The 56,236-nt window shown below is 70.7% G+C and carries 51 protein-coding genes (2 of these 51 running past the window's edge); 25 read left to right on the forward strand and 26 right to left on the reverse strand.

Translation table 11 applies throughout. The features are described 5' to 3' along the window. Positions 1–49, reverse strand: partial view of a pyruvate dehydrogenase (acetyl-transferring) E1 component subunit alpha gene (gene pdhA / locus OG587_RS04165; protein WP_329087023.1) — the beginning only. 1,043 nt of this gene lie to the left of the window's left edge; the window shows 49 of its 1,092 coding nt (coding positions 1–49); its start codon is at positions 47–49; its stop codon lies off the left edge, out of view. 475 nt (positions 50–524) lie between these two features. Here pdhA and purS point away from each other — a divergent pair, with 475 nt between their 5' ends. The 4 genes from purS to purL all read left to right on the forward strand — a co-directional run bounded on the left by purS (position 525) and on the right by purL (position 4,602). Next, on the forward strand, positions 525–770 hold the full coding sequence (gene purS, locus OG587_RS04170) for a phosphoribosylformylglycinamidine synthase subunit PurS (RefSeq protein WP_329087025.1): 246 nt from the start codon (positions 525–527) through the stop codon (positions 768–770). 175 nt (positions 771–945) lie between these two features. Continuing rightward, a complete protein-coding gene (locus OG587_RS04175; protein ID WP_329087027.1) occupies positions 946–1,380 on the forward strand; it encodes an ATP-binding protein in 435 nt (144 codons plus the stop codon). A gap of 286 nt (positions 1,381–1,666) precedes the next feature. Next, complete coding sequence (gene purQ / locus OG587_RS04180) at positions 1,667–2,350, forward strand: phosphoribosylformylglycinamidine synthase subunit PurQ (RefSeq protein WP_329087030.1); 684 nt, start codon at positions 1,667–1,669, stop codon at positions 2,348–2,350. Continuing rightward, positions 2,347–4,602, forward strand: coding sequence for a phosphoribosylformylglycinamidine synthase subunit PurL (gene purL, locus OG587_RS04185; protein WP_329087031.1), 2,256 nt, complete (start codon positions 2,347–2,349; stop codon positions 4,600–4,602). Before purQ ends, purL begins: the two co-directional genes overlap by 4 nt. A gap of 323 nt (positions 4,603–4,925) precedes the next feature. On the opposite strand, the gene OG587_RS04190 is transcribed toward purL, so the two are convergent. Beyond that, positions 4,926–5,921, reverse strand: a complete 996-nt coding sequence (locus tag OG587_RS04190; RefSeq protein WP_329087033.1) for a hypothetical protein — start codon at positions 5,919–5,921, stop codon at positions 4,926–4,928. A 241-nt stretch (positions 5,922–6,162) separates the two neighbouring features. Here OG587_RS04190 and OG587_RS04195 point away from each other — a divergent pair, with 241 nt between their 5' ends. The 3 genes from OG587_RS04195 (at position 6,163) to OG587_RS04205 (ending at position 10,677) form a co-directional block, all read left to right on the forward strand. Further along, positions 6,163–8,214, forward strand: a complete 2,052-nt coding sequence (locus OG587_RS04195) for an adenylate/guanylate cyclase domain-containing protein (protein ID WP_329087039.1) — start codon at positions 6,163–6,165, stop codon at positions 8,212–8,214. Positions 8,215–8,271: 57 nt separating this feature from the next. Then, positions 8,272–8,940 carry a Crp/Fnr family transcriptional regulator gene (locus tag OG587_RS04200; protein ID WP_329087041.1) on the forward strand — a complete coding sequence of 223 codons (669 nt, stop codon included), beginning with the start codon at positions 8,272–8,274 and terminating at the stop codon, positions 8,938–8,940. Between the two features lie 252 nt (positions 8,941–9,192). Next, positions 9,193–10,677, forward strand: a complete 1,485-nt coding sequence (locus OG587_RS04205; RefSeq protein WP_329087042.1) for an MFS transporter — start codon at positions 9,193–9,195, stop codon at positions 10,675–10,677. Here the strand turns inward: OG587_RS04205 and OG587_RS04210 are convergent. Further along, positions 10,663–11,328, reverse strand: coding sequence for a TetR/AcrR family transcriptional regulator (locus OG587_RS04210; RefSeq protein ID WP_329093723.1), 666 nt, complete (start codon positions 11,326–11,328; stop codon positions 10,663–10,665). The two genes, OG587_RS04205 and OG587_RS04210, sit on opposite strands and share 15 nt — an antisense overlap. Before the next feature lie 82 nt (positions 11,329–11,410). Here OG587_RS04210 and OG587_RS04215 point away from each other — a divergent pair, with 82 nt between their 5' ends. After that, the gene (locus OG587_RS04215; RefSeq protein WP_329087045.1) at positions 11,411–12,847 is read left to right on the forward strand and encodes a DHA2 family efflux MFS transporter permease subunit; all 1,437 of its coding nucleotides are present in this window, start codon (positions 11,411–11,413) and stop codon (positions 12,845–12,847) included. 139 nt (positions 12,848–12,986) lie between these two features. On the opposite strand, the gene OG587_RS04220 is transcribed toward OG587_RS04215, so the two are convergent. Beyond that, positions 12,987–15,080 (reverse strand): PhoX family protein, encoded by a 2,094-nt coding sequence (locus OG587_RS04220; RefSeq protein ID WP_329093725.1) that lies wholly within the window; start codon positions 15,078–15,080, stop codon positions 12,987–12,989. Between the two features lie 432 nt (positions 15,081–15,512). On the opposite strand from OG587_RS04220, the gene OG587_RS04225 reads away from it, so the two are divergent. Next, entirely contained in the window at positions 15,513–15,968 is a 456-nt protein-coding gene (locus OG587_RS04225) for a sterol carrier family protein (protein WP_329093727.1), read from the forward strand. A gap of 33 nt (positions 15,969–16,001) precedes the next feature. Here the strand turns inward: OG587_RS04225 and OG587_RS04230 are convergent, their stop codons facing one another. Further along, positions 16,002–17,537 carry a DUF4190 domain-containing protein gene (locus OG587_RS04230; protein ID WP_329087047.1) on the reverse strand — a complete coding sequence of 512 codons (1,536 nt, stop codon included), beginning with the start codon at positions 17,535–17,537 and terminating at the stop codon, positions 16,002–16,004. Positions 17,538–17,697: 160 nt separating this feature from the next. Between OG587_RS04230 and purF the strand changes: the two genes are divergently transcribed. Beyond that, positions 17,698–19,143 (forward strand): amidophosphoribosyltransferase, encoded by a 1,446-nt coding sequence (gene purF / locus OG587_RS04235; protein ID WP_329087049.1) that lies wholly within the window; start codon positions 17,698–17,700, stop codon positions 19,141–19,143. A 28-nt stretch (positions 19,144–19,171) separates the two neighbouring features. Next, complete coding sequence (purM, locus tag OG587_RS04240; RefSeq protein ID WP_329087051.1) at positions 19,172–20,197, forward strand: phosphoribosylformylglycinamidine cyclo-ligase; 1,026 nt, start codon at positions 19,172–19,174, stop codon at positions 20,195–20,197. A 255-nt stretch (positions 20,198–20,452) separates the two neighbouring features. On the opposite strand, the gene OG587_RS04245 is transcribed toward purM, so the two are convergent. Further along, positions 20,453–20,686: a DUF3073 domain-containing protein gene (locus tag OG587_RS04245; RefSeq protein ID WP_329087053.1), complete on the reverse strand. Its 234-nt coding sequence runs from the start codon at positions 20,684–20,686 to the stop codon at positions 20,453–20,455. Positions 20,687–20,836: 150 nt separating this feature from the next. Next, complete coding sequence (locus OG587_RS04250) at positions 20,837–21,940, reverse strand: Leu/Phe/Val dehydrogenase (RefSeq protein WP_329087054.1); 1,104 nt, start codon at positions 21,938–21,940, stop codon at positions 20,837–20,839. 180 nt (positions 21,941–22,120) lie between these two features. On the opposite strand from OG587_RS04250, the gene OG587_RS04255 reads away from it, so the two are divergent. Then, positions 22,121–22,978, forward strand: coding sequence for a hypothetical protein (locus tag OG587_RS04255; protein WP_329087055.1), 858 nt, complete (start codon positions 22,121–22,123; stop codon positions 22,976–22,978). A 318-nt stretch (positions 22,979–23,296) separates the two neighbouring features. Continuing rightward, positions 23,297–23,500, forward strand: coding sequence for a developmental transcriptional regulator BldC (gene bldC, locus OG587_RS04260; RefSeq protein WP_013133571.1), 204 nt, complete (start codon positions 23,297–23,299; stop codon positions 23,498–23,500). A gap of 168 nt (positions 23,501–23,668) precedes the next feature. Here bldC and OG587_RS04265 read toward each other — a convergent pair whose 3' ends face one another. After that, a complete protein-coding gene (locus OG587_RS04265; protein WP_329087057.1) occupies positions 23,669–24,394 on the reverse strand; it encodes a TetR/AcrR family transcriptional regulator in 726 nt (241 codons plus the stop codon). A gap of 135 nt (positions 24,395–24,529) precedes the next feature. Between OG587_RS04265 and OG587_RS04270 the strand changes: the two genes are divergently transcribed. From OG587_RS04270 to OG587_RS04280, 3 genes are all read left to right on the forward strand, one after another. Next, positions 24,530–25,618 carry a LacI family DNA-binding transcriptional regulator gene (locus OG587_RS04270; protein WP_386262245.1) on the forward strand — a complete coding sequence of 363 codons (1,089 nt, stop codon included), beginning with the start codon at positions 24,530–24,532 and terminating at the stop codon, positions 25,616–25,618. Between the two features lie 123 nt (positions 25,619–25,741). After that, entirely contained in the window at positions 25,742–25,990 is a 249-nt protein-coding gene (locus tag OG587_RS04275; protein ID WP_329087060.1) for a hypothetical protein, read from the forward strand. A 215-nt stretch (positions 25,991–26,205) separates the two neighbouring features. Beyond that, positions 26,206–27,105, forward strand: coding sequence for an N-acetylmuramoyl-L-alanine amidase (locus OG587_RS04280; protein WP_443075447.1), 900 nt, complete (start codon positions 26,206–26,208; stop codon positions 27,103–27,105). Between the two features lie 126 nt (positions 27,106–27,231). On the opposite strand, the gene OG587_RS04285 is transcribed toward OG587_RS04280, so the two are convergent. Next, a complete protein-coding gene (locus OG587_RS04285) occupies positions 27,232–28,776 on the reverse strand; it encodes a N,N-dimethylformamidase beta subunit family domain-containing protein (RefSeq protein ID WP_329087063.1) in 1,545 nt (514 codons plus the stop codon). A 131-nt stretch (positions 28,777–28,907) separates the two neighbouring features. On the opposite strand from OG587_RS04285, the gene OG587_RS04290 reads away from it, so the two are divergent. Beyond that, on the forward strand, positions 28,908–30,551 hold the full coding sequence (locus OG587_RS04290) for a beta-N-acetylhexosaminidase (RefSeq protein WP_329087065.1): 1,644 nt from the start codon (positions 28,908–28,910) through the stop codon (positions 30,549–30,551). A gap of 51 nt (positions 30,552–30,602) precedes the next feature. On the opposite strand, the gene OG587_RS04295 is transcribed toward OG587_RS04290, so the two are convergent. The 5 genes from OG587_RS04295 to OG587_RS04315 all read right to left on the reverse strand — a co-directional run bounded on the left by OG587_RS04295 (position 30,603) and on the right by OG587_RS04315 (position 33,831). Then, positions 30,603–30,806: a heavy-metal-associated domain-containing protein gene (locus OG587_RS04295; protein WP_329087067.1), complete on the reverse strand. Its 204-nt coding sequence runs from the start codon at positions 30,804–30,806 to the stop codon at positions 30,603–30,605. A 339-nt stretch (positions 30,807–31,145) separates the two neighbouring features. Beyond that, positions 31,146–32,255, reverse strand: coding sequence for a quinone-dependent dihydroorotate dehydrogenase (locus OG587_RS04300; RefSeq protein ID WP_329087070.1), 1,110 nt, complete (start codon positions 32,253–32,255; stop codon positions 31,146–31,148). An 11-nt stretch (positions 32,256–32,266) separates the two neighbouring features. Next, on the reverse strand, positions 32,267–32,611 hold the full coding sequence (locus tag OG587_RS04305; protein WP_329087072.1) for an STAS domain-containing protein: 345 nt from the start codon (positions 32,609–32,611) through the stop codon (positions 32,267–32,269). After that, positions 32,608–33,315, reverse strand: a complete 708-nt coding sequence (locus OG587_RS04310) for a GAF and ANTAR domain-containing protein (RefSeq protein WP_329087074.1) — start codon at positions 33,313–33,315, stop codon at positions 32,608–32,610. Before OG587_RS04310 ends, OG587_RS04305 begins: the two co-directional genes overlap by 4 nt. A 45-nt stretch (positions 33,316–33,360) precedes the next feature. Then, positions 33,361–33,831: a GAF domain-containing protein gene (locus OG587_RS04315; protein WP_329087075.1), complete on the reverse strand. Its 471-nt coding sequence runs from the start codon at positions 33,829–33,831 to the stop codon at positions 33,361–33,363. Between the two features lie 186 nt (positions 33,832–34,017). On the opposite strand from OG587_RS04315, the gene OG587_RS04320 reads away from it, so the two are divergent. The 4 genes from OG587_RS04320 (at position 34,018) to OG587_RS04335 (ending at position 36,596) form a co-directional block, all read left to right on the forward strand. Next, positions 34,018–34,401, forward strand: a complete 384-nt coding sequence (locus OG587_RS04320; protein WP_329087076.1) for a hypothetical protein — start codon at positions 34,018–34,020, stop codon at positions 34,399–34,401. A gap of 235 nt (positions 34,402–34,636) precedes the next feature. Continuing rightward, positions 34,637–35,329: a phosphatase PAP2 family protein gene (locus OG587_RS04325; protein ID WP_329087078.1), complete on the forward strand. Its 693-nt coding sequence runs from the start codon at positions 34,637–34,639 to the stop codon at positions 35,327–35,329. 40 nt (positions 35,330–35,369) lie between these two features. Further along, positions 35,370–36,035 carry a phosphatase PAP2 family protein gene (locus tag OG587_RS04330; protein ID WP_329087080.1) on the forward strand — a complete coding sequence of 222 codons (666 nt, stop codon included), beginning with the start codon at positions 35,370–35,372 and terminating at the stop codon, positions 36,033–36,035. Positions 36,036–36,329: 294 nt separating this feature from the next. After that, positions 36,330–36,596, forward strand: coding sequence for a hypothetical protein (locus tag OG587_RS04335; protein ID WP_329087081.1), 267 nt, complete (start codon positions 36,330–36,332; stop codon positions 36,594–36,596). A gap of 418 nt (positions 36,597–37,014) precedes the next feature. Here OG587_RS04335 and OG587_RS04340 read toward each other — a convergent pair whose 3' ends face one another. Further along, positions 37,015–38,916 (reverse strand): glycoside hydrolase family 15 protein, encoded by a 1,902-nt coding sequence (locus tag OG587_RS04340; protein ID WP_329087083.1) that lies wholly within the window; start codon positions 38,914–38,916, stop codon positions 37,015–37,017. A gap of 540 nt (positions 38,917–39,456) precedes the next feature. On the opposite strand from OG587_RS04340, the gene OG587_RS04345 reads away from it, so the two are divergent. After that, positions 39,457–40,224, forward strand: coding sequence for a hypothetical protein (locus OG587_RS04345; protein WP_329087084.1), 768 nt, complete (start codon positions 39,457–39,459; stop codon positions 40,222–40,224). 100 nt (positions 40,225–40,324) lie between these two features. Here the strand turns inward: OG587_RS04345 and OG587_RS04350 are convergent, their stop codons facing one another. Then, positions 40,325–41,308 carry an AraC family transcriptional regulator gene (locus OG587_RS04350; protein WP_329087085.1) on the reverse strand — a complete coding sequence of 328 codons (984 nt, stop codon included), beginning with the start codon at positions 41,306–41,308 and terminating at the stop codon, positions 40,325–40,327. 80 nt (positions 41,309–41,388) lie between these two features. Here OG587_RS04350 and OG587_RS04355 point away from each other — a divergent pair, with 80 nt between their 5' ends. Both OG587_RS04355 and OG587_RS04360 read left to right on the forward strand, forming a co-directional pair. Next, positions 41,389–42,228: an NmrA family NAD(P)-binding protein gene (locus OG587_RS04355; RefSeq protein ID WP_329087087.1), complete on the forward strand. Its 840-nt coding sequence runs from the start codon at positions 41,389–41,391 to the stop codon at positions 42,226–42,228. A gap of 101 nt (positions 42,229–42,329) precedes the next feature. Beyond that, a complete protein-coding gene (locus OG587_RS04360; protein ID WP_329087088.1) occupies positions 42,330–42,842 on the forward strand; it encodes an anthrone oxygenase family protein in 513 nt (170 codons plus the stop codon). Positions 42,843–42,994: 152 nt separating this feature from the next. Here OG587_RS04360 and OG587_RS04365 read toward each other — a convergent pair whose 3' ends face one another. The 10 genes from OG587_RS04365 to OG587_RS04410 form a co-directional block, all read right to left on the reverse strand. Next, entirely contained in the window at positions 42,995–43,462 is a 468-nt protein-coding gene (locus tag OG587_RS04365) for a nuclear transport factor 2 family protein (RefSeq protein WP_329087090.1), read from the reverse strand. 258 nt (positions 43,463–43,720) lie between these two features. After that, positions 43,721–44,578, reverse strand: coding sequence for an NAD(P)-dependent oxidoreductase (locus tag OG587_RS04370; RefSeq protein ID WP_329087091.1), 858 nt, complete (start codon positions 44,576–44,578; stop codon positions 43,721–43,723). Between the two features lie 111 nt (positions 44,579–44,689). Further along, positions 44,690–45,721, reverse strand: a complete 1,032-nt coding sequence (locus OG587_RS04375) for an ABC transporter ATP-binding protein (protein ID WP_329087093.1) — start codon at positions 45,719–45,721, stop codon at positions 44,690–44,692. Then, on the reverse strand, positions 45,718–46,452 hold the full coding sequence (locus tag OG587_RS04380) for an ABC transporter permease (RefSeq protein WP_329093728.1): 735 nt from the start codon (positions 46,450–46,452) through the stop codon (positions 45,718–45,720). Before OG587_RS04380 ends, OG587_RS04375 begins: the two co-directional genes overlap by 4 nt. Positions 46,453–46,528: 76 nt before the next feature. Next, positions 46,529–46,936, reverse strand: a complete 408-nt coding sequence (locus OG587_RS04385; protein WP_329087095.1) for a TOBE domain-containing protein — start codon at positions 46,934–46,936, stop codon at positions 46,529–46,531. 407 nt (positions 46,937–47,343) lie between these two features. After that, positions 47,344–48,645: a ThuA domain-containing protein gene (locus OG587_RS04390; RefSeq protein WP_329087096.1), complete on the reverse strand. Its 1,302-nt coding sequence runs from the start codon at positions 48,643–48,645 to the stop codon at positions 47,344–47,346. A gap of 376 nt (positions 48,646–49,021) precedes the next feature. After that, positions 49,022–51,187 carry an SF1B family DNA helicase RecD2 gene (recD2, locus tag OG587_RS04395; protein WP_329087097.1) on the reverse strand — a complete coding sequence of 722 codons (2,166 nt, stop codon included), beginning with the start codon at positions 51,185–51,187 and terminating at the stop codon, positions 49,022–49,024. Positions 51,188–52,403: 1,216 nt separating this feature from the next. Continuing rightward, positions 52,404–53,549 carry an SGNH/GDSL hydrolase family protein gene (locus OG587_RS04400; protein ID WP_329087098.1) on the reverse strand — a complete coding sequence of 382 codons (1,146 nt, stop codon included), beginning with the start codon at positions 53,547–53,549 and terminating at the stop codon, positions 52,404–52,406. Then, entirely contained in the window at positions 53,546–54,337 is a 792-nt protein-coding gene (locus tag OG587_RS04405) for an SDR family NAD(P)-dependent oxidoreductase (protein WP_329087100.1), read from the reverse strand. The genes OG587_RS04400 and OG587_RS04405 overlap by 4 nt, the downstream gene beginning before the upstream one ends. Next, positions 54,337–55,773 carry a DHA2 family efflux MFS transporter permease subunit gene (locus tag OG587_RS04410; protein WP_329087102.1) on the reverse strand — a complete coding sequence of 479 codons (1,437 nt, stop codon included), beginning with the start codon at positions 55,771–55,773 and terminating at the stop codon, positions 54,337–54,339. Before OG587_RS04410 ends, OG587_RS04405 begins: the two co-directional genes overlap by 1 nt. Before the next feature lie 78 nt (positions 55,774–55,851). On the opposite strand from OG587_RS04410, the gene OG587_RS04415 reads away from it, so the two are divergent. Continuing rightward, positions 55,852–56,236 carry the 5' portion of a TetR/AcrR family transcriptional regulator gene (locus OG587_RS04415; RefSeq protein WP_329087103.1) on the forward strand. Its footprint extends 251 nt past the window's final position, so only the first 385 of its 636 coding nucleotides appear in the window; it begins with the start codon at positions 55,852–55,854; its stop codon lies beyond the right edge, outside the window.

Raw genomic sequence — 56,236 nt, forward strand, 5'->3', positions numbered from 1 at the left:
GTACGAACTCCGGAGGTGCTTCCGCACCACGAGAGGCGTCGGCTGTCACGTGCCGCTCCTGTGTGCTCGGGGCCGTCTGGGTGGGTTCTCCACCGCCGTCCGGCCGATTCGCGACGCGTTCGACCCGTCTGGTGGTGGTTCGTCCGCGCTTGTGGCCATCGTGGCAGAGGCCACATACATGTGCGCAAGACCTGCCTCGGCGTCCATATGCTCCCCGTTCCCCGCGTGTTCCCTTTCACCCACCTGTTTCGTCCGCGTGGCGCGGAGCCGACCCCGGCCCCTTTTCCCGCGTACGGCGCGGATCCCGCCCTCCTCCCCCGGCCCGGGACTCCTCACGCGTACGGCCCGGGACTCCTCACGGGTACGGCGCCCGTCCCTTCGCGCGTGGGGGTCCGGGGCCGTCACGGGTACGGCGCCCGTCCCATCGCGTGGGGGATCGGGATCCGGCCCCCGCGCCGGAGTGCGGCCGGAGCCCGTTACTCTTGAGGCGCCGGACCGTCCCCATCGCAACCAGGAGGAACACCGTGGCGCGCGTCATCGTCGACGTCATGCTGAAGCCCGAGATTCTCGACGCGCAGGGGCAGGCGATCGCCCGCGCACTGCCGCGGCTCGGCTTCTCCGGTGTCTCAGCGGTACGGCAGGGCAAGCGGTTCGAGGTGGAGCTCGAAGGGCCCGCCGACGAGGCGGCACTTGCGGACGTCCGAAAAATGGCCGAGACCCTGCTCGCCAACACGGTGATCGAGGACTACACCGTCACCGTCGAGTCCTAGGCCGCTACTCCACGCAGATCAACCGCCCAGATCCGGCTATATCCGGCTTTGAGGACGGAGCAATCCCACGGCTTGACCACCAGTCAATAACATTACGGTTATTTTGCGGTTAGCCCGGATTCTGCAGGGAAGCCTTCACGAGGTGACGTCTGACCCCGGGAGGAAACCGGTGGACATGGAGTTCTCGCTGGCTCTGCCACGACAGGCCGTCGGCATTCCGATGGTCCGCAGGGCGCTCGGTGACTCCCTGCGCTCGCTCGGCGTCACGGAGGACTGCGTCGCCGACATCCTGCTGGCGGTGACCGAGGCGTGCGCCAACGCCGTGCGGCACGGGGGTCCGGCCAACCGCTACGAGGTCGAGACCGCCATCGGCCACGGTCGCTGCGACGTCCGCATCATCGACCGGGGCCAGGGCCTCGTCCGGGTGCCCGAGCACTACCCGCCGACCGACGTCGAGAACGGCAGGGGCCTGCTGATCATGCAGGCCGTGGTGGACGAGATCTCCTTCGACATCACGCCCGGCCGGGGCACCGTCGTGCACCTGCGCAAGCACCTCGACTGGGACGACGACGCCGTCTGCTTCCGCGACCGGGTGCTCGCCGCCGTGTAGGACCGCCCGCGCAAGGCCGTACACGGGCCGTACAGACCCGGCATTCACGGCGTTCCGCCGTACCTTCCCTTCCGGGCCGGTCCCCGTCCGGAACGCCCCGTCCCGCGTGCCCCGGCGGGGTTCGCCCCCGCCGTGCGGACCCGGCCGTCGTCCGCCGGGCTGTGCGATCGGACACTCGGCGCCTGACCGCTCGCCGGGAGCGGATAGCCTGGGAGCACCGCCGCAGACCGACGTCCGAGTGTGTGAGACGTCGGCGCGGCGCTCGTTTGTGGAGGGGAACGCTGTCATGAGTGCTGCCCGCGTGGGCGTGGTCACTTTTCCCGGGACTCTTGACGATCAGGACGCGGCTCGCGCCGTGCGCCACGCGGGTGGCGAAGCCGTCCCGCTGTGGCACGCGGACCCCGATCTCAAGGGGGTGGACGCGGTCTTCCTGCCGGGCGGATTCTCCTACGGAGACTACCTGCGCTGCGGGGCCATCTCCAGGTTCGCGCCGCTGATGGAGGAGCTGATCCCCGCCGCCAGGGCCGGACTGCCGGTGCTCGGCACCTGCAACGGCTTCCAGATCCTCTGCGAGGCCCACCTGCTGCCCGGGGCGCTGATGCGCAACGCCGGGCTGCACTACATCTGCCGCGACCAGGGCATCCGGGTCGAGAACACCGCCACCCCCTGGACCTCCGACTTCACCGAGGGCCAGGAGATCGTGCTGCCGATCAAGCACGGCGAGGGCCGCTACGTCGCCGACGAGGCGACCCTGAACGCGCTGGAGGCGGGCGGCCAGGTCGTCTTCCGCTACACGGGCGGCAACCCCAACGGCTCCCTGAACGACATCGCGGGCATCCGCAACGAGGCCGGAAACATCGTCGGCCTCATGCCGCACCCCGAGCACGCCGTCGAGGACCTCACCGGCGCCCCGAGCACGGACGGGCGCGCCTTCTTCTCCTCCATCCTGAAGAAGCTGGTGAACGCATGAGTCTCGACACCGTCAAGCGGGCCGAGGACACCCCGGACGAGCGTCAGCCGTACGCCGAGCTGGGCATGAAGATCGACGAGTACGAGCGGGTCCGCCAGATTCTCGGCCGCCGGCCCACCGGCTCCGAGCTGGCCATCTACAGCGTCATGTGGAGCGAGCACTGCTCCTACAAGTCGTCCAAGGTGCACCTGCGCCAGTTCGGCACCAAGGCCCCCGAGTCGGCGGCGTTGCTCGTCGGCATGGGGGAGAACGCCGGGGTCGTGGACATCGGCGACGGCTGGGCCGCCACCTTCAAGATCGAGTCGCACAACCACCCGTCCTACGTCGAGCCCCACCAGGGCGCGGCGACCGGCGTCGGCGGCATCGTCCGCGACATCATGTCGATGGGCGCCCGGCCGATCGCGGTGATGGACGCGCTCCGCTTCGGCGCGGCCGACGCCCACGACACCCGGCGGGTGCTGCCCGGCGTGGTCGAGGGCATCAGCCACTACGGCAACTGCCTGGGCCTGCCCAACATCGGCGGCGAGGTCGTCTTCGACCCCTGCTACATCGGCAACCCGCTGGTCAACGCCCTGTGCGTGGGCCTGCTGCGCAAGGACCAGATCAAGCTCGCGGTGGCTCCGGGACCGGGCAACAAGGTCGTCCTGTTCGGCGCTCTCACCGGCCCCGACGGCATCGGCGGCGCGTCCGTGCTGGCCTCGGCCACCTTCGAGGACGAGTCCCAGGCCAAGCGCCCCAGCGTCCAGGTCGGCGACCCCTTCATGGAGAAGCTGCTGATCGAGTGCTGCCTGGAGCTGTACCAGGCGGACGTGGTCGTCGGCATCCAGGACCTCGGCGCCGCGGGCGTCTCCTGCGCGACCACCGAGCTGGCGGCCAAGGGCACCGGCGGCATGGACGTCAGGCTCGACCTCGTCCCGCTGCGCGATCCGTCGCTGCGGCCCGAGGAGATCCTGATGAGCGAGTCGCAGGAACGCATGATGGCGGTCGTCACTCCCGATGACATCGACGCCTTCATGGCGATCTGCGCGAAGTGGGACATCCCCGCGACCGTGATCGGCGAGGTCACCGACGGAGGCCGCCTCGTGATGACCTGGCACGGCGAGACCATCGTCGACATCCCGCCGGGCACCGCGGCCGACGAGGGCCCGGTCTACGAGCGGCCGTTCCACGAGCCCGCCGGCCAGGTCGCGCTGAACGGCGACGACCCCGGCCGCCTCGACCGCCCCGCCGACCTGCGCGCGGCGCTGCTGGAGCTCCTCGGCTCGCCGAACCTGGCGTCCAAGGAGTGGGTCACCTCCCAGTACGACCGGTACGTCCGCGGCAACACCGTGCTGGCCCAGCCCGCCGACGCGGGCGTGCTGCGCATCAGCGAGGCGATGCCCGGTGCCGAGGAGACGACCAGGGGCATCGCGCTGGCCACCGACGGCAACGGCCGATACGCCCGCCTCGACCCGTACGCGGGGGCCCAGCTCGCCCTCGCCGAGGCGTACCGGAACGTGGCCGTGACCGGCGCGACGCCGCTGGCGGTGACCAACTGCCTCAACTTCGGCTCCCCCGAGGACCCCGAGGTCATGTGGCAGTTCGCCGAGGCCGTGCGCGGCCTCGCCGACGCCTGCAAGACCCTCGGTGTCCCGGTGACCGGCGGCAACGTCTCGTTCTACAACCAGACGGGATCCGTCCCGATCCACCCGACGCCGGTCGTCGGCGTGCTGGGCGTCATCGACGACGTGGCCACCCGCGTGCGGACCGGCTTCACCGGCGACGGCGACAGGATCGTCCTGCTCGGCGACACCGAGGAGGAGTTCGGCGGCTCGGAGTGGGCGCACGTGGCCCACGGCCACCTCGGCGGCCTGCCGCCCGTGGCACGGCTGGAGTCGGAGCGCGACCTGGCCCTCGTCCTGGCCGAGGCGGCCTCGCGGGGGCTGCTGACCGGTTCCCACGACCTGTCGGACGGCGGGCTGGCCATCGCCCTCGCCGAGGCCTGCATGGCCCAGGACGTCGGCTGCGAGGTCTCCCTGACGGGTGACGACGCGTTCGTCGACCTGTTCAGCGAGTCGTCGGCCCGCGCGCTGGTGACCGTCGGGCCGGAGTCGTTCGACGCCTTCGCGGAGCTGTGCGCGGCCCGCGAGGTGCCCTGTTACGGCCTGGGCACCACCGGCGGCGACTCCCTGAAGGTGGCGGGCGTCCTGGACATCCCGATCACCGAGCTGCGGGAGACCCACACGGCCACCCTGCCGGGCATCTTCGGCTGATCGTCTTCCGTACGAGGCACTCATGGGTCAGGCCCCGCACCGTCACGTGACGGTGCGGGGCCTGACCGATCTATATGGATCACGCGGTCGACGCCGGGAGGACGACGCGGTGAGGACGAGGGTCCTCACCGCGCCGCCCGCCCGTCGCGTTCCCGCGAACGGGTCGAATGACCGGACGACCGGACGAATCACGTGGATTCCTCTCCCGTGACCGTCGCCGGTGCCGTCACAAGGTGGACCGCACGGCCGTTCGTGTTCCACGGCATAGAGGGGCCCCAACAGCCGTCCGGGGCCTCTCACGTCCTGTCGCGCTCAGCCGGAGATCAGGAGGCGCCCATGCAGAGCGCGTAGACGGTGCCGCTGGTGTTCTTTCCGCTCACGGTCCAGCCGGAGCCGGTGGGCGCGCTCGTGTAGATCTGAGCGGAACCGCTGCCGCCGCTGCCGCTGAAGCCGCCGCCCGTGACGACCTTGCCCGAACCGCAGCTCACGCTCTGGCTTCCGCCCTGGCCGCCGAAATTGAACGACCCGGTCACGGTGGTGACGGTGGGGACCCCGGAGCCGCCGCCCGAGCCCGGCGTGCCGGGGTCGCCCTTGGGGCCCTTCAACGACGCGATGAACTCCGTCTTGGACTTGCCCCGGTTACCCGGCAGTTCGAGCCAGACCTCGTAGGCGCTCTTACCGTCGTCGCCGTCATCGCCGTCCCTGCCGTTCCGGCCGTCGTCGCCGTCCCTGCCGTTCCGGCCGTCATCGCCGTTCTTGCCGGGCCTGCCGTCCGCACCCTTGAGACCGTCGGCACCCGGCTTGCCGTCGGCGCCCTTGAGACCCTGCGGGCCGATGGCGCCCTTCTCCCCATCGGCACCCTTCGGACCCTGCGCGCCGTCGTCGCCCTTCGGTCCCTGCGGGCCGGTGTTGCCCTTCTCCCCATCGGCACCCTTGGGCCCCTGCGGGCCGACGTCGCCCTTGACCCCCTGCGGACCGGTGGCGCCCCTGAGACCGCGCAGGCCCTGCGGCCCCTGCGGACCCTGCGGGCCGGCATCGCCCTTGAGGCCCTGCGGGCCTCGCGGGCCCTGCGGACCGGCGCTGGCGATCCCCTGCTGCCCCTGGGTCGTCTGGCCCCACTTGATCCGGACCTCGGTCGGCCTGCACCTGGCCGTCGCGTTGACGATCCGGGTGTAGCGCGTCTGCTTGTGGACGCACGCGTGGATCTCCGCGGCCGCCGACGAGGCGACGGCGCTGCCGCTCGCGGTGAACAACGTTCCGACAAGCACGCCAACGGTCACGGCGGCGAGCGTGCGTCCGCCCGGCAACTTGATAGCCACTGGGCTTCCTTTCTGCGACACCAGAGTCTGGTGTGATGGGAGGGATACACGTAGTACACGTTTCAAACGTTCCAGCGGTTGGCACCTGAAACATCACGCTTCGGCGTCGGAACCCGGCGTTCATCTCGCCTGCCGACACCGGTCGCGTACGGGATAATCAGACCGTTCGGGGGAACCCGCCCGTTGGGCGTGGACGAACAAGACAGGGAACCAACAGGGTTCTCCAGACGCGGAGGCCACCGTGCCGACCATCAACCCGACAGACGCGGTCGCGGAAGACCGTGCCCGACGGGAACCGTACCTGCCACCGGCGACCCAGCCGATCCGCACCGTGGTGTGGGCGTTGCATCTGGCGCTGCCGATGCTTGGGCTATGGCTGCTGCTGGCCGAACCCGATCTGAACATCGTCTTACATGACAATCCCAGCCATTTCTGGCTGATCATCACCGTGGCCGGGATCAACCTGGTCCTGGGCCTCATGGTCGGCGAGGCCTCGGCCCGGCGGGCGGACGCCCGGCTGCTGCTGGTCTCGCTGGTCTTCCTGAGCGGGGCGGGATCGTTCCTGGTGCACGGGCTGACCACGCCGGGGATCATCCTGGGCGACCAGCCGAGTTACGGCTTCGACCTCTCCCACCCCGTCGGTCTTCTCGTGGCCTCGGTGTTCGCGTTCACATCGGCTCTGCCCCTGGGTGAGCGGGCAGCCGAGGCCGTGTTGAGGAACCAGATGTGGCTGCGCGGCGGTCTCGCGGCCCTGATCACCCTGTGGGGGGTGGCCTGCCTGGTGCCGGGCCTGACCCCGCTCAGCGGCTCGCCCCCCGAGGGGACGGGCCTGGGCGGCCTGGAGTGGATCGGGGTGGCCCTGTTCACTGCGGCGTCGGCGATGATGTTCCAACTGCACCGCAGGCGCCCGGCGGTCGTGCTGATCAGCCTGGTCACCGCGTACGCGCTGCTTGCCGAGGCGCTGGTCGCGGGGTTGTCCCACCGCAACTGGCACCTGTCGTGGTGGCTGTGGCACGTGCTGCTGACCACGGCGTTCGTCTTCGTCGCCTACAGCGCCTACATGCAGTTCCGGCGGGAGGGCACGAGCGCGGGGCTGTTCGACTCGGTGGCGCTGTCGGCGACGGTCCGCAGGATCAGGGCCGACTACGAGGCCGCCCTGGAGGAGCTCGTCGGCCACCTGCGGCGCAGGGAGGAGAGCAAGGTCCCGATCGCGGACAGGCTGGCGGGCAAGTTCGGGCTCACCGAGTCGCAGGTGGCGGTGCTCGACCGGGCGGGCGAGGCACTGGCCAACGAGCGGGAGCTGAGCGACCGGCTCGCGGCGCTGGCCGACATCGGCAGGCAGGCCCGCGTGGGCCTGCCGGAGAAGGAGATGCTGGCCCAGGGCCTCGACCGCGTGCGGCAGGCGTACGGGGACGTCCGGATCAAGCTGGTCGACAACGGCCGGGTCACCGTGAACTCCAAGGAGTACGGCCAGCGGGACTTCCCCGAGGACCGGCCGATCCGGCTGGAGGGGAAGGTCCTCCACCCTCTGACGGTGAAGGGCAGGCTCGCCGGGGCGCTGGAGGTGCCGATCGGCAGGACACCGCAGGACGAGGCGCTCGCCGCCACTCTGGCCGGCCAGATGTCCATCTCCCTGGAGAACGCCCGGCTCTACAGCGAGCTGGAGACCCTCTTCCGGCAGTACATGTCGCCGGACGTGGCCCAGTCGCTGCTCGCCGACCCGCAGACCGCGGCGCTCGGCGGCGAGTTGGTGGAGCTGACCGCGCTCTTCGCCGACCTGAAGGGCTTCACGAGCTTCTCCGAGCGGGTGGCGCCCGGCGAGATCGTCGAGATGCTGAACCGCTACCACACCGCGGCCGTGCCCATCGTGCTCGGCAACGGCGGCACGATCGTGCAGTTCGTGGGTGACGCGCTGCTCGCGCTGTTCAACGCCCCCGCCCGGCAGGAGGACCACGCCCTGGCCGCGGTGCGGGCGGCCCTGGCGATGCAGGAGGCCGCCGAGGAGATCGCGGCGGGAACGCCCGGATATCCTCGCTTCAGAATCGGCGTCAACACCGGTGAGGCGCTTGTCGGGAACATCGGCAGCCCCGAGTTGCGCGGGTTCAACGCGATGGGCGACTGCGTCAACGTGGCCGCCCGGCTTGAGGGGATCGCCGAGCCCGGCAGCGTCGTGATCGGCCAGAGCACCCTCGACCTGATCGGCCCCCAGGCCAAGACCCGGCCCCTGGGCCCGCTCAACCTCAAGGGGAGGGAACAACCCGTCCATGCCTACGTGCTGTCTGGACTCTCGTAAAAGTACCTTTCGCCGCGAGGACCGAACGAACACAATCGAGATCGCCAGGAGGTGGTTATGACTTCTTCCCCCGAACCGGGCGAATTCATCACATTGCTCACAAATGACGAGGTAAAGGCCCTGTACGCCGTCGGGCGACCCCGGCGCTGGGACAGGGGCGCCACGATGTTCACCGAAGGCGACGTGAGCGACTGGGTGCTCATCCTGACCTCCGGCCGCGTCAAGGTGTCCTCGCACACCGCGGTCGGCAGTGAGGTGGTCCTCGCGGTACGGGGACCCGGGGCGCTGCTCGGCGAGTTCGCGGCGATCGACGGGCTGCCCAGGTCCGCCACGGTCACCGCCCTCGAACCGGTGGAAGGGATCACGGTCCGCGACTTCTCCTCGTACCTGCAGGCTCATGGGAGAGTCGCCGTACTGCTGATGCAGATGGTGACCGGCAAGATGCGCGACTCCGACCGCAAGCGCATCGAGTACGGCGCGTTCGACACCACCGGCCGCGTGGCCACCCGGCTGGTCGAGCTGGCCGAGCGGTACGGCGAACCGGACAACGGCGGGGTACGGGTGGCGCTGCCCCTCTCCCAGGACGAGCTGGCGGGCTGGACCGGGGCCTCCCGCGAGGCGGTCAGCAAGGCGCTGCGCTCCCTGCGCGATCGCGGGCTGATCGAGACGGGCCGGCGCCGCGTGATCGTCCACGACATGGAGGGCCTGCGCAAACGGGCCCGCTGAGGGCACGCCGCACGACCGGCGGAGGGGTGCGCCTACTCACGAAAGGGAAGGCGCGCCCTCGGCACGCGGGGGGCGAACGCGGGACACGGATACCGGATGCCGGGCGGGCGCGGGACACACGGGCGGACGCGGTGATGGACGCGGACGCGGCACGCGCGGGTGAACACGGACGCGGGATACGGAAGCGGACGCGGCGCGTTTCGGGTGAAGTTGGATCACGGTCGACGTACAACGCACGTCAGACTGGGAGTCATGGTCGCAATCCCCCAAGACCTGCCTGGATCCCCCGAATACCTATCCAAACTCCGCTACGCGTGGCGGGTCTGCTCGGTCACCAGCCTCGGCCTGATCCTGATCGGCATATCCGGCAGCACCCTGAACGTGGCGCTTCCCACCGTGGTCAGGCACTTCCACGCCGACGCCTTCTCCGCGGGCTGGGTCCTGCTCGCCTTCCTGCTCGTCAACACCGCGACGCTGGTGTTCTTCGGCCGGGTGGCCGACCTGCTCGGACGCCGGGAGATCTACCTGGCGGGGTTCGTCCTGTTCACCGCGGGATCGCTGCTGGCCGGGCTCTCGCCGGGCATCTGGTTCCTGATCGCGATGCGCGCGGTGCAGGCGGTCGGTGCCGCGATGATCCTCGCCAACGGAACCGTGATCATCACCGACGCCTTCCCTCCCGACCGGCTCAGCCAGGGCATGGGCGTCTACATCGGCACCCTCTCGGTCGCCCAGCTCGCCGGTCCCACCTTGGGCGGCCTCATCGCCGAGACCGCCGGCTGGCAGTGGATCTTCTGGATGAACGTGCCCGCGGGAATGGTCGCCCTCGCCTGGGGGGCGTTCACGCTGCGCCGCGTCTCGCGGGGGGCGCGCCGGCCGGTGGACGCGCTCGGCAACCTGATCGTGTTCGCCGCCCTGTCCGCGGCCCTGATCGCGCTGTCCGAGGCGGGATCGCGCGGCCTGTCGAGCCCCGTGGTGATCGTCGGCGCGGCGGTCGCGGCGGCGCTGGTGCCGGTACTGGTCGTGGTGGAGCGCCGGGCGTCGCACCCGGTGCTCGACGTGCGGCTGTTCGGCGAGCGCACGCTGGCCTTCGCCAACCTCGCCTCCTTCTGCAACGCGCTGGCGCGCTCCGCGCTGATCCTGCTGGTCGCCCTCTACTTCCAGGCCGCCAGGGGCGTCGACGCCGTCACCGCGGCCCTGGGCGTGTTCCCCGTCCCGATCGGCATGGCCCTCGCCTCCCCGATCACCGGCGCCCTCGGCCGCCGCATCAGGCCGTACGCGCTGTCGGTGGGCGGCGCCCTGATGAGCGCGACCGGGCTGGGCGTCCTGCTCCTGAACACCGACCCCGCCACGCCGTACTGGATCCTCGGGGTGGGCCTGTTCCTGTGCGGCTGCGGCAGCGGCACCTTCCTGACCGGCAACACGACCCAGGTCATGTCCGCCCTGCCGCCCGGGAGCCTGGGCGTGGTGAACGGCTTCCGGCTCATGATCATGAACGTCGGGATCGTGCTGAGCGTCGCCCTCACGCTCAGCGTCCTGACCGGCTCGGTCAGCGCCGAGCTGCGCGGGCAGGTGTACGCGGGCACGCTGTCGCGCGTCTCCCCCGTCGCCGTCGAGCACCTGATGACCGGCTTCCAGAGGACCTACGCCGTCCTGTTCGCCGTCGCGCTCACGGGCGCCCTGACGGCCGCTCTCGCCCGCCCGGCCCGCGACCCCGCAGCGGGGTCAGCGACCCCCTGAGCGGGCGGACAGCGCCTCGATGCCGGCGATGAGGAGGTCGACGCCGAAGGTGTCGTAGAGATCGGGGGCGCTGTCCTCGGAGAGGGGGACGGCCATCTCCACGATGTGCGGGTAGACGTCCGGCGGCATCGACTGGAGCCTGACCCGCTTGAGACGCCTCCGCTCGGCCGCGTCCCGCTCGGAGAGCCCGGGGGCGCGGTGCCTCGTCGGCCCCCCCGCCAGCGCGATCGCGCCCTGCAGCAGGTACTGGGAGATCATGCAGCTCTCCTCCGGGGCGAACCCGCCGCGCTTGGCGAGACCGAGGGCCGTGTCCCACACCCGCAGGAAGGCGGGCACCTCCATGTGGTCCACCTCGTCCAGCACGTCGGCCGCGCACGGGTGGCGCCTGAGCACCCTGACCAGGCCCGCGACGAGCTCGCGGAGCCCCTCCTGCCACGGGCCCGTGTAACCCCCCTCGACCACGAAGCCCTCGATCAGGTGGCCGGCCATGCCGCCGGTCAGCTGCTCCTTGTTCTTGAAGTGCCAGTAGAGCGCCATCGGGGTGACACCCAGCTCCTGGGCGAGCCGCCGGATGGTCACCGCCTGCAGCCCCTCGGCGTCGCCGATCTCCAGCGCCTGCTCGACGACCGCCTCGCGGGTCAGTTTTCCCATCACGCTTGACAACTATACGCCGTACGGGTTCCACTGTGCACCGTACATGTACGACGTATAAGTACAACGTAGAGGACGAAGGATGACGGACACCCGCAGGTGGTGGGCACTGGGAGCGATCTCACTGGCCACTTTCATGACATATCTCGACAACAACGTGGTGAACGTGGCGCTGCCCACGATCCAGCGCGATCTCGGGCTGAGCATCTCCGGGCTGGAATGGATCGTGAGCGGCTACATCCTGGTGTTCGCCGGGCTGATGCTCGTCGGCGGGCGGCTGGCCGACGTCTTCGGGCGGCGGCGCGTCTTCCTGATCGGCCTCGTCGTGTTCACCGCGGCGTCGTTCGCGGCCGGGATGGCCACCGACGGCGGTGTGCTGATCGCCACCAGGGCGGTGCAGGGCGTGGGGGCGGCGTTCCTCACCCCCACGGCGCTGGCGCTGCTCACCTCGATCTTTCCCGACGCCAGGGAACGCGCGACGGCGGTCGGCCTGTGGAGCGCGGTCGGCGCACTCGCCCTCGCCCTCGGGCCGCTGACCGGCGGGTTGATCAGCGAGCGCTGGCACTGGGGCTGGATCTACCTGATCAACGTGCCGATCGGGATCGTGACGCTCGGCCTCGGTCTCTGGGCGATCAGGGCGGTCCCCCAGGAGACGGTACGGCGCGGTCTCGACGTCCCGGGCCTGGTGACGTCGAGCCTGGCGCTGGTCGCGCTGACGTACGCGCTCATCGAGGGCGCGGGGGCCGGATGGACCTCACCGGAGATCCTGGGCGCCTTCGGGATCGCGGCCGTGTCGGCGCTGGCCTTCGTGACGATCGAGCGCCGGAGCCGGGAGCCGATGATCGACCTGTCGCTGTTCCGGTCACGGGTGTTCAGCGGGGGCACGCTGTCGATGGGCCTGTGGTCCTTCGGGGTGTTCGGGATCTACTTCTTCACCGCGCTGTACCTGCAGAACGCGCTGGGCTTCTCGCCGATCGAGGCCGGTGCGGCGTTCGTGCCGATGGCGCTGGTGATGGCCGCCACCGCCGCCCTCGCCCCCAGGCTGGACAGGGCGCTGGGAACCGCGAGGACCGTGGCGGCCGGGCTCCTGCTGATGGCCGTGTCGGTGTTCGGGATCTCGTTCGTCGGGGAGGGCGGCTCGTTCGGCGACCTGCTGCCGTGGTTCCTGGTCTACGGGCTGGGCGGCGGCATGCTGGTGCCGCTCACCACGGCGATCCTCGGCGCGCTCCCCGCGGGCAGGACGGGGGTCGCCTCGGGAGTGCTGAACGTCTCGCGCGAGGTCTTCGGCCTGCTCGGGATCACGGTCCTGGGGGCGATCCTCAACGCGCGGCAGTCCTCGCTCCTGGCGGAGGGCGCCGGGCAGCTGACCGCCTTCCTGGACGCGTACCGGTACACGCTGGTCGTCGCCGCGGTCATCGTGCTGGTGGGCGTGCCGGTCAGCCTGCTGTCACTGCGGGCCTCCCGGGCCGCGAACCCGCCGGTGGCCGCCGAGGAGCGTCCGGCCGTACCGGTGGGCTAGGAGGAGCTCCCCGCGCACTGAGCGGCGCTCCCACACGCGGAGAACCCCCGCACACGTGGAACGGCACCGGCTCGCGCCCCTCGGAGGGGAGGGCGCGAGCCGGCGCGGACCGATGAAGGAGCGCGGACCGGTGGCCGGATCAGGAGCCGATCTTGCCGCCCTTCGCGTGCCAGGCGACCACGACGGACGGGCGGGGCTGGGAGGCGCCACCGTCAGGCCAGTGGCTGGTGGGGGCCTCGGGGGTGGCGCCGGTGGTCTCACCGGGGTGCTGCACGGCCACGAAGACGCTGCGCTGGTCCGCGGTGACCAGCGGGCCGCAGGTCTCCGCGCCGACCGGCACGCTCAGGAACTGCTTCAGGTAGCCGCGCTCGGAACCGCGGACCGGCATGGCGAACAGGCCGTCGTGGGCGCCGAGCTGGCTGCCGTCGGTGGAGATCCAGAGGTTGCCGTCGGCGTCGAAGGCGACGTTGTCCGGGCAGGAGATCGCCGACACCTTGGTCTTGTCGAACCCCGCGAAGTAGGTCGCCGGGTCGTTCGGGTCGCCGCAGACCAGGGGCAGGGACCAGGCGAAGGTCGTGGCCCCGGCGTCGTTGCGCCGCTCGGTGATCTCCAGGATGTGGCCGTGCTTGTTGGCCGGGCGCGGGTTGGCCTCGTCCACCTGGGCCGGGGTCCGGTTGGTGTTGTTGGTCAGGGCCACGTAGACGCCGCCGGTGACGGGGTTGCGCTCCACGTCCTCGGGACGGTCCATCTTGGTCGCCCCGACCTTGTCGGCCGCCGTACGCGTGTAGACGAGCACCTCGGCGGCCGTCATCCCCGGAACGTGCGAGACCTTGCCGGTGACCAGCGGGATCCACTCGCCCGAGCCGTCGAACTGCCCGTCGGCGGGGAGCTTGCCGGTGCCGTCGATCTCGGCGGCCGGGCTGTCGCCGGTGAACTTCGCCACGTACAGCGTGCCGTCGTCCAGCAGGGTCCGGTTGTGCCGGTCGAAGCCCCGGATGTAGCGCTCCCGGGAGACGAACTTGTAGACGTACTCGAACCGGGAGTCGTCGCCCATGTAGGCGACCACCCTGCCGTCGGCGGCCAGGGAGGTGGTGGCGCCCTCGTGGGCGAGCCTGCCCAGGGCGGTGCGCTTGATCGGGGTGGAGTCGGGGTCGAACGGGTCGATCTCCACGATCCAGCCGGTGCGGTTGATCTCGTTCGGGTGCTTGGCCAGGTCGAAACGCTCCTCGACCCGGTCGAACCTGCGGTTGCCGCTCGGGATGCCCGTGGTGGCGCTCACCCCGTACCGGGTGAGGTACGGCTTCTGCGCCTCGGGGACGCCGTTGCCGTTGACGAAGTACTGGTTGAAGTTCTCCTCGCCGCTGAGCACCGTGCCCCACGGCGTGGTGCCGCCCGCGCAGTTGTTCAGCATGCCGATCGGCGTGGTGCCCCTGGGGTCGGCGGCGGTCTTCAGCAGGGCGCTGCCGGCGGCCGGGCCGGTGAACTTCATGGGGGTGTGCACGGTGATGCGGCGGTTGTAACGACGGGAACCCCGGGTGACCAGCTTCCACTGGCCGGACCCGCCCGCCCGCTCGATCTCGACCACCGAGCCGCCGTGCGCGGCCAGCCCGATCTTGATCTGCTCCTCCGTCGCGGAGGTGCCGTCCGTGTAACCGCGGAACATCAGGTTCTCGTCGGTGTACTCGTGGTTGACCCAGAGCAGACCCCGGTTCTGCCCCATCGGGAAGAGGGTGACGTAGTCGCAGTTGTAGCCGAACTGCTTGGCCTGCGCGGCGGCCGTCTGCTTCTCGAAGTCGAACGCGGGGGCGCCGGGCAGCACCGGGTCGCCCCAGCGCACCACGACCGCCGACAGGTAGCCCGCGGGGACCGTGATCTTGTCGTTGGTGTTCGGCGCGATCGCGGTGAAGCGGAGACCGCTCTTCTGGCCGTGGCCGTTGCCGTGTCCGTTGCCATGGCCGTTGCCGTGGGACCTGTTCGCGTCCACGTCCGGGTCGGCGAGGGCGGGGACCGCCGTACCGATCCCGACCCCGGCGACGATCGCGCCCAGGGCACCGGCGCGCAGCATGCCGCGGCGGCTCATCGCCTCGGCGACCACGTCACCGAAGTAGGTGTTGTCGCTGGTGTTCATTACGTCGTGGGCGCACTGGTCACCGCAGCGGAACCGGCAGGTGAGCGCGCTGCGTCCACCCTTGTGAGGGCTCGTGAGCAGGGGGAGCAGTCGGCGCGGCGACATGTTCGCCACAGGGTCCTCCAAAAAGGGGCGAGGTCTTTCGGCCCGGAGGCTACGTGTGCCAGCCGAACCGGAGGTGAACGACGTTTGCCTGGATGATGAACCGTTTACCCGAACGAGCTGTTCGGGCGGGTTTCGCGCCCCCGGACGGGCCGCCCGCACGGACCGTCGCACCGCCCGGACAAGCCGCCCGTGCGGACATCGCACCGTCCGGACGAACCGCTCGCGTGCGGACATCGCGCCGCCCTGACAGGCCGCCCACACCGGTCGTCGCGCCGCCCGGACGAACCGGACGAGCCACCCGTGCGGGCCGTCGCACCGCCCCGGAGGTACGAGTCGCCCGGCGGGCCCGTACCTCCCGGACGATCCGCCCGGGAGGGAGCGGGTGTCGCGCTGTCCGGAGAGTTGTCCGGAGATGAGGCTCCGGCGGGCATCATGGAGGGCGTGCCACCTCACAAACCCGACACGGCCAAGGTCCGCGCCGCCCTCGACACCCAGCTGAGCGCCCTCGACGAGCCGCCCTACGACGGGCCCGGGGGGCTCGCGGCACTGCTGGGCGCCTGCGTGAGCGTGGTGCTGCGAGCCTTCGGGCGAGAGGTCCGCCCGGAACGGGAGATCACTCGCTTCGCCGTACGGCACCTGCTGGACGAGCTGGCGACGGCCGCGCCTGGCAGGACCGTCGAGGTCCGGGTCCCGCCCTACGCGGCGGTGCAGTGCGTCGAGGGCCCCCGCCATACCCGGGGCACCCCGCCCAACGTGGTGGAGACCGACGCGCGCACCTGGCTGGAACTCGCCACCGGCGGCCTGACCTGGTCCGAGGCGATGGCCGCCGGCAAGATCGCGGCGAGCGGGGCCCGCGCCGACCTGTCCGGCCACCTGCCTCTCCGATAGCCGCCCCGGATACGCCGTGAGCCCCACCGGCCGTTACGAGGTGGGCGGGATCTGGACGCCGAACCTGTCCTCGACGCAGCGCCGCTGGAGCTCCGGAGGCAGGTTCACGCAGTCGCCGACCTTGCTGTAGAGCCAGCTCAGGAACACCGCGGCGATCACCAGGGTGAGGAGGCTCAGCGCGATCCCCACCCAGGCCCGGCGCGGCCTGGACTTCTTCGCGAGCGCGACGATGCCGACGATCAGGCCGACGATCGCGACCGGCACGCCGAGGCCGCAGACGACGAGCGACAGGATCGCGACGATCCCGAGCACGAGCGTGGCGGTGCCCAGCCCCCCGCCGGATCTGCGCCCCTCGTCCGGATACCCCGGATAGGGCGTGGCGTACGGATAGCCGGGCGTGCCCGGCTGCGCCGGGTACGGCGTGCCGCCCTGCGGCTGGGAGGGTTCGGCCGCGGACGGCGGTCCCCCGGGATCGCCGTAGGGCTGCCCGGCCTGCTGCGCCTCCCCGTATCTCGGCTGCTCCCCGTAGCCCTGCTGCCCGTAGCCCTGTTCACCCGTTCGCCGCGGTTGGTCCTGCCGCCCCGGATGGCCCGGGGTGCCCGGAGCGGGTGGCCCCTCCGCCTGGAAGCCACCGGCGGCCCCGGCGGCTCCAGCGGCCCCGGCGGACTCGGCGGGCCACTGCGAAGCCGTCGGCTCCTCGGAGGACGTCGGCGGCTCGTAGCGCGAGGGCGGGGTGGGGGCGGACGGCGTCTCGGGGTGGTCCGCCCCGGGATGCTCGGGCCCGCCGGGAGCCTCCGAGGTGCCCTCCCAGCCGGGGTAGGCGGACGGCGTGGTGCCCGGCACCGTGTAGGGCTGCCCCTCGGGCGCCCCGGCCCCCTCGGGCGCCCCGGCCCCCTCGGGCGTTCCCTCCGGCGACGGGCCACCCGGTGCCCCCTGCGCCCGTGCCCCGGACGCCGGCGCCTCGTACCCGGGAGACCCCGGGTACCCCGGAGACCCCGGCGTGGCGTACCGGCCACCCGCCTGGTCGGGCGGGGGCACCTCCGGCGCGGACGGCGTGTCCGGATGCGGCGGAACCCGCGGTTCGGCGGGAACGGAGGACGGCGGCCAGGTCGAGGGCTCGTTGGGGTCGGGCACGGGCGCCTCTGGATCCGGCTCCTCCCACGGCTCCGGGACCGACGGCGTCGGGGGGGTCGGCGGCGTCGACGCCCCCGATCCCCACACGGGCCCCTCTCCGGCCTCCCTGCCCGGCGGCTCGGCCCGGCCGGGGATCTCCGTCCACCCGGTCGGCCCTGCCCCGCCGGAGGGCTCGGCGGAACCGGAAGGCTCGGTCCAGCCGGTGGGCTCCCCCGCCGGGGTGGCGGGCTGCCTCCACGAGGGTGGCTCGTTCGAGGGAGGGACGGGCCAGGCGGCCGGTTCCGGGGCGGCGGGCTCGGGCTCGTGTTCGCCGGGGACGGCCGCCTCCTCGGAGGTGTCCGGCGGCTCCTCCGAGCCGGACCCTTCCTGGTCGGAGCGCCTGTCCCGTGGCACTCGCCGGGGATCGGGCTGGTTCGGGTCCACAGGTGTTGTCACGTCTCTTCTCCCGACGCTCGGGCATGCCGGATATCTCACACTCCCCTGTGGGGCATCGGCGAAACAGGCTGACACGGCAAAACACCGATGATCGTTCGGTCAGGGTGCGACATGCCACGGAACGGACCCTGGGTGCGAGCAGGGAACAAGCCGACCTAGAATGAAGCATGTGCTGAAGGGCGACGGCCATCTGAGCCATGACCTTGACCTCCACGACCGACCTCCGAAGGACGCATGTGGCGTCTTCGGGGTGTGGGCCCCTGGGGAGGAAGTCTCCAAACTCACCTACTACGGGCTGTATGCGTTGCAGCACCGCGGCCAGGAGTCCGCGGGCATCGCGGTCAGCGAGGGCAGCAGGATCCTCGTCTACAAGGACATGGGCCTGGTGGCCCAGGTCTTCGACGAGTCCGTGCTCGGGACCCTCCGCGGCCATCTGGCGATCGGCCACTGCCGCTACTCGACGACCGGATCGAGCGTCTGGGAGAACGCCCAGCCGACGCTGAGCTCGACCGAGTCCGGCGGGCTCGCGCTCGCCCACAACGGAAACCTGATCAACACCCCGGAGCTGGCCAGGCGTCTGGCCCCCGGGTCCACCCGGGCGACCACCGACACCGAGGTGCTGACGACACTCCTGGCCCAGGACCGCAGCCAGTCGATCGACGACGCCGCCGCCGAGCTGCTTCCGCAGATCAGAGGCGCCTACTCGCTCGTCTTCATGGACGAGAAGACCCTCTACGCGGCCCGTGACCCGCAGGGCGTCCGCCCGCTGGTCCTGGGACGCCTGGAGCGCGGCTGGGTGGTCGCCTCGGAGACCGCGGCGCTGGACATCGTGGGCGCCACGTTCGTCCGCGAGATCGAGCCGGGCGAGCTGATCACCATCGACGAGCGCGGCGTGCGCTCGCGCAGGTTCGCGCTCGCCGAGCCCAAGGGCTGCCTGTTCGAGTACGTCTACCTCGCCCGCCCCGACACCACGATCGCCGGGCGCGGCGTGCAGACCACGCGCGTCGAGGTCGGCCGCGTGCTGGCCCGCGAGCACCCGGTCGAGGCCGACCTGGTCATCCCGACCCCCGAGTCGGGCACCCCCGCCGCCGTCGGCTACGCCGAGGAGAGCGGGATCCCCTACGGTCAAGGTCTGGTCAAGAATTCCTACGTGGGCCGGACCTTCATCCAGCCGTCCCAGACGATCCGCCAGCTGGGCATCCGGCTGAAGCTCAACCCGCTGAAAGAGGTCGTCGCGGGCAAGCGCCTGGTGGTCGTGGACGACTCGATCGTGCGGGGCAACACGCAGCGGGCGATCGTCAAGATGCTGCGCGAGGCGGGTGCCCTGGAGGTGCACGTCCGGATCTCCTCCCCGCCGGTCAGCTGGCCGTGCTTCTACGGCATCGACTTCGCCACCCGGGCCGAGCTGATCGCCGGTTCGCTCAGCGTGGAGGAGATCCGCGCCTCGCTCGGCGCCGACTCGCTCGGATACATCTCGCTGGAGGGCCTGACCGCGGCCACCACGATCCCCGCGGACCGGCTCTGCCGCGCCTGCTTCGACGGCGAGTATCCGATCCCGATCGACCAGGACAACGTGGGCAAGTACGTGCTGGAGGCCAAGCGTTGAGCGGGCCGGGCGCGCAGAGAGAGGCCTCATGACCAGCTACGCGGCCGCCGGAGTGGACATCGACGCGGGCGAGCGCGCCGTCGAGCTGATGAGGTCGAAGGTCGCGCGGGCGCGCAGGCCGGAGGTCGTGGACGACGCCAGCGGCTTCGCCGGCCTCTTCGACGCCTCGGCCCTGCTGTCGTACAGGCGGCCGTTGCTCACCACGTCGACCGACGGCGTCGGCACCAAGGTCATGCTGGCCCAGCGGCTGGACAAGCACGACACGATCGGGATCGACCTGGTCGGCATGGTCGTCGACGACCTGGTGGTCTGCGGCGCCGAGCCGCTGTTCATGACCGACTACATCGCCTGCGGCAAGGTGGTCCCCGAGCGGATCGCCGAGATCGTGGGCGGCGTCGCCGAGGGCTGCCGCCTGGCGGGCTGCGCCCTCGTCGGCGGGGAGACCGCCGAGCACCCCGGGGCCATGGAGGCCGGCGAGTACGACCTCGCGGGCGCCGCCACCGGGGTGGTGGAGGCCGACAGGATGCTCGGCCGCGACAGGGTCCGCGCGGGCGACGTGGTCCTCGCGCTCGCCTCCTCCGGCGTGCACTCCAACGGCTACTCGCTGGTCAGGCACATCATCGACCGGGCCGGGCTGTCGCTGGAGGCCGAGCTGCCCGAGCTGGGGCGGACACTGGGCGAGGAGCTCCTGGAGCCGACCAGGATCTACTCCCTCGACTGCCTGGAGCTGGCCCGCGCGGTCGACGTCCACGCGTACGCCCACATCACGGGCGGCGGACTGGCGGGCAACCTGTCCCGCTCGCTGCCCCCCGGGCTGGACGCGCTGCTCGACCGCTCGTCGTGGACCCCGCCCGCCGTCTTCGAGGTGCTCGCGGGGCACGGCGGGGTGGCCCAAGCCGACATGGACCGGACGTTCAACCTGGGCGTGGGCATGGCCGCGGTCGTCCCGGCCGAGGCCGTGGAGCCCGCCCTCGCGCTGCTCGGCGAGCGGAACCTGCCCGCCTGGGTGCTCGGCGAGATCGTCGAGGGCTCGGGCCAGGCACGTTTCCGCTGATCCGCGCCCTCCCCTCCGGGAGATAGCCTCGCGCGTCCCTCGTCCCCGCCCGGCCGGTGCCACCGGCCGGGCGGGGACGCGCCGGAGGTGGCCGGGTATGCGGCGGGTACCGGGGACGCGCCGGGTGTGCGGCGGGTATGGCGAAAAGCGCTCCGGACCACCGGAGCGCCGCATATTTTCGACTCGTAGCGAGAAGAACACCCGGCGGCTTGTGCCCACCGCCGGGTGCCCTGCTCACGTCAACCTGAAATCCGCCTAGCGGCGGCCGGATGTCCCGTCGTCGCGGTCATCTCCGGAGCCGAAGTCATCGGCGTAATCGGCGTACCGATCCGCCAGCTCGTCGTAGGCGTCGTTGGAGTCGTCATTGTGGATGGAGTCGTCTCTGACTCCGAGCTCGTCGCGCAGACGCTCAAGATCAGTGCCACCGCTGTTGTACTTCAGCTGGCGAGCAACCTTGACCTGCTTGGCCTTTGCTCGGCCGCGCCCCATTGGCTCGACCCCCTCGTGTGGGGTCGTGCCCGACCCCTCGTCGCTAACGCACCACGCACTGACGCCACCTGACTTGAGGCGTCAGCTCTCGTTCGCCTACAACCGTACCCGTTTTACGCCCGGCTCGGTACGTCGTATGGGCGTGTGGGGCTAGTGGCCCAGCCAAATGCCCCTAATTCGCCCGACTTCCGACATTCTGCGCTCAGCCAGCCTATCGGCTGCGACGGCCGGGGGAACGCCATCCTCCGCCGCGCTGGAGAAGATCTTGAGAGTCGTGTCGTAGATCTGGGTGGCCTTTGCCTGCGCCCGCTCCATGTTGAACCCCCTGATCTCGTCCGCGACCTGGATGACGCCGCCGGAGTTGACCACGTAGTCGGGCGCGTAGAGGATCCCGCGGTCGGCGAGCTGCTTCTCCACGCCGGGGTGGGCCAGTTGGTTGTTGGCCCCGCCGCAGACGATCGTGGCGCGCAGGCGGGCCACCGTCTCGTCGTCCAGCGCCCCGCCGAGGGCGCACGGCGCGTAGACGTCGACGTCGGCGGCGGTGATCTCCAGCCGGTCGGCGACGACCTCGACCTGGGGGTGGATCCGCCGCAGCCGCTCCACGGCCCGCTCGCTCACGTCGCAGACCACGACCTCCGCGCCGTCCTCGATCAGATGGCCGACCAGGCGGTGGCCGACCTTGCCCACGCCCTCCACGCCGACGCGCCTGCCGCGCAGCGTCGGCGTCCCGTACGCGTGCTCGGCGGCGGCGCGCATGCCCTGGAACACGCCGAGGGCGGTCAGGATCGACGAGTCGCCGGCCCCGCCGTTGGCCAGCGTGCGGCCGGTCACGTACGAGCACTCGCGGGCCACGATGTCCATGTCCTCGCTGTAGGTGCCGACGTCGCACGCCGTGTAGTAGCGGCCCCCGAGCGACTGGACGAACCTGCCGTAGGCGCGCAGCAGCGCCTCGCTCTTGTCCGTCGCCGGATCGCCGATGATGACGGCCTTGCCGCCACCGAGGTCGAGTCCCGCCAGGGCGTTCTTGTAGGCCATCGCCCGCGAGAGGTTGAGCACGTCCGCCAGCGCGGCCTGCTCGCTCTCGTAGGGATAGAACCTGGTGCCGCCCAGGCCGGGGCCCAGGGCGGTGTTGTGGATGGCGATGATCGCGTGGAGGCCGCTTCGCTCGTCGGAGCAGAAGACGACCTGCTCGTGCCTCGCCTGGCCGGTTGCCGGGCCCGCGTCCTTGTGGGACAGCCCGAAGACGTCGGTCACTGTGGTGACTCCCAGTCGTCCGTTCCCGCCGCTCCGTCGCGGCGGAGATCACCCTCAGCGTAACCACAAGTCCGTAACGGGGACGACGTGCGCGAACGTCCCATCTCAGTGTCCGAGACGGCCACCGCGGAAGCGGGCCCGCTACGGACAACGGCCGGTCCTTCGTGACACGATGCGGTCGTGCTGCCCTATGCCGCGTACCTCCGCGTCTACGAACCGCTGGTCGCGTTCGCCCCGGCGGAGCGCGTCTCGTGGACCGCCTACGCCGAGACGGCCGACCGACCGCGCCGAGCGAGCGCCCTCCACGCCGAACACGGCGAGGCGGTGCGACGCCTCCTCGGGGTGCCGCCGGCCCCGGCACCCGTCCAGGAGAGCCCCAACGCCTATCTGAGGCGTGTGGAGGAGGTCCTGTACGTCTGCCCGTGGCAGAGCAGGCTGAGGTCGTGGCTCGCCTTCTCACGCTTTCGCGGGGCGACCCCGCCCAAGCTGATGGAGCGTTTCGTCCCGCCCGCCGTCGCGAAGCAGACGGCCGACGACTTCGACCGGTTCAAGCGCCGCACCGACTCCGCCGCGCTGCGCACCCACATCCGCGGCTCCACATGGCACGTTCCGACCTCGTGGTTCGTCCCCTTCGACGGCAACGAGCGCTGGCTCGTCATCGACGGCGGCGAGGGGCAGGGGGGCACGACCACCACGCGCAACCTGATCTACGTCACGTCCATGGCCCATGCCAGGCGCCGCAGCGCCCGGGCCCTGCAGATCATCAGGAGGCAGGTGGGCGAGGTCTCGGTCACCGCCGAGGTCGAGGACGTGGCGCGCTGGCTGGAGGAGTTCCACCCGCACTCGCTGGTCGAGCTGGACTACGGCGGCATCGTCAACCTCATGGACGACGAGACACTCCAGGCCGACGAATCCGTGGCGGAGCTCGCGGCGGCGCTGACAGGTCTGGAAAAAGGCGAGGAAGAACTGGCGTTCGCCATGTACCAGCGCGTCATCCTCCGCTGGCGATCAATACAACTTCTCGAATCAGCAAACTGAGTCGCAAATCATCCCTTCGACCTGCGTAAGTAGGTCCGTCGATGACCGGGGATGCACCTACGAACTGAGTAGTTTGCCGTTTTCACTGCGATACCACGAAACGTGTCGCTAGAATCACCGAGCGTGACAACAACACGTGCACAAGAGAGATGAGTCGCTCAAAGGCTCGCCAATCGCTCTACGTGGCTGTATGGTCACATCGGGTGATGCCGCATATGGCCCAAACAGCCGCACGCAAGGGCCATAGGCGGACATCCGTGACAAGCGTCAAGTCGCAGGATCGCTGTCGCCGGTCCACATGGAGGAGAGGCCGCACAAATGTCAGCTCGTACACCCGAGGCAGAGCCGCTGCTCACCCCGGCGGAGGTCGCAACCATGTTCCGCGTCGATCCCAAGACCGTGACCCGGTGGGCGAAGGCGGGCAAGTTGACGTCCATCCGCACCCTGGGTGGACACCGCCGGTACCGGGAGACTGAGGTTCGCGCACTGCTCGCGGGGATTCCGCAGCAGCGCTCAGAGTAAGACGGGGGCCGTCACTGACCTAGGGGGATTGGTGCGCGCTCACTCTTTGAGCGTGTAGGCCACACGGGTTTGTGGGGAGCGGCGTCGCCCGCCCGGCGCCGCCCCAGCACCTACCCCGCCCTCCGGCACACGCTCCCGAAGGGCCCGGCAGTGCCCCGAGGAGCCCTGTCAGCCGTCCGCCCCGGGCCTCTCCTGGCCCGTGGGGCGGCTCGCCCGGTCTCTGACCAGGCCGTCCAGCAACTCGCCGACGTGCGCGTCGTGTTCGGCCGCCACGCCGAGCAGCGCCGTCATCTGACCGATCAGCATCCGCTCCAGCGCCGGCCGCTCGATGTCGCGGCGCTCCAGCCAGTCGAGGCCCGCGGTCTCGACGGAGGCGATCCACGAGCGCAGCGCGACCCGGAGCGCGGGCCCCGGCTCCTCGACCCGCAGCTGCTTCATGATCAGCCTGAGCAGCCGGTGCCTGACCGAGTCGACGACCTCCCCGATCTCGCCGCTGCGATTGGCGGGACCGCCCCTGAGCAGCGCGGCGAAGCCCGCCGCGTGCTCCTCGACGAAGTCGAAGTATCGGGTGAGGCCCCCGGCCAGCTCGTCCAGCGGAGTGCCGATCCCCCGGGGTCCGAGCCTGGCCTCCAGCTGGGCCGCGGCGCTCCTCAGCGCGGCGACGTAGAGCTCCTGCTTGCCGCCGAAGTAGTGGTAGACCAGTGCCCGCGACGCGCCGGCCTCGGAGGCCACGTCGTCGATCGACACGTGTTCGGCGTCACGCCTGCTGAACAGCTCCAGGGCCGCCGCCATGAGCTCCTCGCGGCGCCGGTCGACACTGAGCCTGCGCCGCGTCGGTCGCACGCCCCCCGCCACGGGTTTCGCCCGCTCGGCGGCTTCGGATGTCGACCCCACACCCTGAAGACTATCGGAGCCGTTTCGCCCGGCGGCTTGGTCAAGATCGCAGTTCCCTTCCGCACAAGCCGTACCCCATTCGGAACTCGATCGTTTTGAGTGACAGGTGCCCATCCACCATCGCGGGGGAGAGCCATGTCAGGACCGCCGGTCAACACCACCGTCACCCGAGCCCGCGGGTTCGCCGAACCCGTCTTGTCCGACGGGGGCGGCGGGCCACGCCCGAGACCCACGATCCGCAACGTGGCAGAACGAGCCGGTGTCTCCAAATCACTGGTCTCGCTCGTCCTGCGCGGGTCGCCCCACGTCAGTGAACATCGCAGGCAGGCCGTGCTCCAGGCGGCCAGAGACCTCGGCTACCGGCCCAACGCCGTCGCGCGCAGCCTGGTCGAGGGCCGTACCCACCTGGTCGGGGCGCTCGTCGCCGACCTGCACAACCCGTTCTACGCGGAGTTCCTGGACGGCCTGCAGGAGAGCCTGCACGGCGACGGGCTGAGGCTTCTCATCGGCAACAGCCAGTGGGACCCCGCCTTCGAGGACGAGGCGGTCGAGGCGTTCCTCGAACTGCGCGTCGACGGGCTCGTCCTGCTCGGTATCGCGCCCACCAGCGGGACGCTCATCGAGGCCACCGGCTATACGCCGACCGTGGTGGTGGGCGAGCGCGACATCGACCTCGGCGGCGTGGACATCGTCGTCGACGACGACCAACTCGGCGCCCGCCTGGCCGTCGACCACCTCGTGGAGCTCGGTCACCGCAGGATCGCCCACATCGAGGCCGCGGGCATCTCCTCCGGGCGCTTCCGGTGCGAGGGCTACCTGGTCGCGATGCGCAGGCACTCCCTGGCGCCGTACATCATGGTCGAGGAGGGCGAGTCCAGCGAGGAGGGCGGCGCCAGGGCGGCGCGCAGCCTGCTCACGCGTGACCCCCGGCCCACAGCGATCTTCGCCGCCAACGACCGGGTGGCCATGGGCGTGCTCTCCGCGGCCGCCGAGCTGGGCCTGCGGGTTCCCGAGGACCTGTCCGTGGTCGGGTACGACAACATCCACCGCGCGGGGACCCAGCCGATCTCGCTGACCACCGTGGACCAGCCCCGCCGCGCCATGGGACGCTCCGCCGCGGCGCTGCTGAACGACCGGATCGGCGACCCCGGCAAGGCCTCGCGCCTGCGCCAGGTCGCGCCACAGCTGGTCGTACGGAACAGCACGAGCCCCGCCGAACGGTAAAGAGCCTGCCTGGAGCGTTACATCACGCCCAGGCAGGCTCCATGGCCTCCCCAAAACACGGTCAACATCGCGGACGGCGACGCGCCGCCGGTGTTGACTCTGGCCGAGACGAGGGGGGTAACAATGCGTGATCCGGAACTGGTGTCATGCGCCCAGCGGGCCGCGGCCGAGCTTGAGCGGGCGTGGGCGCACTGGCGGGCCGCCCGGGGCCGCAACGGCGACGCCGGAGCCGAGTCCGTGGCCAGCTACGTGGCCCATTCGATCGACCACCCGTGGGGACGGCCGCGCGTGGTCCTCGGGCTGGACGCCGAGGACGCCAGGGAGCTCGCCTCGCTCCTGCAGAAGCAGGAGGTCGGCGAGCACGCCTGGTGACGGCGAGTGGGCATGTCTCCCGGTACGGATGGGTACATGCCGCCTCCCGCTCCCAGGTGGGCACATACCGTCTCCTGTTCCCAGGTGGGCACATACCGCGTCCCGTGACGGGAGAGCACATCACGCCTCGTGACGGGCCCGCACATACCGCGACAACGGCCGAAACACGCGTCCGGGCCACGTAGGTTGGGTGGCTGACGACTTCCTTGGGGGCGATGAGCGTGACCGGCAAAGCACTCGCGGCGACCCTTGTCCTGTGCGGACTCGGCGCCGCCGCCTGCGGCGGTACCGCCGCGGGCGCGGACCTCGCGCGGACGCGCGGGCCCGTCCCTCCCGCCGCCGGCACCGCGGCGGCTCCGGCGGCCGACGCCCCGGCCCGCCCGGCGGCCGGCGCGGCGAGCGACCCCACGCCGAGTCCCGCCGCAGGCCAGAGCGGCCAGAGCGGCCAGAGCGACAAGCCGCTCAGCGGCAAGGTCGTGGTCATCGACCCGGGCCACAACGGGCAGAACTACCGCCACCCCGCGGAGATCAACAAGCAGGTCAATGTCCTGACCCAGTCGAAGGCCTGTGACACCACGGGCACCGCCACCGACAACGGCTACAGCGAGGCGGCCTTCACCTGGGACGTCTCGCAGCGTCTGGCCAAGATCCTGAAGAGCCGTGGCGCGACGGTGAAGCTGACCCGCGACAGCAACTCCGGCGTCGGGCCGTGCATCACCCAGCGGGCCGCGATCGGCAACCGGGCGAAGGCGGACGCGGCGATCTCGGTCCACGCCGACGGGGCGAGCCCCGCCAACCACGGCTTCCACGTGATCATGCCGGAGAAGATCGGCGGCCCGGTCGACCCGGTGGTCAAGGCCTCCAGGAAGCTCGGCCTGGACGTGCGGAACGCCTTCAGGCGCGGCACCGGCCTGCCGTACTCCACCTACATCGGCAAGGACGCCCTCGACTACCGGAACGACCTCGGCGGCCTGAACCTCTCCACGGTTCCCAAGGTCTTCATCGAGTCGGGCAACATGAGGAACTCCGCCGAGGCGGCCAAGTTCCAGCAGCCTGCGTTCCGGCAGAGGATCGCGCTCGCCCTGGCGAACGGGTTGCAGCAGTACCTCAAGTAGTCCGGGCGGGAAGCGCGCCGGATGCCGCGCGGCCCGGACCGTGCCGGGCTCGCCGTCCGGCCGGCCCCGCCCCGGAACCCGCCGGCGGGCTCGCGTAGCGGACCCGGCCGGGGCGGACGGCTCGTCTCAGCGGCCCGCCGGGCCGTCCAGACCCAGGGGTCCGAGGTTGTCGTGGGCCGGGTGACTGCGCGCGACCGGTCCCTCGGCGAAGGCCCGCAGGATGTTCCCCGTGGCCCTGCGGACGAAGGCCCCGGCCTTGTCCGTGACGCCGTGGCCGCAGCGGGCGCCCCGCATGGCGCACACCCAGCGCATCGTGCCCGAGCTGAACACGCCGGCGCCGCTCGGCACGGTGTGGTAGGCGCTGTGCGCGACCGTGGCGCGACCGCCGCAGTCGACCGGGGAGACCGACAGGACCTCCATCGGGCGCGGCACGCCCGCGCCGACCCTGTCGGTCTCCACGCCCACCATCCCGGGGAAGGTGGTGCCGCGCCGCACCCCGGTCCCCTTGAAGATCCAGTTGCCGGGGCGCCTCACCACGTAGGCGGACTCGGAGGGGAAGCAGTCGTACATCGGGCCGGTCAGCGAGCTCTCCGGCCTGCCGGTGGCGCGCCACAGGACCGTCCGGGCGTCCTCGGCGGCGTCCTTGTGGCAGACCACCAGGCGGCGCGGGCCCAGGCGCGTCGCGGCGAGGCGGACCCGCCAGTAGACGGCGTTGGCGCCGAGGAAGGCGAGGTTGGTGCCGTGGTCGCGGGCGGTCTCGACGGTACGGCGCATGCCCGGCGACCAGTACTCGTCATGGCCCAGTGACACCAGGCCCCTGGCCCCGTCGAGGATGCGCGGGTCGCGGTCCAGGTCCAGGCTCGTGACGTAGGCGAGCGGTACGCCTCGGCGCTCGGCGAGCTCGATGGCGTCGCGCTCCATGTCCAGGAAGAGTCGCGCTCCCGAGGTGTCGTACGGGCGGTCGAAGCTGACCGCCCGGGACCTGCCCTCGAAGCCGCCGGGGCCCGTGTAGAGGCTGCGGCCGCCCCAGTCGTTGTACGCCTGCCAGGTGGTGACCGCGTTGACGATGACCAGGCGCCCCCGGGTGGAGGCGGACCTGACGGTGAGGGGAACGTATCGCTGTCCCCCGCCGGCGGCGTCCAGCCGGATCAGGTAGGAGCCCTCGGGCCACCCCGAGGTGTCCACCTCGGGTCCGGGCTTCCAGTGGGCGGCGGTCACCGTCCCGGTGGCGGCGATCGTCCTGGGCGGAGCCTGCCTCGTACCGGGCAGTCCGGTCGCCCGCCAGACCTGCCTGGCCCCGGCCCCGCCGTACCAGCCCATCCGGAAGGCCCTGGCGATGTAGCGGCCGGCGGTGGTCGAGACGTACAGCCGGAAACTCTGGCCCGGCAGCACGCTCACCCGGTCGGCGAAGCCCTCGATCTCGTGCTCGGCGCCGCGCCGGCGCACCCGCCAGCCGGGATCGCCCTCCCTGGCGTTCTCCGCCACGGTGGCGTTGTCCCCCTCGGCGCTCCGCACCGCGGAGGAGGACGCCGAGGGCGTGGGCGTGGGCGTGGGCGGATCGGCGGGGCGTTCGACGGCGGCGGAACACCCGGCGACCAGCATGATCGCCACCGGTATCGTCACCAGGATCGCCAGTGGTGTGCGGGCCGGGTGCCTGGACGCTTGGAACATGAGCAGCAGCATGTCCGCGCGAGAGGTCTCCCCCGGTTCTCCCGCGCGGTACTTGGGCGGTTCTTGGTTCCGTGTCCGGGCTCGCCAGCCTAAAGGGCTTATTTCTCTGGTGATTTGGAATGATTTAAACCATGACTGACCTCCTGCCGTTCCCCTCCGCTTTCACACCTGCCAGCGGTTTCCTCGGCCTTCCCCACGGAGTCGTCGTCTCCGGTCCCGCCGAGCTGGTCGACGCCGTACGCCTCGCGCTCGCCGTACTCGACCCGCGCCCCGGCGAGGCGGGGACGATCACGGTGGAGTCCGACGCCTCACTCGGCGCCGAGGCGTACGTCCTGGACGTGACGGGCGGGGGCGTGCGGATCGCGGCCGGAGACCGGGCCGGCGCCTTCTACGCGGGCCAGACGCTGCGGCAGCTGCTGCCCGCGGCGGCGTTCCGCGCGGTGGCCGGTGCCGGGGTGAGCTGGAGCGTCCCCCTCGGCCAGGTGCGGGACGCGCCCCGGTTCGCCTGGCGCGGGGTGCACCTCGACGTGGCACGGCACTTCATGCCCAAGCGCGAGGTGTTCAGGATGGTCGACATCATGGCGGTCCACAAGCTGAACCGCCTCCACCTGCACCTGGTGGACGACCAGGGGTGGCGGGTCGAGAGCCGCCGGCACCCGCGGCTGCACGAGGTGGGCGCGCACCGCCCGCGCACGACCACCAGCTACTACCGGGAGGACCTCACCTTCGACGACGTACCGCACGGCGGCTACTACACGCTGGAGGACCTCGCCGAGATCGGTGCCTACGCGCGGGCCCGCGCCGTGACGGTCGTGCCCGAGATCGACGTACCGGGACACGCCTCGGCGATCCTCGCCGCCTACCCCGAGTTCGACGCCCGCGCCACCGGCGGCCGCCGGCCGGAGCCCTTCACGGTCCTGGAACGCTGGGGCATCTCCCCCGCGATCCTGTCCCCGCTGCCGGAGACGATCGACTTCCTGACCGGCGTGATCGAAGAGATCGTGGAAGCGCTGGGCGAGACCCCGTACGTCCACATCGGCGGGGACGAATGCGTGCTCGACGACTGGGCCGACTCCCCCGAGATCGTCGCGTTCCAGGCGGAGCTGGGGCTGGAGGGCGTGAGCGACCTGCACGCCTGGTTCCTGCGCCGGCTCGCGGACGAGCTGGCCGAGCGTGGCAGCAGGGCGGTGGTGTGGGACGAGGCGTTCGTCAGCGGCATGCTCAGGCCCGACACGATCGTGATGCCCTGGCGCGGGCCGGGGGTGGCCAGGCGCGCCGCCGCCGCCGGGCACGACGTGGTGCAGACCCCGGTCTTCCCGCTGTACTTCGACTACGCCGAGGCCTCCTCCGAGGAGGAGCCCGTGGCGATCGGCGACGCGATCACCGTTTCCGACGTCGCAGCCTACGCCCCGGCGCCGGAGTCGTGGACGGCCGAGGAGCGGGAGCACGTGCTCGGGGCGCAGTTCCAGCTGTGGAGCGAGCGGCTGCCCGACGGGCGCGCGGTGGACTACCGCGCCTGGCCCCGGGGGTGCGCGCTGGCCGAGGTCGCCTGGTCGGGCTCGGCCGGGACCGGGTTCGACGCCCGGCTGGAGGCGCATCTGGGCCGCCTCGACGCGCTCGGCGTCGAATACCGGCCCCCGGCCGGCCCGCGCCCCTGGCAGCTCGGCGGAGCCGGCCACCGGCGCCACCGGCCGGGGGTCGTCAAGGTGGACGAGGTCATGAAGCACCTGGAGGAGATGACCCACGAGGCCGACTCGACCCGTCCCAGCATGTGACGGTCTTTCGCCCTTGACGAACCCCGCCAGGGGCCCGGCGCGGTCGTCCGATCAGGCGGAGACCTCGTACCCCGCTTCCTTGACGGCGGCGCGGACGGCCGTGTCGTCGAAGGAGTCACCGGAGACGTCGACCCTGCTGGTCTTAAGGTCGACGTCGACACCGGTGACACCCGGGACCTCGCCGACCTCCTTCTTGACCGAGCTCACGCAGTGGCCGCAGGTCATGCCGGTAACGGTGTATGTGGTCGTGCTCATCGTGCCTCCAATGTCCTGAGGTTACCCACCCAGGGTATAACGTCAGCCGCCTTCCGGCCCGCTGAGTGTGACGAATCAGACCCCACCGCAAAGGTTCGGACCGCGACACCTCGGATCGCGCCGCGACCGAATCAGGCGGCGGCCGAATCGGGTCGTGACCGGATCGGGTCGTGACCGAATCGCGCCGTGACCGGATCGGATGGCGGCCGGATCGCGTCACAGCCGGACCAGGCCGATCCTGGGTCGCGCCGCGGCCGGACCGGGCCACGCGGCCGGATCAGGCCGCGCGACCGGATCAGGCCGCGACCCGGCCGCGACCCGGCCGCGGTGCGGGCCGGGTCAGGCCGAGGGGCTCCGGCCCGCGGTGCGGCCGATGATCTGGCGGAGGTCGACCACACCGTGGCGGCGGAGGCGACGGGAGAGGTCACGGTTGACGTGGTACGCCCAGAAGGGCCCCTCGTAGATCAGCGCGCTGTAGCCCTGGACGAGCGTGGCCCCGGCGAGCAGGCGCTCCCAGACGTCGTCCACGTCCTCGACGCCGCCGACGGAGACGAGCACCAGGCGGTCGCCCACCCTGGCGCGCAGCCTGCGCAGGACCTCCAGCGACCGGGCCTTCAGCGGACGTCCCGACAGGCCGCCGCTCTCGCGGCTGTGGTCACGGCCCGCGGGCTCCGCGCCGGCCAGCGCCTGCCTGCCGATCGTGGTGTTGGTGGCGATGACGCCGTCGAGCCCGAGCTCCAGGGCCAGGTCGGCGACCGCGTCCACGTCGGCGTCCGCCAGGTCGGGAGCGATCTTGACCAGCAGCGGGGTGCGCTTGGGCGTGGCGTCGGCGATCTCCTTCACCGCCCGCAGCAGCGGGCCCAGCAACTCCACGGCCTGCAGGTCGCGCAGGCCGGGGGTGTTGGGCGAGCTGACGTTGACGACCAGGTAGTCGGCCAGGGGGGCGAGCTCCCTGGCACTGGCCACGTAGTCGGCGACGGCCCCCGACTCGGGCACGACCTTGGTCTTGCCGATGTTGACGCCGACGATCGCGGGGACACCTCGGGGCCTGGCCAGCCGCCGGGCCGCGGCGGGCGCGCCCGCGTTGTTGAAACCCATCCGGTTGATGATCGCCCGGTTTCTCACGAGGCGGAACAGACGGGGCCTGGCGTTGCCCGGCTGGGCGTGGGCGGTGATCGTGCCGACCTCGACGTGGCTGAAGCCGAGCGCGGACATGGCCTCCACGCAGTCGGCGTCCTTGTCGAAGCCGGCCGCCAGCCCGAACGGGCCGGGGAAGTGCACGCCGAAGGCCTGCACGCGCAGCGCGGGGTCGCGTGGCGCGAGACGGCGGTGGAGCAGCCGCCTGACCACGGGCGTCGTCGAGAGGACGCGCAGGGCGCGCACCATCAGATGGTGCGCGTCCTCCGGATCGAGGCGGCCGAGGATCTGCGAGAAGACGAATCGATACATCACCGATCAGGTTAGTGCCCCGGCGGGGTGCGGCTCGCGCCGACCGCGTCTCCGGGATGCCTGATCAGGAGGTACCGGTCGAACCCGAGCAGCCGCAGCAGGCGGAGCACCGGGCCCGACGGCCGCAGGATGATCACCTCGCGGCCCAGGTCTCGCATGTGCTCGTCGGCCCGGAGCAGGGCCCGCGCGCCCGCGCAGTCGATGAAGCCCACGTGGGCCAGGTCGAGCTCCACCGTCGCCGCGGTGAGTGTGCCGAGGACATGCCGCAGCTCGACACCCCTAACGGCGTCGAGATCACCGTAAACGGTGATCTCGACCCTGTTCTCGGAGGGCTCCGGCGACGTGAGCAGGATCACCGTATTTCGCCCGCCCCCTCACCGAGCACCTCGGCGGCCAGGTCGGCGACGCGGCGGCGGGTGTCGCGGGCCTGCTTGCGCAGGCCGGTGAATGCCTGGGTGGCGGTCAGGTCGTGCTTTCCCATCAGGTAACCGATCGCCCGCTCGATGACCACGCGGTAGTCGAGGGCGTACTGGAGCTGGTCGGCCAGGGCGCTCTTCTCCTCGGCGGCCATCGCCGCGGTGAGCAGCTGCTCGATCACGTCCGCGTAGCCGTAAAGCGCCTGGACGTCCGACTCGTCCCATTGGTAAACCTCGGCCTGGTAGACGTTCAGCGTGCCCACCGGCTCGCCTCCAAGCCGCACCGGCACCCCGGCCACCGCCCGCACCTCCGGGTGGAGCCGGTCGGCGAGCTTCGGCCAGCGCGGGTCGACCCGCACATCGCTTGAGGTCACCGCGGAATTCTCCTCGTACGCGGAAACGCACGGCCCCTGACCGAGATGGAGTTGCGCGCCCTCAAGGCTGCGTCCCCGCTCATCGGTGGCGACCAAATAGCGGAGATCTTTACCTTCTTCCGCGAACATCAGACCCGCACCCGCATATCCGAACAACGAGTTCACCACATCCACGGCACGCTCCAACTGATGGACTATGCCTGTGGTGGACGAGGTCGTCTGGAGCCTTCTCAGGCTCGCGACCAGCGCTTCCGGATCAATGTGAGTCATATGTGGGGCGCCTTTCAGCGTCGACCTGGTTACTTGACGTGCACACTACGACTTCCCTGAATAAGGGGATCTATGGGCCATGGTCTGAAGGACCATCACCATGAGCTCGCCGAGGCGTTCTCCCGTCCGGACTTTCGCAGGCTGCCATTCATGGCTCGTCCGGTCGTAGAAATTCAGGGTGCCGATCAGCCTTTCCTCGGCCCGTAAGGGCACGGAGAGCACCGCCCGGACCTCCGAGACCCGCGCGGCCACGCCGGGGAAACCGAGGGGTCTGGCCGCCCGCAGGTCGTCGACCACGACGTCCTCACCGCGGGTCAGGGTCTCGATGGCCGGCCCGGCGCCGATCTGCTCCTGGATCAGCTCCAGTTGCCGGCCTCGGTCGTCGGACCCTCCGACCGCGCGCAACCGGTCGCGGTCGTCTATCAGCATGAGTGCCGCCCCGTCGGAGCCGAGAACGTCGGCGAGGGCGCTCAGGGTGCGGTCGACGAGCTGAGAGAATTCAAGGACCTGGGTCATGGGCGGGCTTCCTCCACGTCGAGGTAGCTCCGCGGACACAGGGCGGAATGATCTGCGGATCAGAGCCTAGTGCTGCCCGATGACTCCGGCCAAGCGGTTCCCCGCCTTGGCCGGACGGCGGAGGCCGCACATCACCGTCAATACATCGTTAAGCGTTCGGCAAACAAGGATCGGCAGGGTAGGCGTATGAACATCCTGTCACGTTCGGCCGTCGCCCGACGACGGCGCACCCTGGCGAACCTCGTGCTCCGTGACCTCGCCGACACCGGCGACGTCACCGTCCCCGCCTGGTGGGAAGAGGAGATCCAGCGGGAGTTCGGCGGGCTGGGCGGGTTTCTGGCCGAGCTGAGCCGCCAGTGGTGGACGGCCTACGCCGCGCACCTGGACGCGCTGATCGAGCTGGGCCTCGACGACCCCTCCCAGGCGTGGGACGACGTCACCGAGCAGATGCCGTGGCTGCGGGCCGTCCTCGACGCCTACACGGACGACGCGGCGCTCGCCGAGGCCGAACGGCGGCACTGCGACGTCCTGCGCTGGACGACCCGGCGCGAGCCCCGCCACGCGGCCTGAGGGACCGGCGCGGAGCCCGTCATCCGATCCGATGGGTCCCGAGGAGACCCCGTCACATGATTGGATTTCATGGGTTCGGGACCCCGCCGGCCCGATCCTCCACCTGTCGCGCGAAGAATATTCACGAGGGATCGGGTAGCCATGAATGATGGTCAGATTTGTCGAAGGTAAGCCCCCGCCTCACAGGAACTCCGACGATCACGCCGCTGACCTGCGGTTGGGTGTACGCCTGACGATGGCGCTGGCGGCAGTGGCGATCTTCACGGTGCCGTTCGCGGTCCTGCTCGTGCTCGTGAAGACCTCCTCCCCCTCTCTCACGGGTCTCGACGAGAGCATCGCCCTGAGCCTGCACGCCCACGCGCTGGAGCACCCCGGCTACACCGCCTTCCTCAACGTGGCGACCGAGGTGTTCGGCCCCTGGACGTGGCGCGTGCTGGTGGTGTTGACCGCCGTCTGGCTCTGGCGCCGGGGCGCGCCGCGCCTGGCGGTCTGGGCGGTCGCCACGATCACCTTCGGCGGCCTGCTGAACCTCGCCGTCAAGGGAATCGTGGACCGGGCCAGGCCCGACCTGCCGAATCCCGTGGCCTCGGCGCCCGGCGCCGCCTTCCCCTCCGGACACGCGATGGGAGCCGCGCTGGGCACGTGCATCCTCGTGCTCATCCTGCTGCCCTTCCTGCGGAGCACGACCTCGCGGATCGTCGCCTGGGTCGTCGCGGCGGTCATCATGGTGTTCGTCGCGTACAGCCGGATGGCACTCGGCGTCCACTGGACCAGTGACGTGATCGCGGGGGTCGCGCTGGGCGTGGTGGTCGTGGTGGGGGCGGCGGTGGGGTTCGAGGCCTGGCGCCGCGGAGAGGGCCGCAGGCCCGCCGAACCGCACATGGAAGGTGTCGAACCCGAGGTGTTCCGAGGGAGCCATTCGGGGTAGCTGGCGCGCCATGTCGAAAATGTCGGTGGATTTCAAGGGCGTGACGCGTCTCATCCTGGCACCACTGGCCATCATGGCCGTGCTGACGATCGGCGTCGGGCTCCTCATCACCAAGGTCCTGCAGACGACGACCCTCATCGCGAACGACGAGGGGGTCAACGCGCAGCTGGCCGAGGACCGTACCGCCTACTGGAGCTCGATCACCGACGTGATGTCGAGTCTGTCCGACACACCGGTGATCATCACAGCCACCGCGTTGCTGTTCATCGGCTTCCGGCTGGCCTTCAAGCGCTGGAACGAGTCGATCTTCCTCGCCTTGGCGGTCTTCTCCCAGTCGGCGATCTTCCTGCTGGCGACCGTCTTCGCCGAGCGCGAGCGGCCCACCGTCCAGCACCTCGACCCCGCTCCGCCCACCTCCAGCTTCCCCTCGGGACACACCAGCGCCGCGGTCGCCTTCTACTGCGGCGTCGCCCTGGTACTGACCGTCCACACCCACCGCTTCAAGATCCTGAACGTGCTGTGGTGGGTGGTCGGCCTGGGTATCCCCCTGGGCATCGCCTACTCGCGCATGTACCGCGGCATGCACCACCTGAGCGACGTGAGCTGGGGCTTCCTGCTCGGCCTGGTCTGCATCGCGGTGGCCGCCAACGCGCTGCTGTTCCGGCCGGTGCTGGAGGAGAAAAAGAAAAAAGTTCTGAGCACGTAGCGTCCCCCCGGCCGCATCGGGGATCCAGGGACCGCGAAGATCGCTGGAGCGGGGATCGGCGGGGGTGAGAGAGGGACATTCCCCACCCGCCGGGTCGCTTCACATGAGACCGTTGTGAAGCAGCACCACCAGGGTTCACATCTGTTACCCGGTGCTGCTCAAAGATCACTTTGTGCCACGAAGTAAGATGGAAACCTCGCTGGGAAGATTCATGTCCTCCCATCGGGACACGAGCAGCCAGCCGGCCGGACCGAGAGACGTTCGACGGCTACCCTCACGGAAGGAAGCCGGCCCATGGATCACCAGTCCGTCGTCTGCCATAAATGCACGGGTGTTCTCCTCGCCACCGACTCCCGCACCTACACGGCGCAGCGAGGACGCCTGATCCTGACCAACGGCTACTGCACCTGCCCTGCCGAGCAGGCCCCCGCCGAGCAGGCCGCCCACCGGCAGCCCCAGCCCCAGCCCGCGGAGCAGCCCGTCGCGCACCGGCAGCCCACCCACCCCCAGCAGCAGCAGAGCGCGCAGCCCGCGGGCCAGAACTCGATGGTGGTCGCCTAGCGATCCCCCGGGGGAGCGGTCGCGGCGTCGGGGGGCGCGCGCGACGGCTCGGTCCCTCGACACCCGCGCCGCTCCGGCGGCCTCGCGGGCCCGGCCACCCACACGGCCCGGAACGCATGCGGGGGACGGCCCCTCACGTGGTCAGGACGCGCTCCCGGGTTCCGGCGCACTCACCGGATCCAGCCCCCGGGACGACGTCACGAGGCGGCGTTCGGCCGCCGAACTCCCCGGCCGCCGCCGGGAGGCGGCTTTCAGCCGCTCAGGCCCCAGGCCAGCACCACGGACAGACCGCTCGTCGCGAGCAGGCCGACGAGCACCACTATGGCAATCACCCGACGGTTCATACCCGAGAGCCTAGCCAGGCATCCGGGTGGTTCCGCACGTCAGCGCGCGGGCGGGACACCGGGGAGGCCTGAGGTCATGACGGCCAGCTGGTCGGGGGGAACTGCCCGCTCTCGGCGCGGATGATGTGGATGACCGCGTTGATGAGCGCCAGGTGGGTGAACGCCTGGGGGAAGTTGCCGAGGTGGCGCCCGGTCACCGGGTCGATCTCCTCGGCGTAGAGACCGAGGGCGCTGGCGAAGGAGAGGACCCTCTCGCAGAGCCTGCGGGCGCGGGTGTGCTCCCCGATCTCCGTCAGTGCCGAGACGAGCCAGAACGAGCAGATCGCGAAGGTGCCCTCCTCCCCGCTCATGCCGTCGTCCGTGCTCTTCGTCTCGTAGCGCAGGACCAGGTCGTCGGCGGTCAGCTCGTCGGCGATGGCCAGCACGGTGGCGCGGACCCTGGGGTCGTCGGGCGGCAGGAAGCGCACCAGCGGGATGAGCAGGAGCGACGCGTCGAGGACGTCGGTGTCGTAGTGCTGCTTGAAGACCCCGCGCTCGCTGACCCCCCGGGCGCACACGTCGGCGTGTATCTCGTCGGCGACCGCCTGCCAGCGCGCGGCCAGTTCCGGCTCGTCCCTGAGCCGGGCGAGCCTGGCGCCCCTGTCGGTCGCCACCCAGCACATCACCTTCGAGGAGGTGAAGTGCCGGGGCTCGCCGCGTACCTCCCATATGCCGCGGTCGGGCTCCCGCCAGTGCCTGATGGCGGACTCGACCTGCCGCTTCAGGATGGGCCAGATCCGCTCGTCCAGGCGGTCCCGCGACCGGGTGTGGATGTAGAAGGAGTCGAGGACGGCGCCCCAGACGTCGTTCTGGCGGTGCCGGTAGGCGGCGTTGCCGACCCTGACGGGCTTGGCGCCCTCGTACCCGGAGAGATGGTCGAGGATGTACTCGTCCAGCTCGCACTCGCCGTCGATGCCGTACATGATCTGGAGTTCCTCGTCCCGCTCCGCCACGTCGGCGATGAACCAGAAGAAGTCGTCGGCCTCCCAGTCGAAGCCCAGCGTGTACAGGCCCCAGAGGGCGAAGGTCGAGTCCCTGACCCAGGCGTAGCGGTAGTCCCAGTTGCGGTCGCCGCCCGGGGTCTCGGGCAGGGAGGTGGTCGACGCCGCGATGAGGGCGCCCGTGGGGGCGAAGGTCAGGCCCTTGAGGGTGAGGGCGCTGCGCTCCAGATACCTCCGCCAGGGGTGGTCGGGGAAAGCGCCCCTGGCGAGCCAGTGCTGCCAGTGGTGGGCGGTCCACACGAGCCGCTCGTAGGCGTCCTGGAAGGTGTACGGCGGCTCGTGCGGGGTCCACGACAGCGCGCAGAAGCGCGTGTCGCCCTCCTTGAGGAGGGTGCGCGCCGTCGCGCGCCCTCCCTCGAACCCCAGCCGCATGTCGGTGGTGAGCCGCAGCTCCAGGCTCTCCCCCTCCGCCGTCGCGACGCCCTGGTGGTAGCCCCTGTCGGTGTACGCCCAGCGGGCGGGCCTGCGCCCGTAGTCGAAGATCGGCTCGCAGTCGAGCGTGACCTGCACCTCCCCGCTCACGCAGCGCACCGTGCGAAGCAGCACGTGGGAGGCGTCGTAGTCGGTCGGCGCCCTCCTGTGCGTGTGGGAGAGCTCCTCGTCGTGGTGCCAGGGCCCCATGAGTAGCAGGTCGCGCACGATGATCCAGCCGGTCGGGGTGCCCCAGCTCGTCTCCAGGATCATGGTGCCGGGCAGGTACCGGCGCGCGGCGGGCACCCTCAGGTCGGCGGGGCCGAGCCGGAAACCCCCCGCGCCCCGGTCGAGGATGGCGGCGAAGACACTGGGGGAGTCCATCCGGGGCAGGCAGAGCCACTCGACGTTCCCGCTCGGGGCGACCAGGGCGGTCACCTCGCAGTCGGAGAGGAACCCGTAGTCGGCGATGGGCGGGAAAGGGGAGGGACCGGGCAGCGCGCCCATCGGTGAATCCGCTGTCATCAGCTCTCCTTGGGTGTGGAGACCTCCGCCTTCGAACGGAGAAGAACGTTAGGCGCCCTTTCTACCCCGGCTGCCGGGTTCAGGCACGTCTTTTCCTCCGGCCGGGCGTGCCCGTGCCTTCTCCTCCCCGCGTGGCGGGACCCCGCCTCACCGCGATGCCGGCGCGCGTGGCGTCCGATGTTCCCCGTCGGTACGGGAACCTCGTCCCCGCCCCGGATATCCGCCGCTCAGGGAGCGATGGTTCGGTCCAGCGCTGATTCCCAATAAGATCCCACAAGTCACATTATTCCCAGCTGTATGTGAACTTTTCGGACACGCCGGTGTCGAATCTGCTATTAAGATGCCCGACCAAGGTTTACGTCAGAGAGGGTCATCGTGGGGCGCGACGACATCCAAGGATCATACGAAGAAGATCCTCGCGAGCAAACCGGTCCCCTCGGACCGGACCAGCAGGAACCCGAACGCCCCGCCGGCGACGTGCTGTCGGACGGATGGAGCGATATCGACCTTCCGGAGCCCGTAGCGGGCGACGGGTCCCAGGTGATCGTCCACGTCGACGGCTCCCGGGAGATCATCCGGGCCGACGGGTCCCGGGAAATCGTCTATCTCGACGAGCGTCGCGAGATAGGGGACACCGACATCACATCCGACGGACCCCTCTACAGCGACGAGGACGAGATGACGTCGTCGCGCGGTTTCCTGGGGTCGGGCTGGCGGGAGGACCCCGATCCCTACGAGGAGCGCCGCCGTAAGGGCAAGAGCAAGAGCAGGATCCTGCTCGCGGTCGTGGGCGGCGTCGTGATCGCGGGAGTCGCGGGCGGCTGGATGCTCTCCTCCTCCATGGACGGGCAGTCCGGCGCCACGTGCTCACCCGGCGTGCGGTGCTCGGTGGCCGACCTGCCGAAGATCCCCTCCGGGACGCCGACGCCCTCGACCGAGGAGGAGACGGCCGAACCGTCCGACGAGCCGACCACGGCCGACGAGCCGACGACCGCCCCCACCAGCAGGGTCCCCCGGGCCCAGGAGCCCTCCGCCCGGCCGTCGCCGACCCGCAGCGCCCCGCCGAAGGAGACCCGCCCGACTCGGCCCGCCGAGGAGGCCGAGCAGGAGGAGACCTCCCAGGAGAATCCGGATCCCCGGCCGCGGATCACCTCCTCCGAGCCCGCGCCCTCGCCGACGAGCCAGGCCCCCACCGAGAGTGCCGCACCGAGCCAGCAGCCGACGACGGCGCCTCCGCCGCCGGACAGCGGATCGAACGACAACTCGGGCGGCGGCGGGGGCGGTGGCCTGCTCGACTGGCTGTTCTGACCGTCGTGGCTCCGGCTGCTCGGTCCTTCACGCCCTCGACGGCCACGGCGTCTCCGGGCGCGTCGGCGACCGGGACCCGTACCGTCAAGCCCGCCGGGACCTACCGCGCGAGCGCGCCGACCGCGTGGTCATGCCGGAGACTCCTGGGACTCCGAACCCCGGCGCGGTGCTCCTGAGGGCTGACGCCGCGTTCGCGCTTGAAGGCGGCACTGAGCGCGAACGCGCTGCCGTAGCCGACCTGCGTGGCCACCGCACCGACCGTGGCGTCGGTCTCGCGCAGCAGGTCGGCGGCCATGGCCAGCCGCCAGTCGGTGAGGAACGCCATGGGCGGCTCACCCACCAGCTCGGTGAAGCGGCGGGCCAGGGCCGCGCGGGAGACACCGGTCCCGGCGGCCAGCGTGGCCACCGTCCAGGGGTGGGCCGGGTTGTTGTGCAGCATGCGCAGGGCCTTGCCCACCACGGGATCGCTGTAGGCGCGGTACCAGGCGGGGGCACCGGCCTCCGGGCGGGAGAACCAGGCCCGCAGGACGGCGATGAGCAGCAGGTCGAGCAGCCGGTCGAGAACGGCCTCCTGGCCCGGCTCGTCCTTGACGATCTCGTCGCTGAGCAGCGGGATGATGGGGCAGTCCCAGGCGTCCTCCGGGAGGACCAGCAGCGGGGGCAGCGCCTCCAGCAGACGGCGGCTGATCTCCCCGCGCATCTGGTAGGCGCCGGTGAGGAGCACCGTTGACCCGTCGGGGCTGTTGCCCCAGGTGCGGACACCCAGGTCCATCTCCTGGGCCAGGCTCCGCCCGTCGAGGGTGGTGCAGTGCTGGCCCGGATGGATCACCACATCGGGCGGCGCGGCCGGATCGCAGGCGACCGTGTAGGGATCGGGGCCGAGGATGATCGCGACGTCCCCGGGGCCCAGGCGCACCGGGTCGCCGTCGTCGAGGACCACCCACGCCTCGCCCCGCACCACGGCCGTCAGGGCGAGCGGCGCCCGGTCCTGGACCCGCAGGGACCAGGGCGGGTCCAGAACCGAGCGGAGCAGGAACGCTCCCCTGGCCCGCGGACCGTCCAGAAAGTCGGTAAGTGCGTCCACGCCATTACTGTAGACGCTGAAACATGGGATTGCGCTTCTCAACCATGGTTCGTCTCACACCTGACCGGTTCACTGTTCGTATGACGGAAAACACGCATCAGAAGAACATGACACTGGTCCTCGGTGGCACGGGCAAGACCGGCCGCCGCGTGGTGGAGCGGCTCACCGCACGCGGCCTGCCGGTGCGGGTCGGCTCCCGCTCCGGGGAGCCGCCGTTCGATTGGGAGGACCGATCGACGTGGGGGCCCGTGCTGCGGGACGTGGCGTCGGTGTACGTCGTCTACTACCCGGATCTGGCATTCCCCGGGGCGGTGGAGACGGTCCGCTCGTTCGTCTCGCGAGCGGTCGAGAGCGGCGTCCGGCGGCTGGTGCTCCTGTCCGGCCGGGGCGAGGAGGAGGCCCAGGTGAGCGAGCGGACGGTCCAGGAGTCCGGGGTCGAGTGGACGATCGTACGGACGTCCTGGTTCTCGCAGAACTTCAGCGAGGACTACCTGCTGGAGCCGGTCCTCTCCGGCGAGATCGCGCTCCCGGCCGGCGACGTGGCCGAGCCGTTCGTCGACGCCGACGACATCGCGGACGTCGCGGTCGCGGCGCTCACCGAGGACGGGCACGCGGGCGAGCTCTACGAGCTGACCGGTCCCCGGTTGCTGACCTTCGCCGACGCCGCCGCGGAGATCTCCAAGGCGACCGGCAGGGAGATCCACTACGTGCCGATCTCCTCCGAGGAGTACGTGGCCGGGGCGGTCGAGCACGGCGTACCGGCCGAGTACGCCGCGCAGCTTGCCGACCTGTTCACCACCGTCCTGGACGGCCGCAACGCCCACCTGACCGACGGCGTCCGGCGCGCCCTGGGCCGGGAACCCCGCGATTTCGGCGACTACGCGCGGGACGTCGCCGCCACCGGGATCTGGAAGGGCTAAAGGGCTAGCGGAACGTCGGCGAGCCCCTCTACGGTCACCAGGCGGTGAGCACGACCCTCTTGCCCGCCACCGAAGTTTCCACGACAGCCAAGGAGAATGTGATGTTGATGTTCCGAGGCCTCGCGCTGGTCGCGGCCGCCATCACCACGGGACTCATAGCGGGTCTCTTCTACGCCTACACCTGCTCCGTCATGCCCGGCCTGGCCCGGACGGACGACCGGACCCTCATCAGCACGATGCAGCAGATCAACGTGGCGATCCTCAACGGCTGGTTCGCCATCTGCTTCGGCGGCGCGCTGGTGCTGACCGTCCTCTCCGCGGCGCTCCACCTCCAGGAGGGCGGGCGGGCCGTGCTGCCCTGGATCGTGGCCGGGCTCGTCCTGTACGTGGTGATGCTCGCCATCACGATGGTGATCCACGTGCCGCTCAACACCGCGCTCGACGCGGCCGGGGACCCCGACCGCATCACCGACCTCGCGGCGGTGCGCGAGCAGTTCGAAGCGGCGTGGGTCCGCTGGAACCTCATCCGCACGCTGGCGAGCGTGGCCGCCTTCGGCTGCCTCGCCTGGGCCCTCGTCGTGTACGGGCGCACCAGTCTGCCGAACGGGTCGTGACCCCGGAGGTACCGACCGGGCGGGGGTGGCCCGGGGAAGGTGACCGGGGGTGGTGACCGGGAAGGTCCCGACCGAACAGGGGACGGTCGGGGCAGGTGGTGGCCGGGACCCGGCCACCACCTGAGCCGGTTCCCCCGGTCACCCCTCACCGGTCAGGCGCTCGGCGTGGTCTCCTTCCAGGCGTCGGCCCACCCTCCCTGCACCATGGTCTGGAAGACCCACCGGCCGCCCGCCTTCACCAGCAGGTCCGCGTAACGCATGCCGTACGCCTCACCGTTGGCCGTCACCGTCGCGTCGGTGATCACGACGACCATGTTCGCGGTCAGGAAGTGGGGCGTGCGGGTCGACTCCATCTCGAGGTCGCCCGGCTCTCCGCCTCCCATCACCTCGGCCATCGTGCGCATGAACCGCTCCCTCGTCCACCGGTCGGCCAGACCGTCGCCGTCGGGACCGTCGGTCACCACGTTGAGCGGGAACATCGCCATGTCCGCCATCCGCTCGACGTCGACCTTCGCGCTGTGGGCGTCGTACTCGGCGAACCACTCCTCGACGCTCTTCCGGTCCTCATCCGTCGGCGTGAAGGCACCGGTACCGAACGGGGACTCCTGGGCTTCTGACACTGTTCCGCTCCTTCGTCGACGCGTCCCATCACCGGCCCCTGACCCGTCACCGTGACGGCGCAAAGCAGCGTCCGGCGGCGAACCGGGAACCGTACAAGATACCGTACATCGTACGGAGAGCTTGTCAAACGATGCGGCCATCGCCGGCGACCGGCGAGCCCGTGCTGTGTTGTGCCGTGTTGTGCCGTGTTGTGCGGCCGGGGTCGACGAGGCGGGGTGGCCGTCGCCCGTCCCCGCCGCCGACCGGAGCGGTACGCCCTAGCGCGATTTCCCGCGCAGCAGCTCGACGATCGCACCGATGTCCGCGTCGCCCCAGCCTCGCTCGGCCGCCTCCTCGTAGCGCCGCTCGACCAGCCGGGCGATCGGCAGGTCGAGACCGGCCGACTCCGCCAGCTCGGAGGCGAGCCGCATGTCCTTGGCGGCGAGCCTCGTCGTGAACCACCCTCGATGGCCGCCGCCCAGGATGTCGTCGACCCGGTTGTGCAGGGCGGGCGCGACGGTGGGCCAGGTGAGGAAGAAGTCGTGCAGCAGCGTCTCGTCGAGACCCACCGCCAGACCGGTGGCGGCCACCTCGGAGAGCGCGGCGATTCCGGCCATGAGCAGGTAGTTGTTCAGCAGCTTGAAGGCGAGCGCCGCGCCGGGGTCCCGGCCGCAGTAGGAGTGGGAGGCGAACACCTCCGACCACACCGGCTTCAGCACGTCGGCGACGTCACGCTCGCCACCCAGCAGGACCGAGGCCTGCCCCTCGGCGACGGCCGGCGGCCAGCCGATGATGGGCGCGGCCACGAACCGGCCCCCGGGCGCCATGTCCCACAGCGCGCGGGTCGTGTCCGGGGCGACGGTGCTCATGTCGGCCACGACGGGCCCACCGGAGCCGATCCCGGCCAGCTGGGACATCACATCGCGAACCGCCCGGTCGTCGGCGAGCGACATCAGCACCCCCTCGGCCTCCCGCGCGGCCTCGGCGGGCGAGGCCGCCTCGACGGCGCCGAGGCCGACCACCTCCTCCGCCCGTCCCGGTGTGCGGTTCCACACCGTGACCTGGAACCCCCGCGCCAGCAGCCGCCGGGTCAGCGCCCGGCCCATCATGCCCATCCCGAGTACAGCGACGTGCATAGATCATCCCCCCTCATGCCATTGTGCCCCCGCGAGCCGTGGCGGCTCGGGCCGCCACGCGGGTGACGACGGCACCGCGAGGTGTCGTACGGGCGGGCGGCGTCCCGGGGTTCAGGCGGGGTAGGCGTGCGTCTCGGTGGCCTTGACGGCCGCCCAGATCCGTTGTCCCGGCGTCAGGTCGAGATCCGCGACGGCGGCGGGGGTGACGTCCGCCGAGGCGGTTATCGGCCCCTCCAGGTGGATGCGGACGTTGTCGCCGTGCCGCTCGATGCCCTCGATCGTGGCCTCCCAGAGATTGCGCGGGGTGCCGTCCGGGCGGGTCCGGTAGAGCGCGACCGCGCCGGGCCTGAAGGCGACGAACACGGGACCGTCCAGATGTTCGGCGACGCTGAAACCCACCTCGCCGACGGTGACCTGTCGTCCGGAGGCGAGGCCCCGGTAGAGGTTGAGGCCGACCAGACGGGCGACGTAGTCGGTGCGCGGGCGCCGGGCGACCTCGGCGGGGGTGCCGCGCTGCACGATGGCGCCGTTCTCGATGACGACCAACTGGTCGGCGAGCACCATGGCGTCCAGGGGATCGTGGGTGACCAGGACGGTCGCGCCGCCGAAGTCGGCCAGGTGACGGCGGAGCTGCGAGCGGATCTCCAGGCGGGTGTGGGCGTCGAGGGCGGCCAGCGGCTCGTCCAGCAGCAGCAGGCGGGGCCCCACGGCGAGGGCGCGGGCCAGGGCGACGCGCTGGGCCTGACCGCCCGACAGCTGCCGGGGTCTCGCCGCGACGTACCCGGCCAGGCCGACGCGCTCCAGCCAGGCGGCGGCACCGCGCCGCGCCTCGGCTTTGGAGGCACCGTGACAGCGAGGCCCGAAGGCGACGTTGTCCAGGGCGGACAGGTGCGGGAAGAGCAGGTAGTCCTGGAAGACCATGCCGATCGGGCGGCGTTCGGACGCCAGGGTGTGCAGCGCCTCGCCGTCCAGGAGGATCCGCCCGCCGGACAGGGCGGTGAGCCCGGCCAGCGCGCGCAGCGCGGTGGTCTTGCCCGCGCCGTTGGGGCCGAGCAGGGCGACGACCTGACCGGCGGCGACCTCCAGTTCGATGTCCAGGCGGAAGCCGGGCCGGGTGACGACAAGGTGGGCGTCCAGGGTCACGGGCCGCTCACCCACCGGTCGCGCAGGCTGGCCAGGATGACCACCGAGACGGCGAGCAGGACGAGACTGAGCACGATCGCCGCCTCGGGTTCGGTCTCCAGGGCGAGATACACCGCCAGCGGCATGGTCTGGGTCTGGCCGGGGAAGTTGCCGGCGAAGGTGATGGTGGCCCCGAACTCGCCCAGCGCGCGGGCCCAGCACAGCACGGCTCCCGCGACGATGCCGGGGGCGATCAGGGGCAGGGTGACGCGGCGGAAGATGGTCCAGCGCGAGGCGCCCAGCGTCGCGGCGGCCTCCTCGAAGCGCAGGTCGGCGGCGCGCAGCGCGCCCTCGACGCTGATGACCAGGAACGGCATGGCGACGAACGTCTCGGCGACGACGACTCCGGCCGTGGTGAACGGCAGGGTGACGCCGAAGGTGGAGTCCAGCCACTGGCCGACCAGGCCGCGCCGCCCCAGGACGAGCAGCAGGGCGACCCCGCCGACCACCGGAGGCAGCACGAGGGGGACGGTGACCAGCGCCCGCACCAGGCGGCGGCCGGGGAAGGCGACACGGGCCAGCAGCCACGCCAGCGGCACGCCGAGCAGCAGGCACACCAGCGTGGCCACCGTCGCGGTCACCAGCGACAGGCGCAGCGCCTCCAGCACCCGAGGCTCGCCCAGCCTCTCCACCAGGGTGGGCCAGGGGGCGCGCACCAGCAGTCCGGCCAGCGGCAGCGTCAGGAAGACCATGCCCGCCACGGCGGGCAGCACCAGCACCCAGGGCAGGCGCCCCGCCACCCCACCGGACGGACCGCTCACGGCGCCGTCAACCCGTCGTACGAACGTGGTCGGCGATCTCCACGACCACGTTGGTGGACTTGATCACGGCGACCGCCATCACCCCCACCTCCAGGCCCAGCTCGTCGGCGGCCTGGCGGCTCATCAGCGACACCACCCGGTACGGTCCCGCGGCGATCTCCACCTGGGCCATCACCGCGTCCTTGATCACTTCGGTCACGATCCCGCGAAAGCGGTTCCTGGCCGAGGAGTGCCCCGTACCGTCCTCGGACTCGATCTGGGCACGCGCGAACGCCGCCAGATCGGCCCCCTCCACCATCCGGTGGCCGTGCTCGTCCCGCCGGGCCGCGAGCCGTCCGGCGTCCACCCACCGGCGGACGGTGTCGGGGCTCACCCCCAGCAGCGCGGCGGCCTCGCTGATCCGAAACGTCGTCACGAACAATCACCTTACCTTTGCATATTCACGCCTATATGCCCCTAAGTTGTGGCAGTCGCACCGGGATCCGCCGCTCCACCGCCGCTCCTGCGAGCCCGGACGGCCTGGAGGACCCTTTCCCCTCACCGAAGACACGTTCACCCCGGAACACCGGAATGTGTTCGAGGTCTACGCCTCCTGGCGGAAGCCCGCGACAGCCACGACGACGAGTGAGGCCCAGGCCGTTGACCTGGCCTGGGCCTCACTCGTGTACTCAGCGCACCCGCCGGCTGCCCGCCCTTCCCGATCGGCGCGAAAGGACGGGCATACGAACTACCGGGCGTACGGGCTCCCGGGGAACCACGGTCCGGGGCGTACGAACTCCCGGAAAACCACGGTTCGGGGAGTCCGTGCGGGCTTCCGGGAGGCTACGGCTGCTGGGAGATCCGGAACGACTGGGCGGCGCCGCCGTTACAGGTGCTCTGCACCAGCTGGACGCTGTCGGCCGTCGAGGAGCCCGGCACGCTCAGGCACCTGCCGCTGAGGCGGCTGACGAAGCGGTAGTGGCCACCGCCCTCGGACACCGCCTGCCACTGCTGGTTGTTGCCTCCGGAGTACGTCCACAGCTGGAGCGGGGCGCCTTCGGCCGTGGAGACGTTGGTCACGTCGATGACCTGGGCGCTGTTGCCGCGGTTGTTGAGCCGCGCGAAGCCGCCGCTGGTCGGCTGGACCTGGAACTGCTGGGCGAGGGTGCCGTTGCAGGTGTACTGCTGGATCGCGGTGCCGTTCGCCGAGGCGGCCGCCCGAGCGTCCACGCACTTGCCGCTGGCGCGGTTGGCGAGGCTGTACCACGCGGTCGGCGAGATGGTGTCCGACGGAGGCGGAGTGCTCCCGCCGCCCAGCCACAGCAGGCCGTCGATGACGAACCGGTTCTGCACCTCGCTGGCGAACGTGGACGACAGTGGGGTGTTGTTGCTGTAGTTCATGGCGTTGTGGCCGAAGTTCGCGTACAGCATCTTGTAGTTCCGGTTGGTCCACATCAGCGGGTAGTAGCCGCTGTACCAGGTCTGGTTGGGGTCCGTGCCGACCGGGAAGCTCGACTGGTCGATGGACCCGAGGATCCTGATGTTCGGGTTGTTCCTCAGGTCGTTGGTCCAGCTGTACCACTCGCTGACCGACGAGGTGAAGGTGGCGGGCAGCCGCGCCGTGGAGGGGTGCGCCCCGCCCTCCGTGCGCATGACCACCGAGGTGGGCCCCCAGGTGTTGGACCTGAACGCCCCGGTGCCGAGAAGCTCGTTGTGGTACCACGCCCAGCTCTGCGCGTTGGTGTTGAACGCGCTCACGTGGAAGCCCATCCACGCCCCGCCGTTACGCATGTACTGCTCGAAGGCCGTCCGCTGGGCGGCGTTCTGCGGCAGGTCGTCGAGGAAGAGCACCACCTGGTACTGCTGGAGGTTGCTCGCGTTCAGCTGGCTCCAGTTGTTGGTCGCGGTGTAGGAGAAGTTGTGCTGCGCGGCCATCTGCGGGAACCAGCGGTTGGCCTCCTGGACGAAGTTGATGTGTGCCGCGTCCCACGTCCCGTTGTAGAAGGCGATCACCTTGAAACTCGGGGCGGCCGCCGCCCGCGCGCTCCCACCGGCCGGAAGGGCCGTGAGGCCGAGCGCGACGGCGAGCAGGGCGAGTAGCCGCACCCACGTCCGCATCGTACTGACCATGTTTTCGCTGGTCATGTAGGTTTCCTCTGTCTCGTGACAAATGACAAAGGCGAAGCCCGCCCCGCCCACGGGCATAACGGAGACCGGCGTTACCAACAACTTCGGCAAGCCGAGGACGGTTTTTTGTCTGACTTAATTCAAGTTATGTGAAGAAAAATTGTCAAGAAGATCGCACGGTCGGGAAAGGCCGCCGTGAGCGACGTCCGCGCCCGGGAACCGATCCCGGCCCGACCCGCGACGTCAGTCAGTCGGTGGGTCAGACCCGCCGCAGCGTCACCATGAACATCATCACTAATGAGAGCTGCTGGGCCTGCTCGTGCGGCAGACTCGGTGCCTGGTAGCCGCCGATGGGTGAGCACTTATCCTCACTGGACTGCTGTGAGTCCTACTGTCAGTCGGCGGCGGGGGCGGTCTCGTAGTGGAGGTCCGCGCCGAGGCTCAGCGCGAGCCTGCGGGCGAGCCCCGTGTTGCGGCGGTGGTCCAGCCGGTTGACGGCCATCTCCAGGGCCTTGCGCTCGCCGACGACGACCACCCACGACCGCGCCCGGGTGAGCAGGGTGTAGAGCAGCTTGCGGCGCAGCATGACGCCCCCGGACTCGGTGACGAGCGGCGCGACCACGAAGGGATACTCGCTGCCCTGGGAGCGGTGCACGCTGATGGCGTACGTGTGGGTCAGCTCGTCGAGCTCGCCGAAGCCGTACTTCACGGTGTGCCCGTCGTCGGTGCGGATCTCGACGACCCTCTCCTCCGGGGTGATGGCGGTGACCGTACCGGTGTCGCCGTTGAAGACGCCCTTGTCGTAGTTGTTGCGGATCGGCATGACACGGTCGCCGACCCGGAAGGCGGAGGCACCCGACCAGTGCTCGGCGACCCCCTCGCGAGCCGGGTTGAGTCGTTCCTGGATCATCCGGCCGAGTTCGGCCGTCCCCGTCAGGCCCCTGCGCATCGGGCACAGGACCTGGACCTGGTCCGGGCTCACCCCCTGCTTGCGCGGGATCGCCACCGTCGCCAGGTGCATCACCCGCTCGGCGACCTGCTCGGGGTCGTCGACCTCCTCGAACCAGAAACCTCCCCCGCCGGGAATCGCGGGCACCTCACCCGCCCTGACCCGGCGGGCGGCCCGGATGATCCCGCTGCCCTCCGCCTGGCGGAAGACCCTGGTCAGGCGCATCCGCGCGATCGCCTCGACGCGCAGCAGGTCGGCCAGCACGCTGCCGGGGGCGATGCTGGGAAGCTGGTCGCTGTCGCCCACTATCAGCAGGTGGCTGCCGGGCGGGATGGCCGCGGTGAGCCGGGTGGCCAGGTGCAGGTCCAGCATGGACGCCTCGTCGACCACGATCAGGTCGGCCTGCGCGGGCGTCTGCTCGAACAGCGTGCCGCTCTCGGGATCGGGCTGGTGGGCCAGCATCCGGTGCACGGTCATCGCGGGCAGGCCGGTGAGCTCCGACAGGCGCTTGGCCGCCTTGCCGGTCGGCGCCGTGAGGGTCACCGTGCCGCCCATCGCCCGCACGGTCGCCGCGACGGTCTTGACGGTGTGGCTCTTCCCGCAGCCGGGACCGCCGGTGAGGATGGACACGGTGCTGGTCAGCGCCATGTTCACCGCCGCCCGCTGGTCCTCGTCCAGCCCGGGATCCTCCTGGAACGTACGCATGGGCAGCGTCGAGGGAGCCTCCCAGAGCCTGGTCAGCTGGGCGGCCAGCGTGAGCTCGCGGCCGTGGGTCTCCTTCAGGTAGACCACGGCCGTCCCCTGGCCGTCGGGCGACGCCTCGACGACCACGCGGCGGTCGGCGACGAGGGCGTCGACCATCCGGCCGACGAGGTCGTGGTCCTGCTCGACGAGTTCCGCGGACTGGGCGATCAGCGTGACCAGCCGCACGTAGCAGTGCCCGTCGCGGCTGGCCGCCGTCTCCAGCCTGTCCAGGATCGCCGCCTTGACCCGCTGCGGGCTGTGCTCGGAGACTCCCGACCGCAGGGCGATCCTGTCCGCCGTGGCGAACGCGATGCCCCTGACCTTGCCGATGAGCCGGTACGGGTCGGAGGTGAGCACCTCTCCCGAGTCGGCCCCGAAGACCTGGTAGATCTTCGCCGCGAGCAGCGGGCTGATCCCGAAGCCCTGCAGGACCACCATGAGCTCGGCGATCGCCTTCTGCTCCTCCCACGCGTCGGCGATCTGGGCCTGCCGCGCGGGACCGATGTTGACGACCTCGGTGAGCCGTTGCGGCTCGGTGTCGATGACCGTCAGCGTCGCCTCGCCGAAGTGGCTGACGATGGCGTGGGCGAGCCTCGGCCCGATGCCGCGGATCAGGCCGGAGCCAAGATAGATGCGGATGGCCCGGACGGTGGCCGGTACCAGCCGCTCGCACGCGATGACCTCGAAGCGCCTGCCGTACCGCGGATGCTCGCCCCACTCGCCGACGAGCCTGAGTGTCTCCCCCGGCTGGACCCCGCCCAGGGCCCGGCCGGAGGCGACGAAGCCGGGCATGCCCTCGGCGCTCATCCGCGCGATCGTGTACTCGTCCTCGCGGACGTACACCAGCTGCTCGACAGATGCCTCCACGGCAGAAAGCAACCCCTCCGTACCGACCTCACCTCATCCTTCGCACATCAGACCAGCTCACCCGGTGTCCCCACAAGCCGTCGCGGCCCGCCCCCGCCATCCCGGGCCGCCGCCGTGGCGTCCCGGGGTGGCGATGTGCGGTGCCCGGCACGCCGGGGTCGATGGGATATGACGTACGAGTCGCCGGAGGTGGGGGCCGGGCCGCTACGCGCCCGGCCCGCACGGTACCTGCCGCCGCCGGAGGTCAGGAACCGCCGACGGAGGCGCTCCCCGGCTGGCTCGCCGTCCGCCAGTGGGGCCCAAGCAGCCTCGGCCCCGGGCCGGGAGGCAGCGGATGCGGGTACGGTGGCCGCACGCCCGGGTACGGGGGACGCACGCCCGGATACGGAGGACGCACGCCCGGATACGGTGGCCGCCAGCCCGGGTAACCGCTCGGGTACGGAGGGCGCCAGCCCGGATACGGTGGCCGCCAGCCCGGGTACGGAGGGTGCCAGCCCGGGTAACCGCTCGGGTACGGAGGATGCCACTGCCCCGGGTAGCCACTGGGGTAGCCACCCGGATACCCGCCGGGGTAGCCACCCGGGTAACCCGACGCGGGCACGCAGTCGTACTGCGGGCACGGCTGAGTGAAGCACTGCTTGGGTGAGGGGACGCAGACGCGGCCAGGACCGCAGTTGACCGCCGCGCACGGCGACCCCGGAGAGCACGTACCGGCCGTCTGCGTGGCGGCCGACCGGGCCGCCGAAGCGGCCGGCGCCACGTCCGCCCAGGCCTCGGTCGCGATGGCCGGTGATCCCGCCGCGATGACCGCGACCAGGATCGGGACCAGTTTTCGAAGCATTTTTCCCCCAGATGTCATGATCGGTTCTGACTCTCCGACGATGCTTGCACCGGCCATACCTGCTAACGGCAAACTGGATCCCAGCAAGTCGGATGACTTGTCGAGAGTCGGGGGATGACGCCGTCACACCGATGAAATCAACTGGTTTCACCCTTTTTGAAACCGCCGGTCCGGAGTGAACGTCCCTGTGAGTCCGGGCCCCCTACGGCAGACACCTTGCCCGGCCCGGAGATGTTGCCGTCTGTGGCCGGTGAAGCGTTTCCTGACGACACGACCATGACGCCCGTGGCCCCACCGGCGAGTCGCCGGCGGGGCCTCTTGGTGGGAGAGCGGTGCGCTGGTGTCAGCGTCCGAGAAGCATCTGGCGGACCGGGGTCACGGCATGAGTGCCCGGAAGAGCACGTCTGCTACGACCTTGGCTCCGGCGTCGCTGGGATGGATGTGGTCGCCGCTGTCGTAGCCGGGCAGCAGGGTGGCCGGTGCTGCGGGGTCGTGCAGTGCGCGGTCAAGGTCTGCGACCGCGTCGAATTCCCGGTTTGCCCGGATCCATTGGTTGAGGCGCTGCCGTGCCTCCTCGCTTTCCGGAGTGTCGAATCCGGGGGTCACCCCAGCGGCGCCACCGAACGGGGTCACGGTCGCGATGATCGCCGTGAGGCCGTGCCGCTTGGCTCGCTCGGCGATCGAGGTGAGCCCGGCGATGAGGTCGACCACCGGCACAGCGGGCAATCCGAACATCCCCGGCATGCCAATGTCGTTGACGCCGAGTTGCACGATGACGTGCGTCACCCCCGGCGCCGCGAGCACCTCACGGTCGAACCGGGCGATCCCCCGCTCTCCGAAAACATCGGTGAGCAGCCGATTACCGGCGATGCCCAGGTTGATCACCGACATGCCCGGTTCGCTGACCCGGCGGGCGAGCAGGTCGGGATAGCGCAGGTCGGCGCCGGGGGTGGTGCCCACCCCGTCAGCCAGCGAGTCGCCGAACACCGCTACCACGTGGTGGCCCGCGCGTGTCCAGACGTCGATCCCGCCGAGGTGGAACCGGGACTCCACCTCAGCGGGATCGGGCAGTTTCGGGTGGGAGACGACGTCGCCCCGCGCCACGTAGCCGGTCTGCAGGGCGAAGGGGTGATAGGTGGCGGGTCCGGTCTCCGACGCGTAGTACGTGCTGACCACCAGGTCGGTCTCGGCCGTCGTCGCGAAGTCGACGGGGTCGCTCACCGCCTCCGCGCCGACGCCGATCGTCACGTGCGGTCTCCCGTCGAACGTGATCGCGGTGTCGGTGGTCGCGATGATCGACGACCCGGATTCGAGTGCCGCCACCCGCGTACTCGCGATGGTGAGCGGCTGCTTGCCGTAGAGGTTACTGAACCGTACCCGCAGGCGGTCACCACCACCGCGGACACGCACGACCTGACGCAGGGTCTCGTTGCCGAAGCCGCGGGAGGGGTAGATGAGCGTCATCGACTCGTACGGGCTGACCTGTGCGGATCTGAACGCCGCCGTCCACATCATTGTCATCGAACAACCTTCAGGGTGAGTTCGTGGAGCCGGGCGGCGGCCTTCTGCTCGAAAGCGGGGTGGTTCAGACTGATCGGCCGGTCCTGCATGAAGGCGCTGAGTGGTTCGGCGGGCGGGGCGTCGATGCGGGCGACGATCGGTTTGATGCCCTCCTTGACCGACTTGCCGTGCCTCTTGAGTGACTCGACATGGGCGGCGGTCGCCGCGTCGTACTCGCCGGAGAAGCCGGTGGACACGGGTCCGGGGTTGATCAGCACATATTTGGTACGGCTCGCCGCGTGCCGGGTGGCAAAGGCGACCCCGAGCAGGTCGTTGGCCCTGCCGGCCTGCATCTGGGCCGCCACCCCGTCATAGCCGCGCTCCAGCATGAGATCGTCCCAGTGGATGTGGCCCATCGGGACGCCGGGCCCCGACACGTTGACGATGACCGGGTGGTCGGCCTTGTCCAGCGGTTCGACCAGGCCGTGGCTGAGCAGGTGGCGGCTCAGGTACTCCAGCGCGAAGGTGCCCTCGAAGCCCTCGGTGGTTTCCCACCGGGTCGAGCGGAAGTGCCGGGCGCACAGCACGAGCGCGTCCACGACGGGGAACGTGGCGTTGATCTCCTCGATGACCCGCCTGTTCTCGCTGAGCAGGCTCAGGTCCGCCTGGATGAGGAAGGCGCCGGGGACGGTCTTCGCCTTCTCCGCGTCACGGCCGATGATGACGACGGTGTCGCCTCGTTCGAGGTACGTGTGGGCGAGCGCCCTGCCCATCCCGTCGGTGCCGCCGGTGATCACTAGGGTCTTCATCAGGATGTCCTCCCGGACAGGGCGGATTCTTCGCTTACGGTCGGCGCGGAGGGCCGGCCGGGCAGGAGCGGGATGGCGGCCAGGATGACCGCGATCATGGCGACGGTGAACCAGAAGACGCCGTGGAAGCCGGTCATCGGGTCGTCGGCGGTCTGCAGGATGAGCGTGACGACGGCGATGCCGATCGCGGCGCCGAGCTGGTTGAGCATGTAGAGCACCGAGCTGCCCTGGGCGACCAGCGGGGCGGGCAGCGTGCGATACAGCGATCCCATGGTGGGTGCGCTGAAGAAGCCCATGCCCAGGCCCATGGTGAGGGCGATCAGCGCGGGCCACAGCTCGGGGGTTTCCGCTCCGATCCGGGTGAAGGCGAGCCCGCTGAGGGCGGCGACGATCGCGCCCCCGCCGGCCAGGCCGCGAGCGCCGAGCCGGTCCGACAGCCGTCCGGCCAGTGGCATGGCGATGGCGCCGCCGAGGCCCGCCGGCGCCATCAACAGTCCGGCGGCGAGCACGCCGTGCCCGTGCGCCTGCTGGTAGTACAGCGGCAGCGCGAACAAGGTGGCGAAGTTCGCGAGGCCGCCCAGGCCCATGATGGTGACGCTCGCCGTGAAGCCGCGGTTGGCGAACAACCGCAGGTCGATCAGGGGTGGCGTGCGCCGGGTGCGGAACGCGTGGATCGTGTAGCCGATCAGCAGAACAGCGCCGACGGCCAGGGGAAGAAGCGCCTGCCAGACGGTGAACGAGGCCTGCTCGGCCGCCTGTGACAAGGCCAGGATGAGCGCCGCGAAGCCCGGACCGATCAGGGCCAGACCAAGCACGTCGAGCCGGACTCGCGGCTGACGCTCCTCGGAGGGCGGGTCGGCGGGCAGCACGCGCGCGGCGAGCAGGATGGCGATGACGCCGACGGGCACGCTGAGCAGGAACATCCATCGCCACGGCAGGCCCTGCAAAATGGCCCCGCCCGCGATCGGCCCGAGGACCGGGCCGAGGGAGAGGACCACGCCCATCAGGCCCATCACGCGTCCGGCGCGGTGGGGGCCGGCAGCGCGGGCCAGCAGGATCAGGACGAGCGGGTCGAGGATGCCGGCGCCGACGCCTTGGACGACGCGGAAGACGATCAGGCTTCCGACGTCCCAGGCCAGCCCGGAGGCGAGCGATCCGGCCAGGAACAGGATGAGGCCGCACAACCACAGCCGCTTACCGCCGAAGCGGTCGACGGCCCAGGTGGTGAAGGGGATGGTGACCGTGACGGCCAGCAGGAAGCCGGTGGAGGTCCAGCCCACCGTGCTCAGCGAGGTGTCAAACGCTTTGGCCAGGGTGTCGGTGGCGACGGCGGCCATGGTGCTGTTGAGGATGCCCAGCAACCCACCGAGCAGGATCACAGCGATCATCCGCAGCAGGTGGGAATCCAGACGGTCGTCTGGAATTCTTGAACTCATGGGTTCAATTTAGCTACCTAGCGAGTTTGAAAGCAACTCAACTGTTCATTGAATTGAACCAGGCGGTACGATCGACACATGATCGGAGCTCGAACCACGACCACCTCGCGCGGACGGATCGACAAGCGGCAGGCGATCCTGGGAGCCGCATTCATCGTGTTCGCCCGCGAGGGATACGCCCGGGCCGGCATGCAGGAGATCGCGGACGAGGCGGGCGTGGCCAAGCCCACGATGTACAACCACTTCAGCGACAAGGCCGTTCTGTTCCGCCAGACAATGGCGGCCGCGGCGGAGCAGGCGCTGAATGAGAGGTTGGCCGCGCTCGAGCCACTCTTCGATCCCGGCGACGACCTGCGCGTGACGCTGGAGGGCGTAGCTGACCACCTGCTCCGCTACCACTGCGATGATCGCTCGTGCGCGCTGCGGCGGCTGCTCTACGCGGAGATCACGAGATTTCCCGACG

Source organism: Streptosporangium sp. NBC_01469 (genome assembly GCF_036227305.1).
Classification (GTDB): domain Bacteria; phylum Actinomycetota; class Actinomycetes; order Streptosporangiales; family Streptosporangiaceae; genus Streptosporangium.

What these genes read in the sequence shown, in the direction of transcription:
- OG587_RS04215 (WP_329087045.1), top strand. Translation starts at nt 11,411, where the DNA reads ATGACGGACACCCGCAGGTGGTGGGCACTGGGAGCGATCTCACTGGCC.
- OG587_RS04290 (WP_329087065.1), top strand. Translation starts at nt 28,908, where the DNA reads ATGACTGACCTCCTGCCGTTCCCCTCCGCTTTCACACCTGCCAGCGGT.
- purQ (WP_329087030.1), top strand. Translation starts at nt 1,667, where the DNA reads ATGAGTGCTGCCCGCGTGGGCGTGGTCACTTTTCCCGGGACTCTTGAC.
- OG587_RS04390 (WP_329087096.1), bottom strand. Translation starts at nt 48,645, where the DNA reads ATGACCAGCGAAAACATGGTCAGTACGATGCGGACGTGGGTGCGGCTA.
- OG587_RS04370 (WP_329087091.1), bottom strand. Translation starts at nt 44,578, where the DNA reads ATGCACGTCGCTGTACTCGGGATGGGCATGATGGGCCGGGCGCTGACC.
- bldC (WP_013133571.1), top strand. Translation starts at nt 23,297, where the DNA reads ATGTCAGCTCGTACACCCGAGGCAGAGCCGCTGCTCACCCCGGCGGAG.
- OG587_RS04245 (WP_329087053.1), bottom strand. Translation starts at nt 20,686, where the DNA reads ATGGGGCGCGGCCGAGCAAAGGCCAAGCAGGTCAAGGTTGCTCGCCAG.
- OG587_RS04280 (WP_443075447.1), top strand. Translation starts at nt 26,206, where the DNA reads ATGAGCGTGACCGGCAAAGCACTCGCGGCGACCCTTGTCCTGTGCGGA.
- OG587_RS04295 (WP_329087067.1), bottom strand. Translation starts at nt 30,806, where the DNA reads ATGAGCACGACCACATACACCGTTACCGGCATGACCTGCGGCCACTGC.
- purM (WP_329087051.1), top strand. Translation starts at nt 19,172, where the DNA reads ATGACCAGCTACGCGGCCGCCGGAGTGGACATCGACGCGGGCGAGCGC.
- OG587_RS04405 (WP_329087100.1), bottom strand. Translation starts at nt 54,337, where the DNA reads ATGAAGACCCTAGTGATCACCGGCGGCACCGACGGGATGGGCAGGGCG.
- OG587_RS04270 (WP_386262245.1), top strand. Translation starts at nt 24,530, where the DNA reads ATGTCAGGACCGCCGGTCAACACCACCGTCACCCGAGCCCGCGGGTTC.
- purL (WP_329087031.1), top strand. Translation starts at nt 2,347, where the DNA reads ATGAGTCTCGACACCGTCAAGCGGGCCGAGGACACCCCGGACGAGCGT.
- OG587_RS04210 (WP_329093723.1), bottom strand. Translation starts at nt 11,328, where the DNA reads ATGGGAAAACTGACCCGCGAGGCGGTCGTCGAGCAGGCGCTGGAGATC.
- OG587_RS04285 (WP_329087063.1), bottom strand. Translation starts at nt 28,776, where the DNA reads ATGTTCCAAGCGTCCAGGCACCCGGCCCGCACACCACTGGCGATCCTG.
- OG587_RS04325 (WP_329087078.1), top strand. Translation starts at nt 34,637, where the DNA reads ATGGCGCTGGCGGCAGTGGCGATCTTCACGGTGCCGTTCGCGGTCCTG.
- OG587_RS04335 (WP_329087081.1), top strand. Translation starts at nt 36,330, where the DNA reads ATGGATCACCAGTCCGTCGTCTGCCATAAATGCACGGGTGTTCTCCTC.
- OG587_RS04220 (WP_329093725.1), bottom strand. Translation starts at nt 15,080, where the DNA reads ATGTCGCCGCGCCGACTGCTCCCCCTGCTCACGAGCCCTCACAAGGGT.
- OG587_RS04175 (WP_329087027.1), top strand. Translation starts at nt 946, where the DNA reads ATGGAGTTCTCGCTGGCTCTGCCACGACAGGCCGTCGGCATTCCGATG.
- OG587_RS04360 (WP_329087088.1), top strand. Translation starts at nt 42,330, where the DNA reads ATGTTGATGTTCCGAGGCCTCGCGCTGGTCGCGGCCGCCATCACCACG.
- OG587_RS04355 (WP_329087087.1), top strand. Translation starts at nt 41,389, where the DNA reads ATGACGGAAAACACGCATCAGAAGAACATGACACTGGTCCTCGGTGGC.
- OG587_RS04380 (WP_329093728.1), bottom strand. Translation starts at nt 46,452, where the DNA reads ATGGTCTTCCTGACGCTGCCGCTGGCCGGACTGCTGGTGCGCGCCCCC.
- OG587_RS04200 (WP_329087041.1), top strand. Translation starts at nt 8,272, where the DNA reads ATGACTTCTTCCCCCGAACCGGGCGAATTCATCACATTGCTCACAAAT.
- OG587_RS04315 (WP_329087075.1), bottom strand. Translation starts at nt 33,831, where the DNA reads ATGACCCAGGTCCTTGAATTCTCTCAGCTCGTCGACCGCACCCTGAGC.
- OG587_RS04205 (WP_329087042.1), top strand. Translation starts at nt 9,193, where the DNA reads ATGGTCGCAATCCCCCAAGACCTGCCTGGATCCCCCGAATACCTATCC.
- OG587_RS04275 (WP_329087060.1), top strand. Translation starts at nt 25,742, where the DNA reads ATGCGTGATCCGGAACTGGTGTCATGCGCCCAGCGGGCCGCGGCCGAG.
- OG587_RS04300 (WP_329087070.1), bottom strand. Translation starts at nt 32,255, where the DNA reads ATGTATCGATTCGTCTTCTCGCAGATCCTCGGCCGCCTCGATCCGGAG.
- purF (WP_329087049.1), top strand. Translation starts at nt 17,698, where the DNA reads ATGAAGCATGTGCTGAAGGGCGACGGCCATCTGAGCCATGACCTTGAC.
- OG587_RS04340 (WP_329087083.1), bottom strand. Translation starts at nt 38,916, where the DNA reads ATGACAGCGGATTCACCGATGGGCGCGCTGCCCGGTCCCTCCCCTTTC.
- OG587_RS04410 (WP_329087102.1), bottom strand. Translation starts at nt 55,773, where the DNA reads ATGAGTTCAAGAATTCCAGACGACCGTCTGGATTCCCACCTGCTGCGG.
- OG587_RS04225 (WP_329093727.1), top strand. Translation starts at nt 15,513, where the DNA reads ATGGAGGGCGTGCCACCTCACAAACCCGACACGGCCAAGGTCCGCGCC.
- OG587_RS04400 (WP_329087098.1), bottom strand. Translation starts at nt 53,549, where the DNA reads ATGACAATGATGTGGACGGCGGCGTTCAGATCCGCACAGGTCAGCCCG.
- OG587_RS04320 (WP_329087076.1), top strand. Translation starts at nt 34,018, where the DNA reads ATGAACATCCTGTCACGTTCGGCCGTCGCCCGACGACGGCGCACCCTG.
- OG587_RS04310 (WP_329087074.1), bottom strand. Translation starts at nt 33,315, where the DNA reads ATGACTCACATTGATCCGGAAGCGCTGGTCGCGAGCCTGAGAAGGCTC.